Annotated in this window: 52 protein-coding genes (2 of these 52 running past the window's edge); 4 read left to right on the forward strand and 48 right to left on the reverse strand. The window is 27.9% G+C overall.

Going from position 1 to position 57,671, the window contains the following annotated elements; all coding sequences use genetic code 11:
• A protein-coding gene (locus RATSFB_RS03515) for an FkbM family methyltransferase (protein WP_014094672.1) crosses the window boundary here: on the forward strand, positions 1 to 337 show its 3' portion. Its footprint begins 764 nt before the window's first position; only the last 337 of its 1,101 coding nucleotides appear in the window; the start codon falls outside the window, past its left edge; the stop codon is at positions 335 to 337.
• A 221-nt stretch (positions 338 to 558) separates the two neighbouring features.
• On the opposite strand, the gene RATSFB_RS03520 is transcribed toward RATSFB_RS03515, so the two are convergent.
• The 10 genes from RATSFB_RS03520 to RATSFB_RS03565 all read right to left on the reverse strand — a co-directional run bounded on the left by RATSFB_RS03520 (position 559) and on the right by RATSFB_RS03565 (position 15,053).
• Positions 559 to 921, reverse strand: a complete 363-nt coding sequence (locus RATSFB_RS03520) for a hypothetical protein (RefSeq protein ID WP_014094673.1) — start codon at positions 919 to 921, stop codon at positions 559 to 561.
• 201 nt (positions 922 to 1,122) lie between these two features.
• Positions 1,123 to 3,951 (reverse strand): endo-beta-N-acetylglucosaminidase, encoded by a 2,829-nt coding sequence (locus tag RATSFB_RS03525; RefSeq protein WP_014094674.1) that lies wholly within the window; start codon positions 3,949 to 3,951, stop codon positions 1,123 to 1,125.
• Between the two features lie 38 nt (positions 3,952 to 3,989).
• Positions 3,990 to 4,931 (reverse strand): ROK family protein, encoded by a 942-nt coding sequence (locus RATSFB_RS03530; RefSeq protein WP_014094675.1) that lies wholly within the window; start codon positions 4,929 to 4,931, stop codon positions 3,990 to 3,992.
• A gap of 10 nt (positions 4,932 to 4,941) precedes the next feature.
• Positions 4,942 to 6,054 carry an ABC transporter ATP-binding protein gene (locus RATSFB_RS03535; protein WP_014094676.1) on the reverse strand — a complete coding sequence of 371 codons (1,113 nt, stop codon included), beginning with the start codon at positions 6,052 to 6,054 and terminating at the stop codon, positions 4,942 to 4,944.
• A 28-nt stretch (positions 6,055 to 6,082) separates the two neighbouring features.
• The gene (locus RATSFB_RS03540; RefSeq protein ID WP_014094677.1) at positions 6,083 to 6,592 is read right to left on the reverse strand and encodes a hypothetical protein; all 510 of its coding nucleotides are present in this window, start codon (positions 6,590 to 6,592) and stop codon (positions 6,083 to 6,085) included.
• Positions 6,593 to 6,680: 88 nt separating this feature from the next.
• Positions 6,681 to 8,156, reverse strand: coding sequence for an ABC transporter substrate-binding protein (locus RATSFB_RS03545; RefSeq protein ID WP_014094678.1), 1,476 nt, complete (start codon positions 8,154 to 8,156; stop codon positions 6,681 to 6,683).
• A 121-nt stretch (positions 8,157 to 8,277) separates the two neighbouring features.
• Positions 8,278 to 11,409, reverse strand: a complete 3,132-nt coding sequence (locus RATSFB_RS03550) for an alpha-mannosidase (RefSeq protein ID WP_014094679.1) — start codon at positions 11,407 to 11,409, stop codon at positions 8,278 to 8,280.
• A gap of 21 nt (positions 11,410 to 11,430) precedes the next feature.
• Entirely contained in the window at positions 11,431 to 12,378 is a 948-nt protein-coding gene (locus tag RATSFB_RS03555) for a carbohydrate ABC transporter permease (RefSeq protein ID WP_014094680.1), read from the reverse strand.
• A gap of 20 nt (positions 12,379 to 12,398) precedes the next feature.
• Positions 12,399 to 13,358: an ABC transporter permease gene (locus RATSFB_RS03560; RefSeq protein ID WP_014094681.1), complete on the reverse strand. Its 960-nt coding sequence runs from the start codon at positions 13,356 to 13,358 to the stop codon at positions 12,399 to 12,401.
• A 168-nt stretch (positions 13,359 to 13,526) separates the two neighbouring features.
• Positions 13,527 to 15,053 (reverse strand): response regulator transcription factor, encoded by a 1,527-nt coding sequence (locus RATSFB_RS03565; protein WP_014094682.1) that lies wholly within the window; start codon positions 15,051 to 15,053, stop codon positions 13,527 to 13,529.
• Positions 15,054 to 15,366: 313 nt separating this feature from the next.
• Here RATSFB_RS03565 and RATSFB_RS03570 point away from each other — a divergent pair, with 313 nt between their 5' ends.
• Together RATSFB_RS03570 and RATSFB_RS03575 are read left to right on the forward strand one after the other, a co-directional pair.
• Positions 15,367 to 16,050, forward strand: a complete 684-nt coding sequence (locus RATSFB_RS03570) for a DUF624 domain-containing protein (protein ID WP_014094683.1) — start codon at positions 15,367 to 15,369, stop codon at positions 16,048 to 16,050.
• Between the two features lie 6 nt (positions 16,051 to 16,056).
• The gene (locus RATSFB_RS03575; RefSeq protein WP_014094684.1) at positions 16,057 to 17,358 is read left to right on the forward strand and encodes a glycoside hydrolase family 125 protein; all 1,302 of its coding nucleotides are present in this window, start codon (positions 16,057 to 16,059) and stop codon (positions 17,356 to 17,358) included.
• Between the two features lie 15 nt (positions 17,359 to 17,373).
• Here RATSFB_RS03575 and RATSFB_RS03580 read toward each other — a convergent pair whose 3' ends face one another.
• The 21 genes from RATSFB_RS03580 to RATSFB_RS03680 all read right to left on the reverse strand — a co-directional run bounded on the left by RATSFB_RS03580 (position 17,374) and on the right by RATSFB_RS03680 (position 38,018).
• Positions 17,374 to 19,614, reverse strand: coding sequence for a glycoside hydrolase family 31 protein (locus tag RATSFB_RS03580; RefSeq protein WP_014094685.1), 2,241 nt, complete (start codon positions 19,612 to 19,614; stop codon positions 17,374 to 17,376).
• Between the two features lie 161 nt (positions 19,615 to 19,775).
• On the reverse strand, positions 19,776 to 20,354 hold the full coding sequence (gene pdxT / locus RATSFB_RS03585; protein ID WP_014094686.1) for a pyridoxal 5'-phosphate synthase glutaminase subunit PdxT: 579 nt from the start codon (positions 20,352 to 20,354) through the stop codon (positions 19,776 to 19,778).
• A gap of 6 nt (positions 20,355 to 20,360) precedes the next feature.
• Positions 20,361 to 21,236, reverse strand: a complete 876-nt coding sequence (gene pdxS, locus RATSFB_RS03590) for a pyridoxal 5'-phosphate synthase lyase subunit PdxS (RefSeq protein ID WP_014094687.1) — start codon at positions 21,234 to 21,236, stop codon at positions 20,361 to 20,363.
• A gap of 112 nt (positions 21,237 to 21,348) precedes the next feature.
• On the reverse strand, positions 21,349 to 22,236 hold the full coding sequence (locus RATSFB_RS03595; RefSeq protein WP_014094688.1) for a DUF4214 domain-containing protein: 888 nt from the start codon (positions 22,234 to 22,236) through the stop codon (positions 21,349 to 21,351).
• 111 nt (positions 22,237 to 22,347) lie between these two features.
• Entirely contained in the window at positions 22,348 to 22,545 is a 198-nt protein-coding gene (locus RATSFB_RS03600; protein ID WP_044035539.1) for a hypothetical protein, read from the reverse strand.
• 173 nt (positions 22,546 to 22,718) lie between these two features.
• Positions 22,719 to 24,200, reverse strand: a complete 1,482-nt coding sequence (gene spoIVA, locus RATSFB_RS03605; RefSeq protein ID WP_044035540.1) for a stage IV sporulation protein A — start codon at positions 24,198 to 24,200, stop codon at positions 22,719 to 22,721.
• A 158-nt stretch (positions 24,201 to 24,358) separates the two neighbouring features.
• Positions 24,359 to 25,357 (reverse strand): NAD(P)H-dependent glycerol-3-phosphate dehydrogenase, encoded by a 999-nt coding sequence (locus RATSFB_RS03610; protein ID WP_014094690.1) that lies wholly within the window; start codon positions 25,355 to 25,357, stop codon positions 24,359 to 24,361.
• Complete coding sequence (gene der, locus RATSFB_RS03615) at positions 25,354 to 26,676, reverse strand: ribosome biogenesis GTPase Der (protein ID WP_014094691.1); 1,323 nt, start codon at positions 26,674 to 26,676, stop codon at positions 25,354 to 25,356. The genes RATSFB_RS03610 and der overlap by 4 nt, the downstream gene beginning before the upstream one ends.
• Positions 26,677 to 26,838: 162 nt before the next feature.
• Entirely contained in the window at positions 26,839 to 27,927 is a 1,089-nt protein-coding gene (locus RATSFB_RS03620; protein ID WP_044035541.1) for a M28 family metallopeptidase, read from the reverse strand.
• 54 nt (positions 27,928 to 27,981) lie between these two features.
• Positions 27,982 to 28,497 carry a GNAT family N-acetyltransferase gene (locus RATSFB_RS03625; protein WP_014094693.1) on the reverse strand — a complete coding sequence of 172 codons (516 nt, stop codon included), beginning with the start codon at positions 28,495 to 28,497 and terminating at the stop codon, positions 27,982 to 27,984.
• On the reverse strand, positions 28,494 to 29,669 hold the full coding sequence (locus RATSFB_RS03630; protein ID WP_014094694.1) for a restriction endonuclease subunit S: 1,176 nt from the start codon (positions 29,667 to 29,669) through the stop codon (positions 28,494 to 28,496). The genes RATSFB_RS03625 and RATSFB_RS03630 overlap by 4 nt, the downstream gene beginning before the upstream one ends.
• A 172-nt stretch (positions 29,670 to 29,841) precedes the next feature.
• Positions 29,842 to 30,498 carry an N-acetylmuramoyl-L-alanine amidase gene (locus RATSFB_RS03635; RefSeq protein ID WP_014094695.1) on the reverse strand — a complete coding sequence of 219 codons (657 nt, stop codon included), beginning with the start codon at positions 30,496 to 30,498 and terminating at the stop codon, positions 29,842 to 29,844.
• Positions 30,499 to 30,606: 108 nt separating this feature from the next.
• A complete protein-coding gene (gene phoU, locus RATSFB_RS03640) occupies positions 30,607 to 31,263 on the reverse strand; it encodes a phosphate signaling complex protein PhoU (RefSeq protein WP_014094696.1) in 657 nt (218 codons plus the stop codon).
• Between the two features lie 18 nt (positions 31,264 to 31,281).
• Positions 31,282 to 32,034, reverse strand: a complete 753-nt coding sequence (gene pstB / locus RATSFB_RS03645) for a phosphate ABC transporter ATP-binding protein PstB (RefSeq protein ID WP_014094697.1) — start codon at positions 32,032 to 32,034, stop codon at positions 31,282 to 31,284.
• 21 nt (positions 32,035 to 32,055) lie between these two features.
• On the reverse strand, positions 32,056 to 32,943 hold the full coding sequence (pstA, locus tag RATSFB_RS03650; RefSeq protein WP_014094698.1) for a phosphate ABC transporter permease PstA: 888 nt from the start codon (positions 32,941 to 32,943) through the stop codon (positions 32,056 to 32,058).
• A gap of 19 nt (positions 32,944 to 32,962) precedes the next feature.
• Positions 32,963 to 33,829: a phosphate ABC transporter permease subunit PstC gene (gene pstC / locus RATSFB_RS03655; protein ID WP_014094699.1), complete on the reverse strand. Its 867-nt coding sequence runs from the start codon at positions 33,827 to 33,829 to the stop codon at positions 32,963 to 32,965.
• 58 nt (positions 33,830 to 33,887) lie between these two features.
• A complete protein-coding gene (locus tag RATSFB_RS03660; protein ID WP_014094700.1) occupies positions 33,888 to 34,796 on the reverse strand; it encodes a PstS family phosphate ABC transporter substrate-binding protein in 909 nt (302 codons plus the stop codon).
• 144 nt (positions 34,797 to 34,940) lie between these two features.
• Positions 34,941 to 36,167, reverse strand: coding sequence for a sensor histidine kinase (locus tag RATSFB_RS03665; protein ID WP_014094701.1), 1,227 nt, complete (start codon positions 36,165 to 36,167; stop codon positions 34,941 to 34,943).
• Positions 36,154 to 36,873: a response regulator transcription factor gene (locus RATSFB_RS03670; RefSeq protein ID WP_014094702.1), complete on the reverse strand. Its 720-nt coding sequence runs from the start codon at positions 36,871 to 36,873 to the stop codon at positions 36,154 to 36,156. The genes RATSFB_RS03665 and RATSFB_RS03670 overlap by 14 nt, the downstream gene beginning before the upstream one ends.
• A gap of 23 nt (positions 36,874 to 36,896) precedes the next feature.
• The gene (gene pgeF / locus RATSFB_RS03675; RefSeq protein ID WP_014094703.1) at positions 36,897 to 37,619 is read right to left on the reverse strand and encodes a peptidoglycan editing factor PgeF; all 723 of its coding nucleotides are present in this window, start codon (positions 37,617 to 37,619) and stop codon (positions 36,897 to 36,899) included.
• Positions 37,620 to 37,757: 138 nt separating this feature from the next.
• Positions 37,758 to 38,018: a YlmC/YmxH family sporulation protein gene (locus RATSFB_RS03680; protein WP_014094704.1), complete on the reverse strand. Its 261-nt coding sequence runs from the start codon at positions 38,016 to 38,018 to the stop codon at positions 37,758 to 37,760.
• A gap of 107 nt (positions 38,019 to 38,125) precedes the next feature.
• Between RATSFB_RS03680 and RATSFB_RS03685 the strand changes: the two genes are divergently transcribed.
• Complete coding sequence (locus RATSFB_RS03685; RefSeq protein WP_371136973.1) at positions 38,126 to 40,237, forward strand: heavy metal translocating P-type ATPase; 2,112 nt, start codon at positions 38,126 to 38,128, stop codon at positions 40,235 to 40,237.
• Between the two features lie 34 nt (positions 40,238 to 40,271).
• On the opposite strand, the gene sigG is transcribed toward RATSFB_RS03685, so the two are convergent.
• The 17 genes from sigG to alaS all read right to left on the reverse strand — a co-directional run.
• Complete coding sequence (gene sigG, locus RATSFB_RS03690) at positions 40,272 to 41,042, reverse strand: RNA polymerase sporulation sigma factor SigG (RefSeq protein ID WP_014094706.1); 771 nt, start codon at positions 41,040 to 41,042, stop codon at positions 40,272 to 40,274.
• 201 nt (positions 41,043 to 41,243) lie between these two features.
• Positions 41,244 to 41,954, reverse strand: coding sequence for an RNA polymerase sporulation sigma factor SigE (gene sigE / locus RATSFB_RS03695; protein WP_014094707.1), 711 nt, complete (start codon positions 41,952 to 41,954; stop codon positions 41,244 to 41,246).
• An 11-nt stretch (positions 41,955 to 41,965) separates the two neighbouring features.
• Positions 41,966 to 42,736 (reverse strand): sigma-E processing peptidase SpoIIGA, encoded by a 771-nt coding sequence (locus RATSFB_RS03700; protein ID WP_014094708.1) that lies wholly within the window; start codon positions 42,734 to 42,736, stop codon positions 41,966 to 41,968.
• 204 nt (positions 42,737 to 42,940) lie between these two features.
• The gene (gene ftsZ, locus RATSFB_RS03705) at positions 42,941 to 44,086 is read right to left on the reverse strand and encodes a cell division protein FtsZ (RefSeq protein WP_014094709.1); all 1,146 of its coding nucleotides are present in this window, start codon (positions 44,084 to 44,086) and stop codon (positions 42,941 to 42,943) included.
• A 148-nt stretch (positions 44,087 to 44,234) separates the two neighbouring features.
• Positions 44,235 to 45,503 carry a glycosyltransferase family 2 protein gene (locus tag RATSFB_RS03710; protein ID WP_014094710.1) on the reverse strand — a complete coding sequence of 423 codons (1,269 nt, stop codon included), beginning with the start codon at positions 45,501 to 45,503 and terminating at the stop codon, positions 44,235 to 44,237.
• Between the two features lie 55 nt (positions 45,504 to 45,558).
• Entirely contained in the window at positions 45,559 to 46,611 is a 1,053-nt protein-coding gene (locus tag RATSFB_RS03715; protein WP_014094711.1) for a type IV pilus twitching motility protein PilT, read from the reverse strand.
• Between the two features lie 126 nt (positions 46,612 to 46,737).
• On the reverse strand, positions 46,738 to 47,427 hold the full coding sequence (sigK, locus tag RATSFB_RS03720) for an RNA polymerase sporulation sigma factor SigK (protein WP_014094712.1): 690 nt from the start codon (positions 47,425 to 47,427) through the stop codon (positions 46,738 to 46,740).
• A 36-nt stretch (positions 47,428 to 47,463) separates the two neighbouring features.
• The gene (locus tag RATSFB_RS03725; protein WP_014094713.1) at positions 47,464 to 49,062 is read right to left on the reverse strand and encodes a penicillin-binding transpeptidase domain-containing protein; all 1,599 of its coding nucleotides are present in this window, start codon (positions 49,060 to 49,062) and stop codon (positions 47,464 to 47,466) included.
• Positions 49,063 to 49,204: 142 nt separating this feature from the next.
• Positions 49,205 to 50,437, reverse strand: a complete 1,233-nt coding sequence (locus RATSFB_RS03730) for a peptidase U32 family protein (RefSeq protein ID WP_014094714.1) — start codon at positions 50,435 to 50,437, stop codon at positions 49,205 to 49,207.
• A gap of 4 nt (positions 50,438 to 50,441) precedes the next feature.
• On the reverse strand, positions 50,442 to 51,089 hold the full coding sequence (locus RATSFB_RS03735) for an O-methyltransferase (protein WP_014094715.1): 648 nt from the start codon (positions 51,087 to 51,089) through the stop codon (positions 50,442 to 50,444).
• Positions 51,090 to 51,251: 162 nt separating this feature from the next.
• Positions 51,252 to 52,286 carry an endolytic transglycosylase MltG gene (mltG, locus tag RATSFB_RS03740; protein WP_014094716.1) on the reverse strand — a complete coding sequence of 345 codons (1,035 nt, stop codon included), beginning with the start codon at positions 52,284 to 52,286 and terminating at the stop codon, positions 51,252 to 51,254.
• 130 nt (positions 52,287 to 52,416) lie between these two features.
• Entirely contained in the window at positions 52,417 to 52,758 is a 342-nt protein-coding gene (locus RATSFB_RS03745; protein WP_014094717.1) for a YlbF family regulator, read from the reverse strand.
• A 46-nt stretch (positions 52,759 to 52,804) separates the two neighbouring features.
• Positions 52,805 to 54,628, reverse strand: a complete 1,824-nt coding sequence (locus RATSFB_RS03750; protein WP_014094718.1) for a ribonuclease J — start codon at positions 54,626 to 54,628, stop codon at positions 52,805 to 52,807.
• An 11-nt stretch (positions 54,629 to 54,639) separates the two neighbouring features.
• Complete coding sequence (locus RATSFB_RS03755; RefSeq protein WP_014094719.1) at positions 54,640 to 55,089, reverse strand: Fur family transcriptional regulator; 450 nt, start codon at positions 55,087 to 55,089, stop codon at positions 54,640 to 54,642.
• A 36-nt stretch (positions 55,090 to 55,125) separates the two neighbouring features.
• On the reverse strand, positions 55,126 to 55,539 hold the full coding sequence (gene ruvX, locus RATSFB_RS03760; protein ID WP_014094720.1) for a Holliday junction resolvase RuvX: 414 nt from the start codon (positions 55,537 to 55,539) through the stop codon (positions 55,126 to 55,128).
• 66 nt (positions 55,540 to 55,605) lie between these two features.
• Positions 55,606 to 55,857, reverse strand: a complete 252-nt coding sequence (locus RATSFB_RS03765; RefSeq protein WP_102030040.1) for an IreB family regulatory phosphoprotein — start codon at positions 55,855 to 55,857, stop codon at positions 55,606 to 55,608.
• A 94-nt stretch (positions 55,858 to 55,951) separates the two neighbouring features.
• Positions 55,952 to 57,671, reverse strand: the 3' portion of a protein-coding gene (gene alaS, locus RATSFB_RS03770; protein WP_014094722.1) for an alanine--tRNA ligase. The gene runs 914 nt beyond the window's last position; only the last 1,720 of its 2,634 coding nucleotides appear in the window; its start codon lies beyond the right edge, outside the window — the gene reads right to left on this strand; it ends in the stop codon at positions 55,952 to 55,954.

Genomic DNA, 57,671 nt, shown 5'->3' on the forward strand with positions numbered 1-57,671 from the left:
ACCTGATATTTGCGATACCATGAGGGCAAATATAGAAAAATGGAATCTTCATGATGTAATTATCTGTAACAAAGGGACAGGTTCACATACAAGTGAAATGTTTTTGAATCGCTCAATCAATGACGCCTCTGCAAACCAATTAACATCAGACGAAAACAGTGGACAACGCATCAAGGTAGTTGCATTAGATAAAGATCTTCCTGAACCGGTTACCTTTTTGAAAATGGACATCGAAGGTGCTGAATACGACACCCTATTAGGATGTAAAAATATTATTTCTAGACAGTCACCCCCCCCCCCCGCCAAAACTTGCAATTTGTGTTTATCACGGGTATGATGACCTCTGGCGTATTCCATCATTGATCGATAACATGAATCCGAACTATGAAATGTATTTGAGACACTACGGTGGTAATTTGATTCCAACAGAATTTGTGTTACTTTGTCGTCCACGAAAAAACTGATTCCTAAAAATATCTAAAACTTTTAATATTTTTATAATTTTATCGATCTGCAATACTAATATTATTAAACCTTGCAGATCGATTATTTGTTGTATTATAAATTAATGTTTAAATGATTAAGTCCCACGATTATATCGGATATTTTCATATATTTAAAATTAAAATTTTCGTCTACTTTTTTAAATTGATCTATTTCGTAGAAATAATTTTTAAATTCATTTTTGCCAAAAATATATCGACACCTACTGAAATCATACGAAATTTCATTTATGTAATTATCCAAAATATTTTTCTTTAGTTGATCCTGTGAAAATTTTATATATGTAAGATTATCATGATTCATATCTATATCAAAAGATTTATTGATTTTTATTTCTTCCAAGTCATTAATAATACTATAATTAAATTTCATACTACCATTATTTAAATAACTATCATTTATTAAACAATAAAACATAAAACTGTACCTGACTTTCTAAAAATAAATAATGCTAATATTATATTCATATTTTTTTTATTTATTATTGTAAATTTTAACACGCTTGTTATTTAATTTAAGAAAAATTTATGGGGAAGATAGTAAATAAAAGAAACTAATCCATCTATCTTATATAAAAAGGCATAGTCGTAATAACGACTATGCCGATATTTTATAAATTTATTTTTCAATTCCACCTACTTCGATTTCATAAATTCTAACAGCAGAGTCTGAACCTTGCGTTGGTTTTGTAGCTGTTACTCTTACATATCTTGCAAAAATTGCTTTAAATGTATCTACTGTATTAGAATTAGAATTTTTCTTAACATTAACAACTTCAGTAAAATTAGTTCCATCTTCACTAACTTCTATAGTGTAATCTGATGTATTCATGGAATCACTTTCTCCACCAGCCTCAGCATGAGCCATTTTAACTTCACTAACAAGAGCTACATTGCCAAGATCAACTGTTATACTGTGAGGAGGTGTTCCAGTAGCACACCATTTTGTATCTAGCTTTCCATCAAAAGCAAAGTTTGGAGCTTCATTTGCATTAACAAAGCTTGATGCTTCTGCATTCTTTGAATTAGATAAATTTTTGAAGTTATCTGCATCTTTTGTTACAGTTATATACTCTTCTAGTACTTTTACATTTTCTCCAGAAGAATTTTTAGCTTTTAATGAAACTTTGTACGTTCCCTCATTTTCATATTTTACTTTTGGTGAAAGATCAGTGCTAGTTTGGATATTTGCTCCTTCAAATATCCATTCTAAATTTTCAGTAACTTTTGAACTTAAACTTGTAAATGTTATTTCTTCACCTGGTGAAACGAGTGTTTTTGAAGCTGTAAAATCTGCCTTAGGTATACTATTATTTGGCCACTCTATTTTAGTTCTAATACCTTTTCCTCTAGACAAATCATTGTTTACAGCTACAACTTCTAAAGTTGTGGTGTTTGAATTATTATCTCTTGGTAATGCATTTATAAAGTAATTTTCATTAATTGAGGCACCTAAAAATGTTAAAGACTCATCCTCATTTACTTTATAAATTTCATACTGCTTAACATCTTTTTTATTTGATGCATTAAATGAAAGTCTAACTCCTGCATATAGATCTTCTTCTTCAAATACAACATCATCAACATTTACTGATGTAATATCTAAAACGTTTACTTTTTTAGAATCTGTTATGCTTATATTTCCAAAATTAATGTTTATATTATTACTATCTTTATCGCTTAAAATTTTATAAGATATCGAACGTATAGTTTTTCCAGAAAATTTTGATACATCGAAACCAACTTTTACCCACTCACTGGAAACATTTTTATTTCCTTTAATTTCTTCAGAACTTCCATCATCAAAATCAAGAACTAAACTTACTGAAACATCAGAAGTAGAAGAAAGAGTAGTTGTAAATTGAGTATCATTTTCTATCTTTAAATCTGAGCTAAATAATTTTATTTCAGTAGGAGTATTTGCTTTTATATTACCTGATAATTTTATTGAATTTCCTCCATAATAGGCTTTAGAATAATCTATTGAAGCTTTAAAAGTATTTCCTTCTCCATTATTTATAATCCATCTATAAGTTGGCATAATATCAGCAAGACTTCGATTGTTCCAATCCATTGATGAAACTTTTTCACCATTTATAAAATAGTTATATCCATTACCTATATTAAAGTTTGTTGTGAATGGTAATGAATTAACTACTGTTTTTTCAACAGCATAATTAGACATTCCTACAAATCCAGTATTTTCGGTAGTTGTTCTTGGATCTCCGACATCATTAACCCATAAACGATTTTCTTTAACCATAAATTCATCTAAGTTATTAGAAGAAAAGAAGGTCCAGCTTGGACAATATATACCTAATGAAGTATAAGGTGAATTTTTATCATCAGTTAAAAGATCCCAGCGTATTTGAGTGTTTGTACCATTTGCTTGTATGTCTATACCAGCGTATAAATCGTATGGATTAAGTCCAAGAGAGGTTGCTCTTAGATTAGATGCTTTTAAAAGTTCTTGTTCAGCCAAACGATTTGTTGTCCACCAAAAGTTTAAAAACATACTATCAGCAACTTTTTCCTTGTTTGAATCGATAAGGAAATAATCATTTTTCTCAGTTAATGCGTTTTGCCAGTCCATCTCTCCATCTTTTGTTAGAGAATCATACCACATAATTTCATAGTCAGATTTTTTATTAAACTCTCGTATAAATTCCTGCATAAGTTCAGCGTGAGCTTTTGTGATTTTTGCACCTTCTTTTGCTGTTTCAGTTTGATCTATGAAATCATTTTGTTTAATAGTAAGACCTGTTTCTTGATTTATAAACCATCCATCAAATCCTAAAACTTCGCAAACTTCAATTAGTTTATCAATCATTGGGAAATTTCCATTTTCGTCCTTTGTCAAAAATTGATCAACCCACTCAGCTTTTCCACCATGTTCTGTTGTTGGAAAGAATACAGTTCCTAAAACAGGAACTCCATTTTTATGAGCTGAGTTAATAACGTCTGCACTTGGGGGAACTATTATTCCTTCACCTGAAGATCCCCCCCAATAAACTAACTTATCTATATATTGCCAATAAGAAAACGTATTGGAGGCAAATTTGTTTAATCCTTGTGGGGAATTTCCACTTGTGCTTTCATTCATTATAGATAAGGCAACAATTTTAAAATCTTTATTTTGATTATTGTTTACTGTCTGAAGATTTTCTTTAGCAACTCGTGTAGCTAAAGGGATAGTAGATTTATTAAAATTAATATTTTTATCTGTTGTTGAATCCCAATTTAGTAGTTCTTCAGGAAACCAAAAAGGAGCTATTGGCATATTAGACATTTTTAATTTTTCTGCTTCTTCCGCCTCTCCAGTTACTCTATAATTTGCCTTTGAAATATTATTTGTACTTATGTTTGCATTTTTATTACTGCAAGCTATAAAAGCAATAGCCAAAAACATTGATATAGCAATAATCTTTTTTAATTTTCCTCTAATCATTGTTACCATTACCTCCAAAAATTTTAATAATTAAATATTTATTTAGATTCTGTTATGGCAAGTGCAATAGCACCTAAAACCCCAATCTTTGATCCTAAATTAGATTTCATTATCTTGCAATTTCTAAATATTGGCCCCAAGCATCTTTTTTCCATTTCGTTTCTGATGATATTAAACATCAAATCACCACTTTCACTAATTCCACCACCTATTATTATTAAATCTGGATCTAGTATATTGGTATAATTTGACACTGCTACACCTAAATAACTCATAGCTGTTTCAATTATTTCTAAAGAAACTTTATCACCTTTATTTGCTTCAATAAATAATTCTTTTGATGTTACATTTTCATAATTTTTTAATGAAGTTTCAACTCTACTTGATACGGCATCTCTTGCTATTTTCATCATAGCAGTACCAGATGACATAGCTTCAACACAGCCAATGTTACCACAACCACATCTTCTACCATGAATAGCTACTGTTGTATGTCCGATTTCTAGTGCGTTTGAAGTGCTTCCTCGATATATTTTTCCATCTAAAATAGCACCTCCTCCTATTCCTGTGCTAACTGTAATATAAAGCATATTATTTGTTCCTTTTCCAGAACCAAATGTGTATTCAGCTAAAGTAGCAACATTTGCATCATTATCTAAATAAACATCTATATTGAATTCATTAAATAATGTACTAACTATAGGGAAATTAAGAAATGGCAAATTAGCAGGTTCAGCAATTAATCCATTTTTAATATCTAATGGACCTGGAGAGCCTATACCTATTGCTTTTATTTTAGATTTATCTACATCTTTCATAACGTAGTTAATACTATCTTTTATTTTTTGTACTATTTGTTCTTCTCCCTTTTCTGCTTCTGTCTTTAATATTATTTCATTAATAAATTTTCCATTTTTATCGCATAAAGCAGTGTAAATTTTTGTTCCTCCCAAATCAACGCCAATATACAAATTACTCATTTTGACCTCCTTAAAAAATTGTATTTTGTTCAACTTCATCAAACAAATGAATTTTACTAATATCCATTACAAATTTGATTTTGTCATTAGAAATATTTATATTGTCAGATGTATTTGTTCGAATAACCATATTTCTACTTCCAGCTTTTGCATAAATATAAGTTTCAGCTCCAAGATTTTCCGTAATATCTATATCAAGCTCAAAAATTGTATTAGAATTTTTTTGAATATTTTCTTCTTTACAACTAATATTTTCAGGTCTAATTCCAACTATAACTTTAGTGTTAGATTTATTTGTATTTTTTAAAATATTTGATTTATCCTGTGGCAATAGGATTTCTTTATCTAAAACTTTAAGTATAACATCATTACCTTTTTCATAAGTTTCACCATATAAAATGTTCATTTGAGGGCTTCCAATGAAACTAGCAACAAATAAATTTGCAGGATGATCATATATACGTTTTGGTGTATCAACCTGTTGTATAATCCCATTATTCATTACAACTATTCTAGTACCAAGTGTCATAGCTTCTGTTTGATCATGAGTAACATAAATAAAAGTTGTTTTTAATTGATTATATAATTTTGCAATTTCTGTTCTCATTTGAACTCTTAATTTTGCATCTAGATTAGATAGAGGTTCATCCATTAAAAAAACTTTAGGGTGTCTAACTATGGCACGACCCATAGCAACTCTTTGTCTTTGACCTCCTGATAAAGCTTTTGGCTTTCTATCTAGTAGGTGTTCTATATCTAAAATTTTAGCAGCTTCACGAACTTTTTTATCGATTTCATTCTTTGGAATTTTTCTGAGTTTAAGTGCAAAAGCCATATTTCCGTAAACTGTCATATGAGGATATAAAGCATAATTTTGGAATACCATTGCAATATCTCTATCTTTAGGAGCTATATCATTTACTAAAACATTGTCTATGTATAACTCACCTCCAGAAATTTCTTCAAGGCCAGCAATCATTCTTAAAGTAGTTGATTTACCACATCCTGAAGGGCCTACAAATACTATAAATTCTCTATCTTCTATTTCTAAATTAAAATTATTTACAGCTTTATATCCATTTTCATAAATTTTATCTATATTTTTCAACAATAATCCTGCCATAATAATCATCTCCCTAAAATTTAAATATTTATTTTAAAAAATCCAGATTTTGTTTGAAAATCGTAGGATTAATTTTCTCACACATTTTCTGAAGATTTTTATCCATTGCAAGTTTATAACCAATTAAATCAGAGTTATATTTTCTTACAATTAAAATTTTTTCTGTTAATTTTTGTGTTGTAGTTCCACTTAATGTTAAATTAATAATTTTCACTTTTTTATTTGTATGTAGGTCTGAAGTTTTAACTTCAATTACTTCCTTAATATTTATATTAGCTACTATTTTTCTACGTTTTTTATTAAATATCTTTGATACAACTAATTCGTTTTCAGTCAACTCGTACTCAAATTCTATAAATTTGTTACGTGCAACTATTGAAACTATAACGTAAACAAAAAAAGTTAACATTGCTATAATTTTTCCAAGAAAAATCAAATTAAGTAATGTGAGAACTAATAGTGCTTGTTTTGCTGATTCGACTTTCTTTCTCTTAAAATCATAATCTTTGGTTAGAAACTGTTCGTAGAAAATATCCACATTCTCACTTCTTTCATTTAAAGTATAATAAAAGGAGATATAAATTCAATAAAATGAATAAATATCTCCCCTTTCAAAATATTAATCTTTAATTTTTATTAGCTTTCCACTGATTAATTTGTGATTGCATCTCATTAATTACTTTATCAATTCCTTGTTCTTTTAGTTTAGTATTCAACTTAGTTAAATACTCATCAACATCAACAGAACCACTATATAAAGTTGATTTAAATTCTTCAAGTACATTGTTAATAGCTGCAAGTTCACTAGATACTTTAGAAGCATCAAACTTGAATCCTAATGCTGGAGATACGTTAGCATTATCGTTAAACTCTTTAAATTCTTGCCATTTTGTATCAGGCTCGCTATCCAACGTATAAGTTATAAACATATTTCCTAATCCAAAATAAGGAATTTCATATCTACGTTGATCTTGATTAAGAAGTTTAATGCTATTTTCAGATACCTTTTCATAATGAACACCATCTATACCATAGTTAAGAAGATTTCTTAAAGTTTTATCTGTATTCAATAATGTTAAAAATTCAAATGCCTTTTCTTTATTCTTAGAATTTTGAGATATTGCTATTAATGCTCCAGTTGATGATGCATTTGTAATTAATGTATTTACTATTGGAGATGCTACAACATCATATTTTAAATCTTTTGACCATATTTGTTCGGCATAAGGCTGACCATCACCTTTAGTTACAAGTCTTTTAACTGATTTATCATCTTGAGCTGTTGCTGAATCAGCATTTATATATCCAAGTTGATAATATCTTCTTAGAGTTTCTAAAGATTTTTTCATTTCAGCTGTTTCAAACATGTTCCTGATTGTAAGGGTTTGATCATCTGATAAAATACCAACTGGATCTACCAATTGATCAAAAAATACAGTATAGGAGAATCCTTTAGTTATATATAATGGAACAACTCCAGGTTCATTTTCTTTAATAACTTTTAACCATGGCTCCAAATCTTCTAAAGAATGGAGAGTTTGATAAGGTATATTATATTTATCTACATATTCTTTTGTAAACACCCACATAGGTGCTACTCCTAATTCTTTTTGATTAGGAACTCCATATATCTTACCATCTATAGATGCCCCATCCCAAAATCTTTGATCAATTGTTTTATATAATAGACTTCCAGACTCAGTGTTTAGCATGTTATCTAATTCCAAAAATGCACCTTTTCGAGAATTACCTAAATAATCACCTGCCCATGAACAAGTAAATGCTAAATCATAATTTTCACCAGAGTTTATAATAACAGACATTTTTTGAGTATAATCACCAAAATCTATAAACTTCATGTTTAAATTTACATTTATTTTTTCTTCTAAGTATTTATTAACTTCTGTGATAACTTGCTTATAGTCTTTAGGTTCAATACCTATCGTATACCAAGTTAATTCAGTAATTTTTTGACCATTCGATCCAACTTTATTCGAATTGTTTCCGCAACTTGTGAAGAAAGTTAATGTCATTATAAAGAATAATGCTACTGATATTGAAGTTATAAATTTCTTGGTTTTAATACCTCTTATTAATTTCATTTATATTTACTCCTTTCAGTAAGATTAGAAAGAGTTTAAATAACGTTTACACACAAATTATATCACGAAAATTAATTATCCTTATAGTGTACTTTTTATATATTTAGTTAAAAAAATTCTATTATAATTTTACCTTAAATGTTTTAATTTCAAATGGCTTTATTTCAAATTCAAAAGTATCTTTATTTGGAACAATTGTTTCCAAATTGTTTTCTAGTAAATCACATTCATATACATCTTTTATATTTTTTGCAAGCTTTAAAGACGCATTAGTTCGTTTATTGTGGAATTCATATAATCTAATTATCAAGTGTTCTGAATCTTCTGCTTTTTTGATTACTTCAATTATTATATTTTCTTTATTTACCTTAGCTAAGCTTAAATTAATATCTAGCTCTCCATCGTGAGGATCACATACTTTTGCAAATAATTTTGTATTTAAATTATGTGCAAGTTGAACAGTTTTAGATTCTTTCCATGTTTTATCATGTGAATATATTGAATATGTGAAAAAATGTTCTTCTTTATCAGCATCTGGATTAGGATCACATGTTGATTTTAATAGTGTAAGTCTAATATTTCCATTTTTAATATCATGTCCATATTTAGAATCATTTAATAAAGACACCCCAAAATCACCTTCAGATAAATCAGCCCATTTATGTCCACAAACTTCAAACGCTGCAAGTTCCCATGAAGTATTATTGTGTGTAGGTCTAGTTACATTTCCATATTGTATTTCATAAGTAGCTTCTTTTGTATTGATATCAACAGGGAATAAAACTTTTACAAGCACATCACTTTCTTTCCAATCAACATAAGTTTCAAAGTCTATTCTTTCGATATCATTATAAATGTGAACGTTTTGAATAATAGTTGAATCTAAGAACTTTCTTTTAATCTTAAGAGTGCTTCTAACAGGTCCATTTTCTGTGATTTCAATATTTTGAACATCGTCAATTAACCACATTTTTTCTTTATAATAAATATCTATATCCCAGTTATCAAAACACATTGGTTTATCTTCAAAAGCTTGAAGTTGATTTCCAATACATCCATCTTTAAGTATCTCTCTATTTTGTAGTTTATTTATAAGTGAAATTATTTGTCCCTTATCATCAAATTTAATTTTAAAGAATTTATTTTCAGCCAAATCATTTGTAAGAGTAAGATCTGTTTTAATTTTTACATCGCTTGCTTCAACAATTTTAAATGTTTTATATCCGTTAGCAGGTATATTTTTACCAAAGAATATGGCCTTGGAATCACCTATTAGTTGACAAACAACTTTATCTCCATTTTCATCAATTAATAATGGATGTTTTATGTTATTCGGAACATCGAATTCTACAATATCATCTCTATCAAATCCTAAAGTATTAAATACAATGACACTTTGATCTTTTAAATTTACTTTATCTGAAATATCGTTAATTGTATTATCAATTGATTTATTAACTTTATCAAGCAATTCTCTATATTCAATTTGAGTTACATCATAAACATCTTTTATAGATGATCCTGGAATTATATCATGGAATTGATTTAATAATATTGTCTCCCACGAATTATTTATTTCTTGTTGATCATAGTTTCCACCTAAAATCATGGATAGTGAACTAAGTTTTTCTAGAGACAAATAAAGATTTTCACATTTTCTATTATCTCTCTTATTTCTAGCCATAGATGTGTATGTTCCTCTATGATACTCAAGATACAATTCACCAACCCATTTTGGCAATTTTTTATGTTTTGAAATTTTATTTTCTAAGTTTTCAAAGAAATCTAAAGAAGTACCCATTTTAACTCGAGGAGCTCCTGGTATTCCCCTAGAGAGCCTTCTTCCGTTTTCTAGCATCTCAAGAGTAGCGCCACCGCCACCGTCTCCCCATCCAAATGAAATCAAAACATCGTTTGTTAGATTTTTATTTTGGAATCTTCTCCAACTTCCCATGATAGCATCTGGTTGAATATGTCCATTATAGGTAGTGAAAAATGAATCTCTATTTTGACCTGGACCTGACGTAGTTATAAAATAAGTGAGAATTTCACTTCCGTCTATTCCTTGCCACATAAACGTATCATTAGGAATTTTGTTAAACTGATTCCATGAAATTTTAGTTGTCATAAAATATTTAATTCCAGATTTTTTTAGAATTTGTGGAATTGCTGCAGAGTATCCAAACACATCAGGAAGCCACAAAATTTTATTATCAACTCCAAATTCTTCCTTAAAGAATCTTTTTCCATGAACAATTTGTCGTACTAACGATTCTCCAGAAGTTACGTTACAATCTGATTCAACCCACATAGCACCTTCTGGTTCCCAAACTCCTTGTTTAATCTTATCTTTAACTTTTTCATACACCTTAGGATGATCTTCTTTAAGCATTTTATATAATTGAGGTTGGGATGACATAAATACATACTCTGGATATTCTTCCATCAATTTAAGTACTGTTGAAAAACTTCTAGCAACCTTTTCTCTTGTTTGAGCTACTGTCCATAACCAAGCTACATCTATGTGAGTATGACCAACACAAGTTGCTATAACATCTTCATGACCGCATAACTCTCCATAAAATTTATCTTCTAAAAATTCATTAGTTTTCTTTATGCTTTCATTATATTCTTTTGAATAAGGTTTTCTTAAATCAATAATATTTATAGCATCATTTAATACTGTTATCATATCAATTCTGTTTTTATCTTCTTTGTCAAGTTCTTTACAAACATCAATAGGTACTTTTAAGTTCCAGTAAAGTTCTCTTGCATTCATATCGATAACAACAAATTTTCCGTTTAATGTTGCTTTTTTATCTGAAAGCATACCTGCATATGCATGCAAATCAATATCATATTTTTCTCCAGCTACAGCATTATGAGTTAATATAATTTCTCTATGATTTATATCAACTCCTTGAATATGCTCACCATTAATATAAATTATAAATTGTGGATTCGTAGCATCCCAACCTTCGTCAAAAGTTGAGAGATTTAAAGCGATTGTTTGCCCATTAAAATTTTCTGGAACAGTAACACTGAATTTAAACCATCCATGACAATCTCGTCCTCCCCACAAATCTCCACTTTTAAACTCTACCCATTTATCTTCACTGACTTCTTTTATCAAATCAATATTGTGGTAATTTCCATCAACATACATAAAAGTATCAATATTAATTATATTCTTATATATATGTTTTTGAATTTCTCTACAAATTTTATCAATTCTTTCTAATAAATAAGTCATTTTAAACAATCTCCTCTTTTATTACTCTTTTACGGCTCCAACAGTGAGTCCGCTTACAAAATATTTTTGAAAAAATGGATACGCACATATTACTGGCAATGTTGATATTACAACAATAGCCATTTTTATTGTATCTTTTGGTAATTTTGACGCTTGTTCAACGGCAGTTATACCAAGACTAGAGGAATTATTAGTTAAAAACTCTATAGATTTTTCTAATTTTACAAGCAAATATTGAAGTGGCATCAAACTATTATTATCTATATAAAGCATGGCATTAAACCAATCATTCCAAAAACCTAAAGTTAAAAATAATGCTATTGTTGTTATTGCTGGAAGTGATATTGGTAAAACTATCTTTAAAAATAAGAACCATTCAGATGCTCCATCAATTTTTGCAGATTCAATGATTGCATCTGGAACAGTGGTTTTAAAGAATGTTCTTAGAATTATAATATGGAAAGAACTAACGCAAAGAGGTAAAATAAGTGCTAGCAAATTATTTTTCAACCCCAAAAATCTAGTAACAACTAAATATGATGCTACCATACCTCCTGAAAACAACATAGGTATAAATATAAGCTTTGTGAAAAAATTCCTGTAAGCAAAATTTTTGCGTGATAAAGCATATGCATATGTTGTCATTATTACTAACCCAAGAAAAGTACCTGTTACTGTAACAAGTATCGTAATTCCATACGCATTTAAAATATTGCTTCCTGATGTAAAAATATATTTGTAAGCATCAAGACTCCATTCAGAAGGCCAAAATTGATAACCATTTAATTGAAGTGATTGTTCACTCGTAAATGAAATAATAACAACAAATATAAATGGAATGATACACAGTGCGGATAATATTATAAATAACAAATTGAACGTAAAATTAGTTTTTCGAGATATAGCATTAAATTTCATAACCTTTTCTTCTGGCTGTGGTGCCTTTTTATTTTTTGATACTCTACTCATAAATCCAATCACCTCTTTTATTAAAAGAATGCATTTTCTTTATCAACCTTTCTAACTATTCCATTTGTAACTAAAATAAGAATTAGTCCAACAAAAGATTGGTATAAAGCGGCAGCAGAACTCATACCGATATCCCCTAGGTTAATAAGTCCTCTGTAGACATAAGTATCAATAACATTTGTAACAGAATATAATGCTCCAGAATCTTTTGGAAGTTGATAAAACAATCCAAAATCAGCTCTAAATATTCCACCAACAGCTGTTATGAACATAATTATTAAAACAGGTTTTAATAAAGGTAAAGTAATATACTTTATTTGTTGAAATTTGTTTGCACCATCTATCATAGCAGCTTCAAAATACGATTTATCTATACCACAAATAGAAGCTAAATAAACAACTGTTCCATAACCAACACCTTTCCACTGACTCATAAAGATAATTATAAAAACCCAATATTTCGGTTCTGTATACCAAGATATCCGATCTCCACCTAAAGAAGTAATTATACTGTTTAAATATCCTTTATCTGGACTCAAAAAAGTATATAAACAATAACTTACTACTACCCAAGACAGAAAGTATGGAAGAAACATTGCGCTCTGATAAAATTTTGATAACTTTTTATTTAATAGTTCTTTTAAAAGAATTGCAAGTGTTACAGGAACAACTATACCTAAAATTATAAAAGCCATATTGTAAAGAATGGTATTCTTTGTAATGAGCCATGCATCACTGCTTCCAAATAAAAATTTAAAATTCTGTAATCCAACCCATTCACTTTTAATTAAACTCTCTAAAAATCCTCCATGAATTCTCCAATTTTTAAAAGCTAAAATTATACCGAACATAGGTAAATACGCAAAAACCAAGAACCAAAGTGTACCCGGAATTGTAAGAAATAAAAGCTCTTTATTCTCTCTGAAAGTTTTAAGTTTAGATTTCTTTTTAACTTTATTAGAATTCTTAACCCTAGACAAACAACTCAACCCCTTCATATATATTTGTGTATATCTTTTAACCGAACAATTAAACTATAACATATAACAATCATTGCTTTGAGTTTAAAAATTTTAGATTTAGTGAACAAATTAAGGATTCAAAAAAAGTCTTTATATTTTTATAAAATAAATATAAAGACTTTAATTTTAATATTTTTTCATATTTCTCAAAGTTGATGGACATACACCAAAATACTTTTTAAATTTTCTATAAAAATAACTTGTATCTATATATCCAACAGATTTTGCAATATCATTAATCTTCATATTTGTATTTAATATGAGATCCTTTGCTTTGTTATTTTTTATCTTGTTTAAATATTCAGAAAATGAAACACCAACTTCTTTAGTAAATATTTGTCCTAAATAAGAACTATTTATATTGTATTTTTGTGCAAGTGTTTTCAAACTTAACTCCTCATTGTAATTTTTATTTATAACATTAATAACTTGTCTAATTATAGGGCTGTAACAAATATCAGCATTAACCATAAGATTAATAAGTTCTCTAAGTTCATATATAACAAATTTTTTGATATTTTCTTTGTTGTTCTCATTACAAAGTTCCAATATTATATTGCTTAAACTATCATCTTCATATTTATCATTTATTTTTTCAAGTTTAAATTCTTCAAGTATGTTATGTATTAAAAATATGATTTTTATGCAAAAATCGTAAATATTTTTAGGTGTTAGTTCATTATTATCAAAAATATCTTCAATATAATTTTTAAGTTCGTAAAAATTGCGTTTTATTATCAATTTGTTTATAGTCTCAAGTTCTTTTGTAAATGTAATGGTATTATTAACATACTTTAATGAGTGCCTATCCAAGCATATATTTTTCCCCTCTGTAAGCATGTATTTATTTAAAGCCATAGCTATATTATAAGTAAATTCAATTTCATCAATGCTATCTGTTAAATCACCTATTGATATAAAAATATCTTGTTTAAGAGTTCCTATTATTTTGTTTTTAAGTTTTTCATAGAAATTCTTTACCTTTGAATATTTAATGTCTTTTTCCCACGAATTTATTAAAATTATCTGCCCATCATATCTATGTAAAATTTCATATCCTTCTATGAAGATTTCTTTAAATATAGCTTCTATAAAAATAGTTAAATCATTTTTGTTCTTATTTATAAATGTTATGATTGCAACTGTGTAGTTTCTATTTTCAAGAGGAAAACCTAAATAATTTTTTATTTTTACCAATTCTTTTTTATAAATATTTCCATTTATATATTGAAAAAGAATTCTATTTTTAGTTAATATCTTGTTTTCAATATCCCTATCATTATTTATATCTATAATTATTTTCTCTAAGGTAAGCTTAAGTTCAGTTTTATCTATAGGTTTTAAAATATAATTATCAGCACCGTATTTCAAAGCTTCTTTTACATAAGAAAATTTATCGTATCCACTGATGATAACAAATCTTGTTTTATTGTTAATAGATTTAATATGTTTAAGTAATTCAAGTCCATTTAAATATGGTATATTGATATCACTAATAATGATATCAACTGGATCTTCTATAAATTTTTTAATAGCATCATTTCTGTTATTCGATATTTTTGTGATTTTAAGTCCAAGCTCATTCCAATTTAATATCTCTATTAAATCTTTAATTATTAAATTTTCATCATAAACCAACATAACTTTATTCATAATAAATCTACACACCTTTACATGGTATTTTATACTAATAATTTTTACCATTATCATTTGTCATTAGAGATACACTATATCTTTAATCAACTTTTGATAGAATACTTTTTTCTCAAGTCCAATTATATCCATTAAACTATTATTATATATTTTATTTTGAATTTTATTATTTATTAATAAGTAATATGGGATAAATTAATTTTTAATGGACTTATTATATAATTTCAATTAAATTATACAGTAATGTTTGAAAATGTAAACCTTTTAAATTATATTATTATTAGTTTAATAGAAAACTTTTTGGAGGCGATGTATGTTAAACGAAATTTTTAATTTTGAAAAATTATTTGATACTTTTAATTATGTATTTTGGTTTTTCATACTTAATCTTCTATTTTGGATATTTAATATTCCAATTATACTATTTTTTGTATTTATAGGAATCGGTGGAATAACCACATATTTTCCATTATTTTTAGTATGTTTATTGCCAACTGCTCCAATGTTTACAGTGATACTATATTGTGTAAATAAAATTTATAAGAATAAAACTATTTCTCTAGTAGCTGATTTTATAAGGGGAGTTAAATTAAATTTTGTGCAAGCATTAGTTATGTGGGCGATTGAACTGATAATTATATTTATTCTTTATTCAAATATTAAATTTTTCACAATTATATTTAAAAGTTTAATATTAAATGGAATATTTGTGGGTATTTTAATTTTACTTGCTATTATCACACCGTTTTTATTTTTAATCATTAGTAGATTCTCAATGAAAAATATTGAAGTGTTAAGACTTAGTTTTACTTTAACATTTACAAGGCCTATTTTAACTATAACAAATATACTTCTAATACTTGTGTTTTTGATTTTATTTGAAATTAATAGTGCAATTTTATTATTTGTTTCATCTATATTTGCTTTTTGTTTAGTTTTTGTAAATAGGACTGTATTCAAAGAACTTGAAGATATATCAAAAAGAAATAATGAGTAAGAAAGGATGTTTATTGTGAGTACAAAACAAAATTTAAATACATTAAAAGATGTTATTAAAAAAATAGCAACCGACTTATATAACAATATTCATAATGAAAAACTTAAAAAAATGTTTTACAACTGTTTTATAAATACTATTGAAACCACGATGAGTTTCGAAGAAAATGACACATTTGTAATTACTGGAGATATTCCAGCGATGTGGCTTAGAGATTCAACTTCTCAAGTAGAACATTATTTGCCTTTTATAAAAAAGTATCCTGAACTAAAAGATATATTTGTTGGATTAATTAATAGGCAGGTTAAATGTATTTTAATTGATCCTTATGCAAATGCATTCAACAAGGAGCCAAATGGAAACAAATGGGATAATGATATCACTGAAGATAGTCCTTGGGTGTGGGAAAGAAAATATGAAATAGATTCACTTTGCTTTCCAATAAGACTTATGTATAAATATTGGAAGGAATCATCTGATTCTAGTTTCTTTAACGACGATATTTTAAAAGTTTTTAAAATGATAATTGATCTTTGGAAAACTGAGCAATATCATTTCGAGAAATCAAAATATAGTTTCCAAAGATTGAACTGTGCTGAAAGTGATACTTTGTCTAATAATGGACTTGGAAATCCTGTTACTTATACTGGTATGACTTGGTCAGGATTTAGACCTAGTGATGATTCTTGTAAATATGGATATCTTGTTCCATCCAATATGTTTTGTGTTGTTGTGCTATCTTATATAGCAGAGATAGCTTCTGAAATTTATTTTGATAACGATTTGAGTGAGATCGCTCTTACTCTTAGAGATGAAATTGAGAATGGTATAAATAAGTTTGCAATTATTGAACATGAAAATTTCGGGAAAATATACGCGTATGAAGTTGATGGATTTGGAAATTTTAATTTGATGGATGATGCAAATGTTCCAAGTTTACTTTCTATACCATACATTGGATATAAAAATTTTAATGATGAAATTTACCAAAATACAAGAAATTTTATTTTAAGTAAAAACAATCCTTATTATTACGAAGGATCTTTTGCATCAGGAATTGGAAGCCCTCATACTCCAGAAAATTATATATGGCACATAGCTTTATGTATACAAGGAATTACGAGCGAGAATAAAGATGAGATTGAAAAATTAATAAATATACTTGTCGATTGTGATGGCGACACTAATTATATGCATGAAGGATTTAATAAAGATAATCCAAAAGAATTTACTCGTGATTGGTTTGCTTGGGCAAATTCACTTTTTGCAGATTTTATCTATAAAAAACTAATAAAAGAGCAATCATAATTATGATTGCTCTTTTTATATAAAAATGTATTTTGATTCTTCAACCTCATCAAGTCCTTTGTTTAAAAAATCTTCAATAATATTTTTCATATTTATTTTAATTATTTTAAGATTATATTTCCCATCTTTATATTCATTTGTTTTTCCATCATCATAATAATATATTCCCTTTGCTACATCTCCATAAACATTAAAAGTTACCTTATTGGGTCTGTTCTCAGTATTTAAATATTTTTCATCATAAGTTGGTATTATGCTTCCTTCTTTAACAAAAATAATAACTTTATCTAAATCACATTTTATTTTATATCGTTTGTTACCGTTATAAATTTTATTACTCATAAAATCATACCATCTACCTTCTGGAAGATAAACAGTTTTATACATTTCTCCTTTATGTACTATCGGAGCAATTAACATAGAATTTCCGAGCATAAATTCTTCTTTCATATTTATAACGTTTATATCATCTTGAAATTCCATGACAAGAGGTCTAAACAAAGGAAGACCATATTTATGAGATTCATAGAAACATGTGTATATATAAGGCATCAATCTATATCTAAGCTCTATAGCATTTTTTGCTATTTTTTCAGCTCTTAAACCAAAAGACCATGGTTCTTGCCTTCTTGTATATTTATTTGAATGATTTCTAAATATAGGAAGAAATGTTCCGATTTGCATCCATCTTATAAATAATTCTTCTTCACAATCTGACGAAAAACCCCCAACATCATTTCCAACAAAAGAAAAACCACTAATCCCTAAATTGCAATTCATTGGGATAGACATTCTGAGTTGACTCCACAAACTTGTATTATCTCCAGTCCAAATCGAAGTATATCTCTGACCTCCTGAATATATAGCTCTACTCATAGAAAAACTTCTTAAATTTTTATTTAATTCTTCCTGTGCTTCAAAAGAACATCTACTCATTTCAAGTCCATATCTGTTATGAAATTCCTTGTGCTCTAAAATCCCATAATCACCATTATGCAAACAATTCTCTGGTATAGTTTTAAAGTCATTATTAAATACACATGGCTCATTCATGTCATTCCAAATTCCATCTATATTATAGTTAGCTATAAATTTTTTGAGTTCACTCTTCCACCATTCCCTCGCCTGACTATTTGAAAAATCAGGAAATGCACTATCATTAGCCCACGCAGCTCCAATATATAAAGTTCCATCAGGATTTTTTACAAAATGATCGCCATCTATACCATTTTTATAAACACTATAATTTTCATCAACTTTTACACCTGGGTCTAATATTGTTATTGTTTTAATCCCCTTACTTTTTAGAGTGCTTATGAGCGATTTCGCATCTTGAAACTCTGGAACTTTAAATGTCATTACTCTAAAACCATCCATGTAATCTATATCAAAATAAATTGCATCAAGAGGAATTTCTTTCTCTTCAAAAGTATTTACTATTTGAAGAATTTCTTTGCTATCCATATAACTAAATCTATTTTGTTGATATCCAAGACTCCAAAAAGGGGGCATATCCATTTTTCCAGTTAGATTGCTATATTCACAAACAACATCTTTTATAGTTTCACCTAATATAAAATTATATTGTATATGCCCTCCTATAGCTCCGAAAAATATTCTATCTTCATAGCTCCTTCCCATATCAAAAAAACTTCTAAAACTATTATCAAAGAATATCCCATAATTTTTTTCATCATTTAATGCCACATAGAAAGGTATTGTTTTATAAAAAACCAGAGATTTATCATCCGTTTCTGGATCGTCAGTATTAAAATTTTCCATATAACACCCTATTTTATTTAAATCTCCACCTCTTTCACCAAATCCATAATATGCATAACAATCATTAACTTTTGAAATATAAACATATCCATTTTCATCTTTAAAAGATGGCTCAAAATCCTCACACAAAACATTCCCAAATACATCTTTAAATGTAATTCTTGAATCAATCTTATTGACACAAGTTATTATTTTATCGCTCGATATGATTATTTCGTCCCCAATGTTTTGGGTTGTAAGAGTGATTTTATCATTCTTTAAAACAATTGAATTCGTATTTGATTTTTCGTCACATAAACCTCCGACAAATATTGACACAATGCTTTGATTAATATATTCTACACAAACCTTTCTGAGATTGTAAAGTATAGTTACTGTATTTTCTTTTGAAATAATCTCCTCATAAACAAGGGGCTCTCCTTTATATGATTTAAATTTTTGATTTAAATTTTCTCTATATTTTAATTGTTCCATTTTATCTTCTCCCTAAATTTTTATTTAGTCTAACACAAATAACAAGGAATGTTTTAATATTAATGAAACAATATTGAATTTTACCATACAAAATATAAATTTTTCATTACATACAAATTTAGTATAAAAAAGCATTTGGCTAAAAATTAAGCCAAATGCTTTTATTTTAATTTAAATTTGCAACATTTATCCAAGAAATATTTATGGATTCTATCATCTTCTGTCAACTCTGGATGAAAAGATAATGCGATTTGATTGTTATATTCAACACCAACAATTTTGTTATCAACCTTGCTTAAAATTTCAACTCGAGGAGTTACGTGGGATATATATGGGGCACGTATAAATCTCATTGGGAAAACACCGATATTTTTAATTTCATGATCAATAGAGAAACTTCCTAATTGCCTTCCATATGCATTCCTTTTTATTGTCATTGGGATAGTTCCAAAACATACATTCCCTTCTCCTTCAATTTTTTCTGAAAGTAATATAGCTCCAGCACAAGTCCCCATAACAGGGAGTCCTATCAATATTTTTTCTTTAAGATCATTAAACATATCTAGATCATATAACAGCTTTCTCATCACTGTACTTTCACCACCAGGCAATATAAGTCCATCAAAATCCATATTTACATGAAATTTCTGTCTTATTTCAATACATTCAACTCCGAGTTTTTTTAAAATATTTTTATGTTCAATAAAAGCTCCTTGCACAGATAAAATTCCTATTTTCATATACAACTATTTACCTCTTTCAGACATAAGAAGTTCAATTTCATCTGGATTAATTCCAACCATTGCTTCTCCAAGATCTTCAGATAATTTAGCAATAAGTTTACTATCATTATAATTTGTAACAGCTTGTACAATAGATGTTGCTCTTTTTACAGGGTTTCCCGATTTGAAAATTCCTGATCCTACAAAAACACCTTCTGCTCCGAGTTGCATCATAAGTGCAGCATCTGCAGGAGTAGCAATTCCACCAGCTGCAAAATTAACAACAGGCAACCTTTTATTTTCATGAACATAACATAAGAGATCATAAGGAACCTGAAGTTCTTTAGCTACATTATAAAGTTCATCTTCCCTCATCGATGAAACTTTAGATATTTCACAATTCATTTTTCTCATGTGTCTAACTGCTTGCACGATATCTCCTGTACCTGGCTCACCCTTTGTTCTTATCATGCTAGCACCTTCATTAATTCTTCTTAAAGCTTCTCCTAAATCTTTTGCACCACAAACAAAAGGAACATTAAAATTTCTTTTATTAATGTGTAAAATATCATCAGCAGGCGATAAAACTTCACTTTCATCAATATAATCAATCTCTATTGCTTCTAATATTTGTGCTTCAACAAAATGACCAATACGACATTTTGCCATAACTGGAATAGAAACAGCTTCTTGAATTCCTTTTATCATTTTCGGATCACTCATGCGAGATACTCCACCAGCTGCACGAATATCTGCAGGTATACGTTCTAAAGCCATAACAGCACAAGCTCCTGACTCTTCAGCAATTTTTGCTTGCTCAGGTGTAGTAACATCCATAATAACTCCACCCTTTAGCATTTTTGCTAATTCTTTGTTCAATTCATAACGATTATTATTCACTTAAACATTACCTCCATAATAACTAAAGTTTTAAATTAATTATAGCACCTCAAAACTTTTAAAGGAAACAAACAAAAAAAGACTGTACAAAAATTGTACAGCCTAAAAATTTTTAATAAATACCTAAAGATGATAATATACCACTAAATTCTTGTCCATTTGTCATTTCTTCAATAACATCTACCAAAGCTTTATTTTGAATATTGTGCATAGTTAACTCTTGATTGTATTTTGATACCCAATAATTAAATCCTTCTTGATCTGGATCTCTTTGGAATATACCTTTATAAAGAGCTCTTATTTTATCTTGAGTTGATGGTGCAACTTGCATAAACTCAGCTTCAACTAAAAGATTTTTAAAGAAATCTTTTAATGTTGTCTGACCAGTTGACAATCTTCCACTCCAGTAATCTAACCCTTGTGTATCGATACTTCTATTAAATACATTTGTGTAAACTGTATTTAAATAATTGCTTAACGCTTGGCTATTTACATTTGATGGTGGTGGAGTTGGTGTTGGCACTGGAGTTGGAACTGGAGTCGGTGTTGGCGCTGGAGTTGGTGTTGGCGCTGGAGTAGTTGCCCCACCTCTAACAGTAAAAGGATTGATATTATAAATATAATCTATATCTCTAAAATCATCTTCAAATGTTAAACGCATATAACTATAAGTAACTCCTGGCATTAAACCGTATATTATAACGTTATTACCACTTCTTACATCTTCTACACCCTCAGGATCTCCATCAACACTAGATTTATAATTTCCCATACCAGCAGGAATTGGAATAGTAACTGCATAACTTCCATAATAAGTTGTTTCACCACTTACAGAAACAGTTCCTTTATAAATATTTTGTCCATCTCTGGCATTATGTATTGCTGCTTTTGCGTCAGTATTATGTAATGTAGATGCTTGTACACTAGTAGCTCCAGCTAAAAACATAGACGAAAAAACTAAAACAGATGCTACAACTTTCTTTATTTTTCTAAAATTCATTAAATTTTCCTCCAAATTTTATAAATAGCATTGCAAGTATTATATATAATAATTCGTTCTTTAGTCAACCAACTTTATACAAATGATAAATATTTCCCCAAAAATTTTTAATTACTTTTTTAAAAGCGTCAAAATACCTTGTAAAGTTAATCCTATAATTAAAAAAATTATTAGACCTATTATAATTGCCCATATCCAATCTGAAGATCCATTACCATTTCTACCAATAATAATTGCAACCAATAGTCCGATGAACAGAGAGGCTGCCCAAAAAGCTCCTATAGATGAATCAATTTTATTTGGATACATTCATCTCAACTCCATTTCATTTCATTTAAAATTTATAATCATGCAATCACATTAATTATAAAAAATAATCTCAAATATGTAAATAAAATTTTACAAACAAGTTATAAAATTAATTTAAAGATAAAAAATTAAGCATTTACATAATGTAAATGCTTAATTTAACAATATATAGATTAAAGAATTATACAAATCAAACCGCCACTACCTTCATTAACAATCTTTTGTAATGTCCTCTGAATTTTTGCTTGAACATCATCTGGCATCTTATATAATTTGTTTTGAAGTCCCTCTTTAACTAATACTTCCAAGCTTTTTCCAAACATATTTGATTGCCACATACTAGATGGATCATTTTCGAATTGTTCAAGTAAAGATTTAACAAGCTCTTCAGTTTCTCTTTCTGTTCCCATTATAGGAGATATTTCAGTTTGAATATCAGCTTTAATTAAATGTAACGATGGTGCAGATGCTTTTAGTTTTACTCCATAACGTGTACCTTGTCTTATAATTTCAGGCTCTTCAAATCTCATTTCAGATAATTGAGGTGCAACTAAACCATATCCAGTTTCTCTAACATCATTTAAAGCTTGTTCAACTTTACTATATTCAACCTTAGCTTTATATAAATCCTTTATAAATTCTAATAAATGTCCTTCGTCTTGAATCTCTTGTCCACATATTTCACTTAATATTTTGTAGAAAATATTACTATGAACATTAAATTTAATTCTAGATTTTCCATTTCCAAGACTAGTTTCTACTATATCTATTCCACTTACAACCTCATCTTTTTCAACTATATAATCAGTAATCTTTTTAACATCGCTGATCTTATTTATATCTTGACTCATCTCTCTTATTAAAGATATGAAATTTTCTTTTAACCAATGTTTAGGATCAAGTCCATTTATCCAACTAGGCAAATCTATATGAAGTTCTTTAACAGGAAATTCTGTCAATACTCTCTTAAATAATTTCTCTATATCTTCTTCTGTCATTTTAGCAATATCTATTGCTACAACTGGAACATCATATTTTTCTTCAAGATTTAATTTTAACTCCTGAGTTTCAAATGTGTCAGGGTGTTTTGTATTTAAAACTACTACAAAAGGTTTATTTATACTTTTAAGATCAAGAATTACTCTTTCTTCAGCATCAACATAACTCTCTCTATCTATTCCTGTAAAAGAACCATCTGTAGTAACAACTACTCCAACAGTTGAATGGTCTGTTATAACTTTTCTTGTGCCAATTTCGGCAGCTTCTTCGAAAGCAATTTCTTCATCAAACCAGGGAGTTTTAACCATTTTAGGAGTATCTCCTTCTAAATGTCCTAAAGCCTCATCGACTATGTATCCAACACAATCAACTAATCTAACTTTTAATTTTAAGTTTTCATTAAAATTAATTTCAACTGCTTCATTAGGTATAAATTTAGGTTCAGTTGTATGAATGCTTTTTCCAGATCCACTTTGAGGTAATTCATCCCTAGCTCTTTCTTTTTTAAATGAATTTTCGATACGAGGAATTACCATTTTATCCATAAAAGTTTTTATGAAAGTTGATTTTCCTGTTCTAACTGGTCCAACAACTCCTATATAGATGTCACCTTGCGTTCTTTTTGCTATGTCTTCGTATATATTTAAGTTTTCCAATCTAAGTACCTCCACAATTTAACTTAATCTATTAAAATATATATTTTCTTTTTTTAACTTTATGACATTTAATACTAATAATTATTAAAAACAAAAATAGAGTACCGCTAAAATTTAGCAATACTCCATGCAAAAATTATTTTCTAATAATTTTAAATTTATATATTGAGATTTTCATCTTTTTTATTCCTTGACATTAATGCTGTTTCTATATAATGCAATTCTTTATTATTGTACAATACTTCATAAATAGATTCTATTATGGGAACCTCAATGTTTTTTTCTTTCGCAATATTATAGAATATTTTACAAGCTGTTACTCCTTCAACAACCATACCTATTTTTTCAATAGCTTCATTAAGTTTCATTCCTTGACCAATAAGTAAACCACATTTTCTATTTCTACTATGATTGCTTAGACAAGTAACAATTAAATCCCCAATTCCTGTTAAACCGAAGAACGTTTCTAAGTGTCCTCCCATTGCAATACCCATCTTTACAAGATCATTTAAAGATCTTGTAATAATAGCTGCACTTGAATTATCTCCATATCCCATACCATTAATAATTCCTATAGCTAAAGCGATTATATTTTTCATCGCTCCACCTATTTCAACTCCAACAATATCTGGATTTGTATAAATTCTCAAAACATCATTCGATAATGTATCTCTAATTAAAATTGCTTTATCCATATTTTTTGAAGTAGCAACAAGTGCTGTGGGCTGTTTTGCTGCAACTTCTTCTGCATGACTCGGACCAGATAAAACAACAATTGAATTATTTGGAAACTCCTCTTCCAAAACCTCAGACAATCTTTTATATGTACTTAACTCTATTCCTTTAGACAAACAAACTATAATAGCATTTTGCTTTAATTTATTATGTATTTTCTTTGATATTTCTCTTATAGCTTGCGATGGAACTGAAAGAAAGATAATATCACTATCATAAACAGCTTCATCAATATCATTTGTTGCTATAACTTTTTCGGGAATGATGACGTTTTTCAAATATTTTATATTTTTTCTGTCACAATTAATCCCAGAAACGACATCTACATTTCTATCATACATTTTGATATTAAAATTATATTGTGAGAAAATCACAGCAAGTGCTGTCCCAAAACTTCCACTACCTAAAAATGTTAAATTCATTTCTTTTCTTTCCTCTCCTTATAATGTATGTCTATGCCTGTCCCCTCAAAGTCAAAGCTTTCTCTTATTTGATTATGAAGATATCTTGTATATGAAAAGTGTAGGGTTTTTTCATCATTTATGAAAAATATAAATTTAGGCGGTTTGATATCAACTTGAGTACAATAATATATTTTTAATCTTTTTAGACCAACTATTGGAGGTTCTTTTATCATAGTAGCTCTTCCAATAATTTCATTTAAAATTCCTGTTGGAACTCTTCTTGAATAATTATCATAACATTTTTTGGCAATTTTTAAAACTTGATGAATTCGCTGTCCTGTTAATGCAGATATAAATAGATACGGAGCATATGTAACAAAGCTAAGTTGATTTTGTATGTTCTTTTTAAATTCATTATAAGTTTTATCATTTTTCTCTACGATATCCCATTTATTTACAAGTATGACTATGGCTTTATTTCTTTCATGTGCATAACCAAGTATTTTTTCATCTTGCTCTGTCACCCCTTGAGTTGCATCAATCATAAGTATACAAACGTCACATCTATCGATACTATAAAGACTACGAATAACACTGTAATGCTCAATATTCTCTTTAATTTTTGACTTCTTCCTAATACCAGCTGTATCTATTAAATTAAATTTTCCAATTTCATTTTCAAAATATGTATCAATAGAATCTCTAGTTGTACCAGCTAAATCACTCACTATAGACCTATTATATCCTAATAACTTATTTATCAATGAGGATTTACCTACATTAGGTTTACCGACAAAGGCAATTTTAACAATATCTTCCTCATCTTCTTCAATTTCTATATCATCGAAATGTTTAACAAGTTCATCAAGCATATCACCAAGACCCAAAGCTTGAGTTGATGATATAGAACAAGGCTCACCTAAACCAAATTCATAAAATTCATAAAAATTCATTTCATCTTTTTTAGAATCAATTTTGTTTACAACAAGTATTATAGGTTTTTTACTTTTGCGTAGTATTCTCGCAATTTCTCTATCCCCATCTACAAGACCAGATTTTCCATCTACAAGAAATAAAATAACATCAGCAGTTTCTATTGCAAGCTCTGTTTGAATCCTCATATTTTTAAACATATCATCACTTGTTTTAAATTCAATACCACCAGTATCAATCATTATGAATTTATGATTAAGCCATTCTGCATCTCTGTAAATTCTATCACGAGTAACTCCTGGAGAATCATCAACTATAGAAACTCTATCCCCAACAATTTTATTAAATAATGTAGATTTTCCCACATTAGGACGACCAACAATTGCAACGATTGGTTTTTTCATTTTTTATTCCTCCAATATATCTAGAAATAAAATATGTTTTTAATTTAAACTCATAAATTATTTAATCTTAATTTTATGTACTTATTGTATTATAACACAATATTTATTTCTAATTAAATAAAAAGGTACAGTTGCTACACTGTACCAAAATATAAACTTATATTAATCTTTTATTGGTTCTTTTTTAACTATTGTGTTCTTATCATTAAATTTTAAAAATTCACAAATATAATCAACTAATTTGTTTAATCTTTCAACATCAATATTATTTTCAACAGTATCGCTAGTTTGATGAATCATATTTTTATATATAGTATCAAATAAAGCAATTGTTTGCATTCCATTTTTTTCAAATACTACTTGATCACTAGTATAATATTTAATTTCTGTATCCTTTTTAATTTTTTCATCTAATGTGTCCATATATTTAAAAATTAAAGATGATAATTCTGGTGACCTTTTATCATTGCTGTAAACAATGAGGGGAGATCCATTTTTTATACCAATACAATCCATGTTTATATTGTAAATATTTTCATATCTATCTTTTATATCGTTAACTAATGCTATTGATCCAACGTATCCTAATTCTTCATGATTAACAGCTGCTATTATTATATCAGTTTCAAATGGAGTTTCTTTTGAGATTTCCTTTAATTTATACGCTATTCTTAAAAGTGCCGCTGTACCAGAAGCGTTATCTACAGCTCCAGGATAAATAGCATCTTTGTTTTTTGATGTTTGACCAATACCGATTCCTACATGGTCAAAATGTGCTGTAATTACAACTGCCTTGCTTTTTTCATTATGTTTTGTACCTTTAATTAATCCGATAACATTACTCTTTTCACCATCTGGATCAAGAATACTATCATCAAGAGTTGTTGTGAATTTGTATTTATGTAAATATGTATCTTTAAACAAATAATCAAGACCTATATTTGAAAATTGAGAGTTTAAATACTCAACGGTTTTGTCATTTCCATCGGTATCACTTCCTCTTCCTTTAAAATCCTCAGAAGTTAAAATTTGAAGTATTTTTTCTGTTCCATCAATTAAATCTAAATTTTGAGTTGGAGCATTATTTGTTTCATTAAATTCATTTTTTAATTGTGTAACTTTTGAATAAGTCATAGCATCCTTATAAAGTTCATTAAGAGTGGCATTATCACTATTTTTCACACAAGAGCTTACACTAAATAAAATTACAAAAGCCAGTAATAAAAGTTTTACACGTTTAAATAAATTCATATTTTTAAACTCTACCTCCAAAAATTTTTAACTATATACAGTATAACAATTTTGTTAATCGATTCCAAACTCTTTTGCATATTTTATAGTTCCACAAACATTATCTTTTATATTTTTGTTTATCTTATAAGCCATAAAATTTTCATCTGGAACATCGAAAGATGCTTTTATTCCAAATTTGATTGCTGGTAAATATCCTGCTTTAGGATAATATTTTTCACTTCCTACAACCACTGAATATGTATAACCTAATTTTTTTGCGATACTATGTCCTTCTTTAATTAAAGCTAACCCTATTCCTCGGTTTTGCTTTTCAGGTAGAACTGATAAAGGAGCTAAAACTAAAACGGTATTACCATTAATTTCAGCTTTTGTAAACATTATATGTCCTACAATTTCCCCATCTATTTCACAAACTAATGAAAGCTCAGGTATAAATGATTTTCCTTTTCGAAGTTTATTTACCAATTCATGTTCATTACCATCGGAATGCTCGGCATTTTCAAAAGCAATTTTAACTAGAGAATATATTTCTTCAAAATCACAAATCTCTTCCTTACGTATGATCATAACACACCTCTTTCTTTAAAAGTCAAAAGCTTATCTCTATAATATTCGTATTGTTTCTTCCTGGCTTCAATTTCTGCAGGAAGTCCTTCAGTTAAATCGTTACAAAGCTTGTCAAATCTATCTAATATATTAATAATTTTTTGTTGTTTTTCAATACTAGGAATACTTATCATATATTTCTTAACTAATGTATCTGTTATAGATGGATAACTTGCACCTTGTTGAAATTTTTCAACGTAAATTTGAAATCTCTTAGCCGACAAATTATAATATAACCATTTAGATAATAAAAATTTGGTATCTGCACGCAAAACACAGTATCCAGTACTACATATTTGATTATCTAATGATTCAGGAATTATTGCCAATCTCATTTGAGTTGGTCTAGTTGTACCAAATATAACATCATTTATTTTAACTTGTTGTTGTGCCCTACTTGGATGATCATCAACATTAATAATAACCGTGTTATTTATAGAACTATTTTTAATATTAACGGAAGATAAGTCTATATAATTCCAATTTTCAAATTGAGAAACCGTATTCCAATTTATATTAATTACTTTCTTAATAACCTTATTAATTTCAATCATCTCTGAATCTTTTTCAACATCATTTAGCAATCTATCTCTATAATACTCATACTGTTTCCTTCTTGCTGTAAGCTCAGTCTTAAGATTTTCTATAAGTTCTGTTGTAAACTCTGTAAACGAATCTAAAATATGTACAATCTCTTCTTGAAGCTCTAACGGTGGTATTGGAATCTTAAATTTCCCAATATCAGAAATATAAACATGAGGAATTCCTGCTCCTTTTTTTGTTGAATATATCTTATCTTGCATGTTTGACAAACAATAATAAACATATTTTGTTAAAATCTTATCATTTGTTTTTATTGAAAAGGCATCACATACAAAAATGGGTTCATTCCAATATTGAACATATCCTGCACCTGCTCCACTTCCCGCTACAGTTATAGTTTCATCTGTTCTATTAAACATATCACAATAAAAAGCTGGTTCACGTCCTCCAGAAATAACAGGATAATTTCCCTCTCTTGCATCTTTTTTACTTAAAGATTTGCCTTTTTGCATTTGTGTACAATCTAATATTGTTTGATATTCCACCCCATCAGGACAAAGTTCTTTTATCAATTTATCAAGTTTGCCCATATATAAAACCACGTCATTTCTACATAAATTTTAAAATCTCATAAATCTAAATCTCTTATATTACAAATTTATAATAGAACATATGTTATTACAATTCAACTCTTCCAAACCAAATAAAATAATAAAGACTTCCGATAATATTAAATACATCGAAAGTCTTCTTTATCAACTCTTATTTCAAATATATATTTTTAAATTCATCGCTATCAGCCATATATTTTAACATATCACCATAACTCAAACCATTTTTCAATTTATTGTTCCAATATTTCAGACCCTCATCATCTGGCTCTCGCTTAAATAAATTTTCATACAATAACTTTATAAATTTTGTATAATCATTCATGTCTTGTATATCCTTTTTTAACTGTTTCCAATTTTCCCAATCGTTGTCTTTCATTGAAAATGGACATATTTTTCTACTGGCATCGTAATGTCTTACAACATAATCAATCGAAATATTTTGTTTGTCCATTTCATACTTGATCAATTTAAGCGTGTTGTTATACATCTTTTTGTAATCGCCATCAGAATTAACACACATTTCTATTCCAATGCTATTTTCATTTGTAATTCCATATCGTCCATGACCATCTCCACAATGAAAAGATTTATCTGAATCTTTAACAATCCTCAAAATTTGAATATCATCTACAAAATAATGAGCAGATGCCCCTATATCTCCTGAATTAAAATAATTGTAATGAGCCTCAGCATTCGCACCAATGTCAGTATTATTTGTATCGTGTATAACCAGATATTTAATCTTTTCTCCATTTCTCGAAGAAAAATTATATTTAATCAACTTTTCGTTAATCTTGATTTCCATGGTAACTCATCCTTTGATTAATTTTTAATTGATACTATATGCAATATTTCAAAATATGGTTACAAAAAAACTTAAGAGATATAATCCCTTAAGTTCTCAAAATCAAATTTAATTATTTAACTTCCTTTTAAAAAATTCACCAGATTTTAAATACATAATATTTTCGCAAATATTATTTATATGGTCACCAGCTCTCTCATAATATTTGATCACAAATAATGTTTGAACAGCTATATTATTTGAAATTTTCCCAGAATTCATTTTCTCCATAATATTTGAAAAAACCTTAGTATACTCATTATCAATCAATTCATCACTCTCATATATTTCAATAGCCTTTTTCTTGTTGTTATCAATATAGGCCTGAACAACTTCTCTAACCATTTTTTTAATCGCATTGGAAAAATAATCTGATATTTCAGAATCAATACTTTCATTTTCAGGTATATACATAGATACTTTTGCAAGATCTACAGCATAATCTCCTATACGCTCCAAATCTTGAATTATTTTTATTGTTGTAAACAATCTTCTCAAATCACTCGCAAGTGGATTTTGAGTAGCAATAAGTTTTAAACATTTATATTCCATTTCCTCTTTAAGAAAATCTATATTATCATCATTTTCAATAATTAATTTCGCCAATTCAGTGTCTTTAGTCCTTAAAACCTTTTCTGATTTTTCAAACTGATCTATAACAAGATTGCCTAATTTCAATAAAGATTCATTTAATTCATCTAACACTTTTCTAAATTTTATACGCATTACAATCCTCCTAAAATTCTATCCAAACCTTCCTGTAATATAGTCCTCTGTAAGCTTATTCGCTGGATTTTGAAATATTTTTTCAGTTCTATCCATTTCTTCAAGTTTACCATTTAAGAAAAATGCTGTGTAATCAGAAATTCTTCCCGCTTGTTGCATATTATGAGTAACTATTACAATAGTATATTTCTTTCTAAGTTTTACCAATAATTCCTCTATTTTTATGGTAGAAATTGGATCTAATGCAGAAGTAGGTTCATCCATTAAAATTATTTTGGGTTGAGTTGCTAAACATCTTGCAATACACAATCTTTGTTGTTGACCTCCAGATAAATTATAAGCACTTTTTTTCAAATCATCTTTAACTTCATCCCAAAGGGCAACATCTTTCAAAGTAGTTTCAACAAGTTCATCTAAAATATTTTTATCTTTTATTCCATAATTTCTTGGAGCAAAGACTATATTATCATAAATAGATTTAGGAAATGGATTTGGCTTTTGAAAAACTAACCCAACTTCTTTTCGAAGTAGCACAACATCTTGCTCTTTTATATCCTTACCATCTAAGAGTATCTTGCCTGTATATCTAGAGTAATCAAACATTTCATTCATTCTATTTAAATTTCTTAAAAATGTAGATTTACCACATCCAGAAGGTCCAATAAGAGCTGTAACTTTATTTTCATATATGTCGATATTTATGTTGAACAAAGTTTGCTTTTCTCCGTAAAAGAAATTTAAATCTTCAACTTTTATAATAACTTTTTTCATTAAATACTAACCACCGATCTGTTAATCATATTTTTTCTCAAATTTTTTCCTTATAATGATTGCCGCGATATTAAATATCAAAACTATCAACAGTAAAATAATTATTCCTGATGATGCCAATTGTTGGAATTCTGGCTCTGGTCTTGAAGTCCAATTATATATTTGTATAGGCAATACCGTAAATCCATCAAACAAACTTAAAGGGACAAATCTTATAAATGTTGCAGCTCCAACAACAATAAGTGGAGATGCTTCACCAATGGCACGGGCAAGAGATAAAACTATTCCAGTAATTATGTTTGACATAGCACATGGAATAATTACTCCCTTAATAGCTTTCCATTTAGATACACCAAGAGCTAAAGCTCCCTCATACAATGAATATGGAACAGTTCTAATTGCTTCTTGAGAAGAAATTATTATTGGCGACAAAACTAAAAGTGAGAGTGTTAATGCTCCAGATAATATACTTGATCCAAACATGAAAAATTTTACAAAAACTCCAAGACCAAGTATTCCATATACAATAGCAGGAACTCCTGCAAGATTTTGTATATTTAATTTTATAAAATTTGTAAATTTTGAAGATTTAGCATACAGTTCCAAATAAATAGCCGTACCGATCCCAAGAGGTATAGAAATTATTGAAGTTAAAATTAATATATAAACGCTTCCAACAATTGCTGGTAATATTCCAGCTCTTGCAGGTCTACTTGATGGGAAACTTGTTATGAATTTCCAGTTTAAATTTTTCAAACCATTCGAAAAAATCTGAATTAATAGAGCAATTAAGAAAAATACACCTATAAGAGTTGCAATTATTGTAACAATTTTCAATACTTTATCTTTATACTTTCTCTTTTTTAGATTATTTTTTATAATCTCATTATCATACAAATCAATTTTCATTATTTCCCTGCTTCCATTTCTAAAACTTATATTTATTTTTGTTTATAATTTTGCGAGCTACAATATTTAAAATTAAGGTAATCAAAAATAATATAGCTCCACAAACAAAAATTGTCTTATATTCAATTGAATCAAATGAAACATCTCCCATACTAACATTAGCCATATAAGTTGTTAATGTCTGTATACTCTTCAATGGATTCATATTAAAAAGAGGATTGCTTCCAGATGCAATTGCAACAACCATTGTTTCACCTATAGCTCGAGAAATAGCCAAAATAAATGATGATATAATTCCTGATCTAGCTGCTGGAATTAAAACTTTGCTTGTAACTTCATACTTTGTACTACCAAGTGCATAAGCACCTCTTTTTATTGATCCTGGTATACTCCTTAATGCATCCTCACTTAAAGAAGCAATCATCGGAATAATCATTATCCCTATAGCAATACCAGCACTTAATGCGTTATATATCTCTAAATTATGTATAAACAACTTCAACACAGGAGTTATAAATGTTAATGCAAAAAATCCATAAACAACTGATGGAATAAATGCTAATGCTTCTAAAACAGGTTTCAAAATAGCACGAACTTTTTTAGATGCATATTCACTTAAATAAATTGAAATTAAAAGACCTATAGGTATTGCTATTAAACACGCAATAACAGCTATAATTATAGTTCCAATTACTAAAGTCATAATATTATAAGTTGGGGTACTTAAAAGTGGATTCCAGGAATTACCTTTAAATAAATCAAAAAAACTAACTTCCTTAAAAAAATCTTTAGCTTCAAATAACAATAGGAAAACTATACTGATTGTGATAAGAATTGAAATAAATGCAAATAATCTCAGCAAACCTTCTATAAATTTCTCTTTCACTAAAATAAAACCTCCAAACTAATATTAAAGTCTAAATATGAAATTTATCTTCATAAATTTATTTTAAATTATCTAGTTGATTTTCATAACTTTTATCTGATAATTGAACTAAGTTAACCTCTTTAGCAAGAGTTCCCGCATTCAAAAGATAAAATTTAAGAAATTCACTTATTTCCTGCCTATCAAGATTATTTTTATTGAAATATATCCTAAGTGGTCTTGATAATAGATAGCTTTCATCATTTATAGTTTGTGTTGATGGCTCTACATTATCAATAGATATCAAATTAATTTTATCTTTATTTGATTCATAATAACTATATCCAAAATATCCTATCGAATATTTGTCCCCACTTATTCCTTTGATCAAAATATTATCATCTTCACTAACTATAGCATCCTCTCTTTGGAGCTTAGCTTTTCCATTCACAATTTCCGTGAAAAACTCAAAAGTTCCAGAGGCTGTTCCTGGAGTATAAACTTTTATTAATTCATTTGGAAATCCTTCTCTCACATCACTCCAATATTTTGCAGGATTATCATATCTAAAAATATGAGAAACCTCCTCTTTTGTTAAATTTGTTGCGAACGTATTATCTTTGCTAACAATAACAGATATACCATCATTTGCTACAACCAACTCTTGAGCATCTATTCCATTATTTTTAGCTCTATCAAGTTCAGAATCCTTAATTTTTCTAGAAGCATTAACTATATCAATTTCACCCTCAATAAACTTTTTCATTCCTCCACCAGTTCCAGACTCAGCTATAGATATTCTAACTTTTGGATTTACTATAGAAAATTCTTCAGCTACTATTTCTGTTATCGGATAAACTGTTGATGACCCATCAATAACAATATTACCACGCAAAGTAGATTTATTTTGAACATTACTGCAAGAAACAAATAAAAATAAGCACAAAACTACTCCCAAATTTAATATCTTAAAGAATCCTTTGTTCATAAAATTAATCTCTCCTCAAATCAATTTAAAACATATTTTAAACCAAATTAGTTAAGCTTATATTTTGCTAATGTTAAATCTATATTAAATTTGTTATGCTATTTTAAATTTAATTTTAAAAACAAATAAAGTAGAGTAATTAACTTACTCTACTTTATTTTTAGGGATACTAATTTTAAATGTAACACCTTTATTTTTATTATTAAAAACCTCAACATTCCCAGAAATCTTTTTAACAGCACCATATACTATAGATAAACCTAAACCTGTTCCTCGAAATTTTGTCTTAGAAGTTGGAATTTTATAAAATCTCTCAAATATATTTTCAATTTCATTTTCAGGTATTCCAATTCCATCATCCGAAAATTTAATATATACGTTTTTACTATCCTCTTTACAAATTATATCTATATTTTCCCCAAAAGAGTGTTTTATCGAATTATCAATTATATTTAAAAATATTTGCATAATATACTTTTCACAACTTAGAATTTTAATCCTATCTCCAGTAATATTAACATTAATATTACTATTGGATATCTGAGGGGTAAGTAATTGTTTAATACTGTATAACAATTGCATAATATCTATCTTTTGTTTTGTTATATCATTCTGTGTTTGAATTTCTGAAAAAATAAGTATATCACTTATTAAATTATTAAGCCTTATAGCTTCCTTCGATATTATATCGTAAAATATTTGTCTATCATTTTCATTTTCAACATTTTTTAACGTATCAGCAAATCCTATTATAGACGTTAAAGGAGTTTTTAATTCATGTGTTATATTTGAAATAAACTCTGTACTCATATTATCAATCTTCTTTTGTTCAGTTATATTTTTAAATGTATATATAGTAAAACTGTTATTTATCTTTTTTATATAACAAGATATATTAACAAATGAATACTCTTCAGGTATCTCAAACACAGTATCATTATTAAATTCAAGCAACCATCTTAAATTAGTTTTTTCAAGCAATTTATTATGCATCTCTTTTAAATCTAAAATATTAAACAATTTACCTAATTCATCATTTACATAATAAATCCTGTTTTTAATATCTAAAATCAATACCCCATATTCAAGAATATCTATTGTACGCTCTAAAACATAGTTATCTTCCCATATCTTATCATACTTTTTATACACTTTATTAAACTTAAACTTTATCAAATCTAGTATATTTTCTAATCCAAAGCTCTTTTTATTAGCCATATTAACAACTGATTCTAAATAATCGTTAGAATTAATTGTTAAAATATTTAACAAATTACGCTTAATTCTATTATTAAATTTTAGAAAACAAATACACATACCTAAAATTAGTATTAATAAACAAATTATCAATATTAAATTAAAAATTTTCATTATATTCTAAATTGAATTTATACCCTATTCCTCTCACCGTTTCAATAAATACAGGATTTTTATCATCATCTTCTATCTTTTTTCTTAAATTTCTAACATGAACATCTACAGTTCTAGTTTCACCTATGTAATTATATCCCCAAATATTATCAAGTATATATTCTCTAGTTAGAACATGACCATTACTTCTTATAAGCATTACCAATAACTCAAATTCTTTAAAGGTCATATCTAGTTTTCTGCCTTTTTTATATATCTCTCTCTTTTTTAAATCTAATAATATATCGCCAAATTTAAAATCACAAGATAAATTTGTTTCATTAAAATTTAATTTTTCCATTCTCCTAAATACAGCTTTTATTCGAGCAACTATTTCATTTATAGAAAATGGCTTACAAATATAATCGTCAGCTCCAAGATTTAGTGCCAATACTTTATCAAATTCTCTACTTTTTGAAGAAACTATTATTATAGGTATCTTCTTTGTATCTTCGTTATTGGATAATTCACTACATATTTCAAAACCATCTTTTCCAGTTAACATTAAATCAAGCAATATTAATTCGGGCTTAAACTCTGTTACAATATTAATTATATCTAATCCATCTAAGACATACTTTACATCAAATCCATTTTTCGTTAAATTGTATCTCAACAACTCAACAATATTAAACTCATCTTCAACAATTAAAATCTTTTTACCCATAATTACTTAATCCTCAGTAAATTTTATTTAATAAAAATAAATGAAAATATTCTATTTAAAGAATTCGGATCATTTCTATATGAATAAAATTTCACGTCTTTGCTACAGTGCACACAATAATCAACAACATTCAAATTATAAATCGGTATATTACACGCCAAAACCGAAGTCTTAATGCACTCCAATAAACTAAGATTATTTTTATTAAAAATATTAGCATTTTTTTGGAATCTATGATGATTATTAAACTTATATTTAAGTTCTTCTCCAACTTCGTAACAACAAACTTTAATATGCGGTCCTATATAAATAACTATATCATTTACATCCGAATGATATTTTTTAACAAATATATCAATTGCTTTAACAACTATTTCGTTGTAAGTTCCCTTCCAACCACTATGTAAAACCGAAGCGATACGTTTCTTTGAATCAAATAAAAATATAGGAACACAATCTGCTGTAAAAACACCTATTCCACGATTTATTTCTCTAATTATAAGCCCATCGCCTTCTAAACCTAATGTAAAATTTTTATCACATTCAATAACAATATCACTATGTATTTGAGATACCACAAATATATCGCTTAAATTAAATTTCTCCTTGATAAATTTTATATTTTTATCGTAATTTTCAAGTTTTGGGTGTATTCCAAATTCAGAATTAGCCGTAGTAACTCCAAAACCAATATTATCTATTTCTTTATACAAAAAATATTTACTATCGAACTCTATTAATTTCATAAATCACCCTAATAACATACTGTAAAAGTTATTAAATGTACTAATTAAACAATTATACATTCTTCTTTTGAAATATAATAACATAATCAAAATAAAAATTACAATAAAATTTAAATATGTTAATACATTCCAATTCATTTATTCCAATAATAAATCCATATTACTTCCATCAACCAAAATAACATCCAACCCTATTTTCATTATCTTTTCCCAAGGAATTTCTAAACAATTATTTTTAAAAAACCAGGACACTTTACCATAAGAAACTATAATTGATAACACCCTAAATGTATTTGTATCAATCATATAATCGCTTATATACCCTATTTTAGCACCTATGCTTACATCTATAACTTCCATTGATTTTAAATCATTTAATGAAAATGACATATCTATCATAAAATCATTCCTTCGTTCTTTTAAAAAATTTTTTTATTAAATTTATATGACTTGACATTTTTATTTATACTATGTAAAGGATATAATAAAGATATGAATATTTATTAATGAAAGGATTGTATATGAATTATAACCACACACTAAAATTTGAAAACATGAATTGTTACGACTGTGCTGACAAAATTAAAACTAGATTACTAAAATTAAATTATGTCTCGAATGTAGACATAGACGTATTAAATCAAAAATTAAATTTAGAATTCATTGATGATTCTAACACACAACAACGCTTAGAAGAAATTATGAAGTTATGTATAAATATTGAACCTGACATAAACTTTGTTGACTCTAAGAATCCAAATAAATCTATGAATAAAATAAACTACAAGCAAGCCATTGCATTTTTGATTGGTGTAACCCTATTTATAATTTCATTTTTCATAAATGGATCTGGACCTTTAAAATTTTACGTATGTCTTATAAGTTATTTGTTAATAGGATTTGAAATCTTAAAAAAGGCAATTATCAATATAAAAAAGGGTATAATTTTTGATGAAAATACATTGATGATGATTGCAACAATAGGAGCATTTGTAATAAAAGAATTTCAAGAAGGTATAGCAGTTATTATATTTTCAAGAGTTGGAGAATTTATACAAGACATGGCTATTAACAAGTCACGTTCTTCAATCTCAAATCTGATGGACATAAGACCTGATACAGCAAATCTAGAAATTAATGATTCAATCAAAATTGTTGATCCAAATGAAATTAAAATTGGAGATGTAATTGTTGTAAAACCAGGTGAGAAAATACCTTTAGATGGAGAAATAATTCAAGGAGAGTCCCAATTAGACACTAAAGCCTTAACCGGAGAATTCTTAACCAAAGAAGTTAAAATTGGAGATAAAGTAATATCTGGATGCATAAACATCTCTTCTTTAATCAAGATAAAAGTAGAATCAGAATTCAAAAATTCAACAATATCCAGAATTCTTAATCTCGTTGAAAGTGCTACATCAAAAAAATCAAATACAGAAAATTTTATTACTAAATTTTCAAAAATTTATACTCCTATCGTTATAGTAATCGCTTTAATAATAGCAATAATCCCACCATTTATTTTAGGATATAATACTATCTCAACATGGATTTATAGAGCTTTAATATTTTTAGTTATATCTTGCCCTTGTGCGTTGGTAATCTCAATACCATTAAGTTTCTTTAGTGGTATAGGGGTAGCATCTAAGAACGGTATACTTATAAAAGGAAGTAACTATTTAGAAGCACTAAATAATTTATCAACTTTAGTATTTGATAAAACAGGAACTGTAACAGAAGGCAAATTTTTTATAACTAAAATTATAACTAAAGATTGCACAACAGATGAATTATTAAAATACGCTGCAATGGCAGAAAGTTTTTCAAATCATCCAATTGCTAAATCTATAGTCAACCATTACAATCATCCAATTGAGCAATCAAAAATTTCTAGGTTCGAGGAAATTGCTGGATATGGTATAAGCATTTGTATAGATGATGACACAATAATAAGTGGAAATAAAAAGATGATGGATAAATTCAATATCCATATTGAATCCACAGATGAGCCTGGAACAAAAGTATATGTAGCCAAAAACAACACTTATCTCGGATATATTTTGATATCAGATAAAATAAAAGAGAATTCAGCTAAAACTATTGCTGAATTGAAAGATATGAATGTGAACAAACTAGTAATGCTTACAGGGGACAATAAGAAAACAGCTCAGCATATCGCAGAAACATTAAAAATCCCAGAAGTATATTCAGAGCTATTACCAGACCAAAAAGTAAAATATGTAGAAGAATTAATTTTAAATAAAACTCCAAAATCAACTTTAGCATTCATTGGAGATGGTATAAATGATGCTCCTTCTCTTGCTATAGCAGACATTGGAATATCTATGGGTGGAATTGGAAGTGATGCTGCTATTGAAGCATCTGACATTGTTTTAATTGATGACGATCCATACAAAATAATTAAAGCTATAAAAATAGCAAAACAAACAAGAAAAATTGCTACACAAAATATAATTTTATCTTTATCAGTAAAAACATTAGTAATAATACTGGGTGCTTTAGGTTTATCATCTATGTGGGCAGCTATATTATCAGATGTTGGTGTATCACTTATTGTAATTTTAAACTCGGTTAGAATATTGAAAAAAGAAATATAAAAGGAGGCTATCTATATAGATAGCCTCCTTTTTGTTATATATACTTTCTCATATGTTTTAAAGCCGTCTTTTCTAATCTAGATACTTGTGCTTGAGAAATACCAATTTCCTCAGCAACCTCCATTTGAGTTCTCCCAGTAAAAAATCTCAAATTCAATATCATAGTTTCTCTTTTATTTAATTTCTTCATAGCTTCCTTTATAGATATATCCTCTATCCAATTTTCATAACAATTTTTAGAATCACTTATTTGATCTAAAACAAAAATCGAATCTCCTCCATCATGATAAATAGGCTCAAATAATGATATTGGATCTTGTATAGCATCCAAAGCAAATACAACATCTTCCCTAGGAATATCTAATTCTTTAGCAATTTGTGATACTGTGGGTTCTTTATTATTTTCAGACATCAACTTATCTTTTACAATCAATGCTTTATACGCTATATCCCTAAGCGATCTACTAACCCTAATAGCATTGTTATCTCTTAAATATCTTCTAATTTCTCCTATTATCATAGGAACTGCATAAGTAGAAAATTTAACATTCTGTGTTAAATCAAAATTATCTAAAGCTTTAATAAGTCCTATACAACCAACTTGGAATAAATCATCTACATTTTCACCTCTATTATTAAATCTATGTATAACACTCAATACTAATCTTAAATTTCCTTGTATAAACACTTCTCTAGAGTTTGTGTCACCATTTCTCATTTTTAATAAAAGTTCTTTCATTTCTTTGTCCTTAAGCACAGGTAGTTTAGCTGTATTAACTCCGCATATTTCAACCTTACTTATCATAATATCAGCCCCTTCAGAGTACTTATCCTTCTTAGTATTACCGACATCTTTCGATAATATTCATTTTTTTTAACTGTTTTGTAATTTTTTTGTAGTGTTTAATTTACACAATTATTTAATATATAAAAATTAAAGAAAACCTACTACAAATTAATGTAATAGGTTTTCTCTAAAATAATTTAATTATAATTTGATATTAAATTATAACATTTTATTTATTTCCTTTTTTAATTTCTTAATAATTCTCTTTTCTAACCTAGAGATATATGATTGTGAAATTCCCAAAATATCCGCTACTTCTTTTTGGGTTTTTTCCAAATATCCATTTAAACCAAATCGTAGAGATATTATTTCATGTTCTCTATTATTTAATGATTCCATTGCTATAACAAGCAAACTTCTATCAATTTCCTCTTCAATGAATTCAAAAACATTACTATCACTAGATCCAAGTATGTCTGATAGTAATAATTCGTTTCCATCCCAATCTGTATTTAACGGTTCATAAAATGAAATTTCTCCCTTTATTTTATTCATTCTCCTCAAATACATCAATATTTCATTTTCAATGCATCTCGAGGCATATGTCGCTAGTTTTATTTTTTTATCTGGATTAAAAGTATTAACCGCCTTAATAAGCCCGATAGTCCCAACAGATATAAGATCTTCTACCATAATTCCAGTATTTTCAAATTTTTTAGCAATATAAACAACCAATCTTAAATTTCTTTCAATCAATATTGTTCTTATATTTTCTGTATCCGTAACCAATAATTTATTTATTAAATCATCTTCTTCATCACGTGTTAATGGTGGTGGTAATGCATCGCTACTACCTATATAAAAAATAGCACGAGTTATATATTTAAATTTATAAATCAAATTATTAATGAAAATTATTATCTTCCTCATTAACCTTCCCCCTAAATTATGCATCTAGATAATATTGCTTCAAAACGTTTATTAGGATCTAATGATGTATAAGTTGTACACAAAATAATATCCGCATAAAAATCTTTATTGTTGTTTTTAAAATGAACATTTTTAACTTTTATACCTTCAAAATATGATACATCTCCTGTTATAACTTTATATGGTATTTTATAGAAATATTTTTCATGGTAAAAAATGCCTGGAATACATCTTTTTTCTACAATTATTACTGGTAGACCAGACACTGGTTCATACAACTCATTACCTGTATCCAAAAATCCATTAAATTTATAAATTTTATTTTGATAGTTTAATTCTATTTCAAATATGTAATTATTAAAAAATGTATTTCTAGTTATATATTTTTTTACAATACCATATATGACAAAAACAACAATAAAAATTACAAATATGATTTTATAATTTATATTTACAAACCACGTGCTTAAAAATTTAATAATCCCAAATAATATAAATGATGTAAAGAACATGCTCACAATTATCTGTATAAAATAATTAACTCTTATCTCAGGAACACATAAAATTAATCCAGCAAATGTGCTGGTCAATATAATAAATAACAAATAAATCACAGAATTTAAATTTATTAAAATCAAACTAGATATAAATGATGATACAATTGATGCAAATAATAATCTATAAAAATTCAACTTTAAATTTAATATTTTAAAAGATGTATATAGAATAAATAAATTAAAAATGAAGTTCTCAAATATAAACAAATCATAATAAATAATCATATTTAAGTCCTCCTATTTACCTTTATTTATTATAGAAGTTATTTAATTAAAATTTTGTTGTTTTTACTGTAAACAATATATTTTTTTATGTAATATTTTACAATATTTATATGATCCATGTTAATTCTCACTTAAAAAAACGAGAAGACTAGCATAAAAATTTTAAAATACGCCAGTCTTCTCGTTTAAATTTTAAACTATGTATTATTTATTAAAATCACGTTTCCTTAAAAAGGCAGGAATACCATAATCATCTTCTTTATCATTGTTCTTCTTATTAACATCCTCCCTTTCAATTGGAGGTTCTTCTTTATCTTCTTTTATTGTCTTAGAAATATCAGGTTTTGTTACTAAAATCTCTTCTTTAAATATCTCGCTTACTTTTCTATTTGCACTTCCTTCAAAACCAGTAGCTATTAAAGTTACTCTAATTTCGTCTTTTAAATCTTCATCTATAACAGCTCCAAACATAAATACTGCATCTTCATCTGTAGATTCTTGAACCATATTTCCAGCTTCATGAATTTCATGCAGTGATAAATCAGGTCCACCTGTAACATTCATAAGTACACCTGTAGCTCCAATTATAGATGTTTCGAGTAATGGCGATGATATTGCTTGCTTAGCTGCCTCTATAGCTCTATTTTCACCAGTACCCCTACCTATACCCATATGAGCAAGACCTCTATCACTCATAATTGCTTTTACATCAGCAAAATCTCTATTAACTATACCTGGTATAGTTATAAGATCAGATATACCCTGAACACCTTGTCTTAAAACATCATCCGCTTTCTTAAAAGCTTCAAGTAAAGATGTTTTTTTATCAACCATTGTTAACAATCTTTCATTTGGTATTGTCACTAAAGTATCAACTTTACTCATCAAATTAGATATACCCATATCTGCTTGCATCATTCTTTTTCTTCCTTCAAATGGAAAAGGTTTTGTAACAACACCAACCGTTAATATTCCCAACGATTTTGCTATTTCTGCAACAACTGGAGCAGCACCCGTTCCCGTTCCTCCTCCCATTCCCGCGGTTATAAATACAAGCTCTGCTCCTTGTATAGCATCCTTTATCATATCTTTACTTTCTTCAGCAGCTTTTTCACCAATATCTGGATTCGCTCCAGCTCCAAGACCTCTTGTCAACTTCTCACCTATTTGAATCTTAGATTCAGCCTTAGATAATCTTAAAGCTTGATTATCAGTATTAACAACAATAAATTCTACATTTTTAAGACCATCTTCTATCATTCTATTAACAGCGTTCCCTCCGCCGCCACCACATCCAATTACTTTTATTCTTGCATTTTGAAAAATACTATTCATATCAAAATCTAACACACTAATTCCTCCTGTTTTATTAGAAAAGCTAAAATTTAAATTTTGTATTAAAAATATGGAAATTTATATATAAAAATTTAAATACACCGCAGCTTACAGAACTATGTACATAAGAAATATATTCAACAAAAATCCTTAAACTCCTTGTTTAATTCTTAAATTTTTCTAGTTCATTAATGCTTACATTTCTTGAATGATCCGTGTGAAACCACTCTTTTTTATTTTTATTCAAAATTCCTTGTATTGCTATAGGTACCCATGTAATTATATAAAATGGATATATAAATATATAATACATTAAAACTTTAAAATTTAATTTAGAATCTAAATGTATCATTATAGGAGTTATCATAAACTGGAATATAAAATACGCTAATGATATAAATCTTATAGCTTTAAATTCAAAAACCAATGGTTGTCCCATAAAAATACCAACTAATGATAATAATAATCTAGACATATTAAATATTGAAACTATTCCAAGTATAGTTATTACTATAGGTTGTATTGAATATAACGCACAATCCAAAGCTTTCAAATCCCTATGAGAAAATACTCTTTCAATTAATTTCAAGAAATACCTACTTGATACATCAGCAAATCCTTGCATCCACCTTTTTCTTTGATTCCATGATTGTTTTAATGTAAGAGGTTTTTCATCATAAACAACAGCCTTATACGCAAAAACAACCCTCATATTATTCATTATTAGTTTACAAGTAAATTCTAAATCTTCAGTAAGGCATGTAGCTCCCCAGCCAACTTTTTTAAGCGTTTCAATATCTAAACAAAATCCTGTACCAGATAATTGACAAGATAATCCTAAATTATCTCTACACAACTGAAATAATCTATTATTGCTCCAAAACGCTATAGAATAACTCATTGTAAGCCAATTATCATTTGGATTCTTACTATCAATATAACCTTGGATAACTTTATATCCATTGTTTAATTTTGTATTCATCTCTGTTAGGAAGTTAGGAGACACTATATTATCAGCATCCAATACAATAATAGCAGAATATCTATCTCCCATATCAAATATTTTATTAAACATCCATTCTAGAGCATATCCTTTTCCTTTATTATTATCGTCAAACCTTTCATATACCAATGCTCCTTGAGCTAGAGAATACTCTTTTGTTTTATCTGTACAATTATCCGCTACAACAAAAACATCATAAAATTCTTTATCGTAATTCAAACCTTTCAAACTTTTCAAGCTATTAGAAATAACCTTCTCTTCATCATGAGCAGCAATAACAATAGCAAATCTATTTTTCTTATCAAGCTTTTTATTTTTTCTGTTTTTCAAAAGAAGACCCAGTATTGAAATTGCCAAATAATAAAATGAAATAATATAAACTAAATTCACAATAATTGAAGCTATTTTTTCAATTAAATCAAAAAACAAATTGATATACCTCCTCTTAATAGCTACTTTCTTAAATACATTACTACAATATTACTTAATAATTCAATATAATTTTTGCAGCAATTTCTTTATTAGATACATTTTGAACAAAAACCTCTCTTGAAATAAGTCCTTCTTTGTAAGCGTTTATCAAAGAATTGTCCATGGTACATATACCTAATTTCGTATTGTTCTGCATTAAAGTATATAGGTTTTTAATATTATTTTCTCTTATACAGTTAGCTATTATTGGAATATTGATCATAAATTCAAACAAATATAAATTGTTTTGATTTTTATCAAAAATGTTTTTTTGGTGAATCATACATCTTAACATACTTGGTAAAATATTTTTAAGATAAGTTTTATCCTTTGGTTCCATTCCAAATAAAAATTCCAATGTTCTTTGTATGCTATTTGAATAAAATGTTGCTATAACAAGTATACCCGCATCACAGCATTTCATTATCAGCTTCATAACTTCATAATTTGGTATATCATCAATAACCAAAATATCTGGTCTTTCTCTAAACGCAGACTCAATACCACTTATATACGAGTCCGTATCAGTTCCCATTTCCCTTTGATTAACTATAGACTTATTATGCCTATATAGAATATCAATAGTTGATTCAAGCGTAATGATATATTTTGAATATGTATTGCTAATTTTTTGAATAATTGTTGAAAGTGTAAAATTTTTTCCACTATTGATTGATCCAATTATTAATACTAATCCATTTTTTAATTGAGATACAAAATTGTAAATATTATTTGGAATATCAATTTCATTATTAAACTCATTTCTAGATAATATTTTAATTGATATTGCAATACTGTTTCTTTGTCTAAAAATATTAGCTTTAAACCTTCCAATACCTGGTATCGAAAATGATATGTACTTTTCTTCAGTTTCAAATAATTCAGTAAACTTATCCCCTAAAATTTCTTTTGCATAAGTTGTAAGATCATCTGAATTTAATTTTTTCTCAAACATAACTTCCAAATCCGAATTAACACGACCAAATATATTTGCACCAACGCTTAAATATATGTATGAAAACTCTTTATCGCAAGCTAACTTTAATATATCTTGTAATGACAACATAGCTACTACAAAAGAGTACGATACTCTTATTCCTCTCTCAAAAATAGTTTATATTAGTTTATATTTCCCAAAATATATTTTTATATACAAAAATAACCATCCCTAAATGCAGAGATGGTTATCATATTACTTTTTAACAAATAATTCTTTATTCAATTTCATTAACGCTTTCTTTTCAATTCGTGAAACATAAGATCTTGAGATATTTAATTTTTTAGATATTTCCTTTTGTGTTTTAATCTTTCCATCTATCAATCCATATCTCAATTTTATTATAAGTTGTTCCTTCTCAGTCAAAATATCATTAAGCTTTTTATACATTTTTTTAATCGTTAATTTTTGTTCAACAATGTCAATTATTGTATCATCACTACTATTTAATACATCTATCAAAGAAATTTCATTTCCTTCTTTGTCTGTTCCTATAGGATCTTGAAGAAATACTTCATTTTTCGTCTTTTTAGAATTTCTTATCAACATTAAAATTTCATTTTCTATACATCTTGCAGCATAAGTTGCAAGTTTAGTTCCTTTTACATAATCAAAAGACTCTATACCTTTTATAAGTCCTATCGTTCCAACAGATATTAAATCTTCCACATCTCTTACCGATGAAAATTTTTTAGCTATATGAACAACCAATCTCAAATTTCTTTCAATTAAAATATTCTTAGCTTTTAAATCTCCTGCTTTAAATCTATCTATATATTCTTTTTCCTGTTCGCTAGTTAATGGGTTTGGGAATGAATTATTTCCAACTATATATCCTACAAATAAAACTACGCTACTGATGATCTCAAATAAGTTGTCTATCAATTAAGATCCCCCTATTAAATGCTCAAAAACAAAAAACTAAAAAGTACTGCTATAATAATCTACTATTTCTTTAAAAATTGGACCTGCTGTATTTCCTCCAAACTGTCCCTCTTCATTTATGTTTTCAACAAACACAAACATTGAATAATATTTGTTTCTATGTTTAAAATATCCTAATACCCATCCATCTGAAACAAGACTTTCTCCATCAAACCTTTCAGTTGTACCTGTTTTAATTCCACTTTCTAGACTGTTAATTTTAATATTCTTTCCTGTCCCATTTTCCAAAGTATTTATTAACATATCTTTCATTATGTTTGCTGTATCTTTTTTCAATACTTTGTCAGAATCAACCTCAAATTCTTTTATAATTTCATTATTTTCATTCACGATTTGATCAACCAACTTTAGTCTATTATAAACACCATTATTTAAAATAGTATTTGTTATACTCAAAGCTTGTAATGGTTCAATTAACATATTTTGTCCCATAGATAAAAATAAAGGTCCATCCTCATATTCTTTAGGTTCGGCATAACTTCCACTAGCTTCTCTCAAATCACTAAACCCCAATACTTTCTTAAATAACCCTTGATCCTCAGCATAACTTTTAATCAAATCCCAACCAATCTCTTTTCCTATTTCTGCAAATATATTATTACATGAAACGGCAAGAGCATCTTCTATAGTTAAGGTTCCTGAATGCCTATTTTTACATAAATTATACCTGCTATTTTCACAGTTGAAAGTATGTTTAGATGTGAAAATTCCGGAATCAATAGCAGCCTCTGCAACTACAAGTTTAAAAACTGAACCTGGAACATATCCAAGGCTTGCAGATCCAAGAATAATATTAGGATTATACTCGTTTTTTTGGACTAATGCTTTTATTTCTCCAGTTGTCGCTTCCGATATAGCAATTGCTATACCATCAAATTGATCATATTTTTTATCTTTAATTATATTTTTTATCCCCTCTTGTAACTCTTTATTTATAGTTAATTTTAAATTATTATTATCTTCATCTACGACTTTTTTACCATTCTTAACATAATTGAAATCAATCTTTGGATACTTATTATTTTCAATATAGTTATGATACTCATCATTTGTTGAATTTTCGGAAATTTCCTTAATTAAAATATTTTGAATTGACCACGCTTCATTCTCATTAAATTCGTTGTACTCGTAAAGATAAACCCCATTTATATCTTGCAAAGTTTTTAATTTATCATATGTATACTTGTCAACCTCAAACTTAAAATTGTATCCAGGATTCTCTTGAAATTTTTGAATCAAATCAAAATCTTTGTTATAGTTTTTTAAAATAGATGTGAATGTTAAAATCTTCTCCATTTCTATATTATTATTATAGTTTTTAAATATGTTAGATTTTACTTGTACTATATATTTATTATTATACTTAATTAAATCATTGAAATTCTCATCAAGAATTCTATAATTTAAATTACTTGTCCTATAATCTAAATTGTATTGATTCGTTGCTATGGATACATACTTATCTGATTTTGTACCTAACTGTATAAATGCAAGTCTAAAAATTATAACAAGGATACTCAATCCAAACAAAATATTTATAAATCTTATTCTCACTCTGATATTATTTTTATCCATAAATAAAACCCCACTCTATTGATCCAAAAGAAATATTTGTATAAATCATTTCAAATATTTTTAAAAATATTCACATAAATTAACAAATTCTCAAAAACAAATTCAGAGCTAGAATAAATTAATTATTCTAGCTCCAAATATTTTAACCAAGTGAAATTTCATTTTTCTTCATAATTATAAAATCATTTGTCTTTAATTCAGTTTCAACATGTGCTGTAAAAATCATTTGAGCATGGTTAGCCTTCTCAATATTTTCACCTTTATCATTCTTCATATCGTTTAATACAACCTCAAAATTTTCAGTTTTAGGTCGTATAATCTCAACCTTATCTCCATTAAACACTCTATTTCTTTGCTCAATAGTTGCTATCTTTGTTTCTTTATCATAATTTTTAACAATACCAATTATATCATATTCTCTTACATACGTTGCACTTTCATAACTTTGCTCTCCAGATTTTCCATAAAAAAATCCTGTAGAATATCTTCTATGACTTATCTTCTGAAGATTTCTTTTCCAATCAGGGTTAACTTTAAAATTTTCAGGATCGGCATAATATGTATCAATAGCCTCCCTATACATCTTTACAACCATGGCAAGATAAAATAAACTTTTCATACGTCCTTCAATTTTCACAGAGGCAACTCCAGATCTAATTACATCATCAATATGTTCAATCATACATAAATCTTTTGAGTTCATTATGTAAGTTCCATCTTCGTCTTCAAAAACTGGGTAATACTCATTAGGTCGTGTTTCTTCCACAAGATAATATTTATATCTACAAGCTTGAGAGCAAGCCCCCTTGTTTGAATCTCTAGATGTCATATAATTTGATATTAAACACCTACCAGAATAAGCCATACACATAGCTCCATGAACGAACACTTCTATTTCACAATCTTCTGGCAATTTCTTCACAAATTCTTCTACCTCTTTTAGTTTTAATTCTCGAGCTAAGATTATCCTTTTTAATCCATAATCATACCAGAATCTCGCAGTTTCATAATTCATCGCATTAGCTTGAGTACTTAAATGTATATCCATGTTTGTATTCTTTTTAACTATTGAAATCAAACCTGGATCTGCAATGATCGCACCATCGAAGCCCAAAGATTCACATCTTTTGACATAGTCTTCAATACCATTCATGTCAAAATTTCTTGGGATCGCATTCAAAACCAAATAAACTTTAGCTCCTCTATCATGAGCATATTTTATTCCCTCTTTCATCTCATCAAAATCAAAATTATCTGCAAATGCTCTCAGATTTAATCTTGGACCTCCAACATAGACAGCATCAGCTCCAAAATCAATAGCTACCTTTAATTTTTCTAAACTGCCTGCAGGTGCAAGCAATTCAACTTTTTTCACCTTATTAATTCCTCCTTAAAATCATAATACCATCACCAATAGGTAACAACATTGTTGAAAATCTTGTATCGTTGACAACATTCTTTAAAAATTTTCTCATGTTGTTTACGATAGTTTTTTTACGTTTTACAACTAAACTATCTGACGCAACCATGCCTTTATATAAAACATTGTCGAAGATAATTATACCATTTTTATTTAAATTTTGGATACAATTGTTCAATAGTTTCTCATAATGAGATTTAGATGAATCAATAAATATAAAATCATATCCACGATCTAAATATTCAAAATTTTCAAAACAATCCCCCTCTATAAGACGTATTTTGTTTTCATAGCCAAACTTTTTAAAATTTTCTTTTGCTTTTATGATACGATTCTTATCTCTTTCAACGGTTGTTATTTCAACGTTACCTTGAAGTTGTTCGCACATAAAGATAGAAGAAAATCCTATAGCTGTTCCAAATTCCAAAATATTTTTAGGGATATTGATTTTAAGCATTATACTTATAAAATTTTGAACTTGTTTGTCAATTATTGGCACATTATTTTCTAAAGCATATACCTCAAGATCCATAAGATCGTTTGATAAATCTAACCTTGTATTTTTAATTATAAATTCATTTATATCATCATTAACGATATTACTCATGATAATTTCTCCTAAATCAACAAAATTAATAAAAATAATTTTTTGTTATTTTTTGACTTTTTATAAAAATATAGTCAATAATATATTCCATGTCAATAATTGTATTTAATTGACATTTCGATAAAACATAAAAGGCCACCTATTGAGATGACCTTTTAAAATTTATTTTTTTACAGCAAGAGTTGTATCTCTTATTGCTTTTTGTCTTAAGAAATCTGCATAATTTTCAAAGAAATAATGATAGTTCGTTTCATCATTTAATATGAAATATAGATAATTCGTTTCAATTGGACTTATCGAAGCTTTAAGTGATTCCCTTCCTGGTGATGCAATAGGCCCTATAGGAAGCGATGAATACTTGTATGTATTATACTTCGAATCAACTTCCAAATCAGAATTATATAATACCTCCTTATGTTTTCCTAAAGCATATATAACCGTTGCACAAGACTGAAGGGGCATTTCAATTCTTAATCTGTTATAAAATACAGATGCAGCTTTTACTCGTTCTTCATCATGTATAATTTCTCTCTCGACAATAGATGCCATCGTTACAATATCATCTATCTTATCTTCAGGAATAGAAACTTTTAATTCAGTTTCTAATTCCTTTAAAACTGTTTCAAATTTATCAAGCATAATTTTTATTACAGTATTCGGTGTTGAATCTTTATCAAAATGATAAGTATCTGGAAATAAAAATCCTTCCAACATATATCTTCTCTCATCGACATTTTTAACGTATTTTGGTAATGGATAATATTTAACTTCATTTAAAAAATCTTGTTTTGTAAAACCTAATCCTGACTTCTCAAATAACTCTCCCATTGCTTCCACAGAATATCCTTCAGGTACAGTAACCTTAATAAATTCAGGCATTCTTCCTTTATTTAAAAATGCCATAACTGTACCTAAAGAAACATCGTCACCAAAAGAGTATTGTCCCGGTTTTATATTTGTATCATAATTAAATATTTTAACTGAAAGTTTTACAAATAAAGAGTTTCGAAGTTTACCTTGATTTTCCAACTTATTTATTACATTGTTTAAGGTATCACCCTCTTTAACATCAATTTCTACATTAGATGAGAATGGTCTATTATTTATTGATTGAAAGTTATAAACGAAATAAGCAACAAAACATAATAACAATGAAAAAATTAAAATCAAAATTTTAGATAGCCAAGATATTCTCATTAAATCCTCCTATACATTGCAACATTTATAATTCGTGAAAATTAAAATCATATATTAACCATATCATTTATGTAAAAAATAAAATAAAAAGCCAAAGTGTAAAAAGTTAATACACCATGGCAAAGGTTAATTAAACAAAACTTTGTATGCCAAAAGCTTCATTTAATATCTTCATTATGTCATCAACAATTATACCAACTTTTTGTTCGTATTGAACATACTCAGCAACTACAGGATTAGCCATAACTTTTTGAGATACTATTTTAAATTTTTCTTCAGTTTCTTTCTCTAATTTGCCTTCTGAACGTTGCTCATTAAATACTAAAAATTGAACATCCCTTAATTCTTTCAACAAAGATGTTAAACTTTCATCTGCTTTAATCTTTTCACTTATCTCTTTTAATTTTTTAACTTCTTCCATTTGTTTTATAGAATTTGCCAATTCGTGAGCTTTATCATGAATATTAATCATGAAGTTTTCCCTCCTAATAAATCTAATATTTAAAAATTTATATAAATTATATTTCCATTATAATTGGTAAAATCATAGGGCGTCGTTTAGTTTTTTCATATAAAAAGCTTCTGAGTGTATCTTTAATATTTGATTTTAAAGTTGACCAATCCATTATTCCTTCTTCCTCACATTCACGAAGAACTTCTCTAACCAACTCTCTAACATTATCAATTAATTTTTCAGATTCACGCACGTAAACAAACCCTCTTGATATTATATCTGGACCTGCAATTATTGTTCCACTCTGACTATCTATAGTAACAACAACTGTAAGAACACCATCTTGCGACAAATGCTTTCTATCCTTAAGTACAATGTTTCCTACATCTCCAACTCCAAGACCATCAACAAATATTTGACCTGATGGTACAGTCCCTATTTTGCTTATGGAATTTCTCTTTACTTCGGCAATTTCTCCACATTCCATTATTAACATATTTTTTCTGCTAATACCAAGACTTTCTGCCAACTCAACATGATGATTTAGGTGCCTAAACTCCCCGTGAATTGGTATAAAGAATTTCGGTTTTGCAAGAGCAAGCATTAATTTAAGCTCCTCTTGGCATGCATGCCCCGATACATGAACTTTAGCTTTAGATTCATATATAACATCAGCACCACTCTTAAATAATTTATTTACAACCTTAGAAACAAGCTTTTCATTTCCTGGTATAGGAGTAGCTGAAAATATAACGGTATCTCCTGGAATAATCGATACCTTCTTGTGATCACCTGATGCCATTCTTGCAAGAGCAGACATAGGTTCTCCCTGAGTTCCAGTAGTTATAATAACAATCTTATCTGGAGCCCACCTATTAATCTCATCTATTCCTATTAATACATCATCATCGAACTGTATATATCCAAGTTCTTTTGCAACACCTGTTATGTTTTCCATACTTCTACCAGATATTGCAACTTTTTTCCCATACATTGCAGCTGCATTAATTATCTGTTGAATTCTATGGACATTCGACGCAAATGTAGCAACTATGATTCTAGATTTAGCTTTTCCAAATATATCTTCAAAAGTTCTACCGATCTCTTTTTCCGAAATTGTAAAACCTGGCTTTTCAACATTCGTACTCTCACCAAGCATACAAATTATTCCTTTTCTTCCAAGCTCCGCAATTCTTCCTAGATCGGCAATTTCTCCATCTATAGGAGTAAAATCAACCTTAAAATCTCCAGTATGATAAACTATTCCAATTGGTGTATGTATCGCAATCGAAACCGCATCTGGAATGCTATGATTATTTTTTATAAACTCCATGCTGATATTATCAAATTTAATAACATCCTTAGGACGCACAACATTCAATTTAGCGTAATCAATGTAATGTTCCTTAAGCTTCACAGATAGTATTCCCAATGTTAACCTCGTTCCATACACGGGAACATTAATTTGTTTTAATATGTACGGCACAGCTCCTAAATGATCTTCATGCCCGTGAGTTAAAAATATTCCTTTAACTCTGTCCTTATTTTTTATCAAATAACTTATATCTGGAATAACCAAATCAATTCCATACATATCATCATCAGGGAATTTTAATCCACAATCTATAACAAAAATATCATTTTTATATTCTATTGCTGTTATGTTTTTCCCAACTTCATTAAGCCCACCAAGCGGTATAATTTTTATCGAATTCTGAACTTTTTTCGAATCTCTATTAAAATTCTTTTCTTTCCTTTGTTGATTAAATTCTTTTTTAAAAGTGCCTTCCTTTTTAGGTGCTTCATCCTTTTTAGAATAATTATCTCTAGTTTTATAATTATTCTGAGAATCAACAACGTTACGTTTTGATTCTGTTTTTAAATCCATTATAAATCCTCCTATTCATTTTTACATTCACTACAAATGCCTAGAATCTTTAAATTATGGTCAATAATTTCAAATTTGTATTTATCTTCAACTCTCTTTTCTAAATTTTCTAACAAATCTTCTTTAACTTCCATAATTTTATTACATTTAACACAAATCAAATGGTGATGCGTATGTTCCTCATCAAAAGAAGACAATTCATATCTAATTACTCTACCATCAAATACTAACTTACTAAGAACTCCTAATTCTTCAAATAATACAATCGTTCTATAAACGGTAGCAATCCCTATAGTCTTATTCTTTTCGTTTACATAATTATAAATCTCATCAATTGTCAAATGCTTATTCCTATTTTCGATTATTACGTTCAATATACATTCTCTCTGAGCCGTTAATTTATATCCTTTTGACTTTAGGTATATTTTTATATCTTCCAAATCATTTAATCCTCTATGCATTAAAACTACTCCTTAGATATAAAATCCAAATTTATATCACTTATTTAAGATGTTCAAATAATCCTGCAAAATTATTTGAGCTGCTATCTTATCAACTATATTCTTTCTCTTTTTTCTAGACATATCTGCTTCTAACATAAAATTATTTGCTAAAACCGTAGTCAACCTTTCATCCATAAACTCAATCTCAATACCTTCATCCAAAATATTTTTTAGATCCTCACAAAACCTAATAACCTTCTCTCCTTGGAATCCAATACTGCCATTCATATTCTTAGGTAATCCCACGATAACTTTACCAATTTTATTATCTCTAATAATACCATTGATGTGAGAAATATCTTTTTCATACTCACTTCGCCTATATGTACCAATCCCTTGAGCTATTATTCCCGAACTAATAGCAATCCCAATATTCTTATCACCAATATCTAATCCCATGTAATTCATCTAACTAACCTCTGTACAACTAATAAAAAATCCAAGTAAGCTAAACGCAAACTTGGATAAAATTAATTACTTTTTTAAGTAAGCTTTTAATACTTCTTCTAATATCTCATCACGCTCAAGTTTACTTATCAATGCCCTGGCACCGTTATAATTTGTAATATAAGTTGGATCACCAGATATAAGATATCCTACTAATTGATTGATAGGCTTATATCCTTTCTGCTCCAAAGAATTATAAACCTCTTCTAGTATTTCTTTGGTATTTAATTGATCTACAGATTCAAATTTACTCTCGATCAAATCACGATCATACTTCATAAACATCGTAAAATCTTTTTTCATAAATCCATACGCACCTCCTCTTTTGGAGTCGTCTTGAAATAATTATATAACAATAATTATCATTTGGCAATTAAATAATTTCATATAATTGATTAAAAGCATTTTTAAGCTTTTCGATATCAGTTGCAGATCCTTGTGCCATTTCTTTTCTTCCGCCTCCACTTCCACCGGCTAATTTCAAAGTTTCTTTTAGTAACTTTCCACAATCAACTCCAAGCTCAATCGCTTTTTTATTTGCCATACAAACAACACTTGCTTTCCCATTTATCACAGTCGCAAGCATAAAAACTCCACACTCTACTTTATCTCTTATATTAGCACAAGCATCTCTAAGCCCATTGACATCTACATCATTAAAAATATTAACGACTACCTTTATACCATTTTTCTCTTTGCAATTTTCAACAATATTATCCATTTCCTTCAATTTCGCATTTGATATTACTGAAACTAAATTTAGTATTTCACTATTTTTATTTTTTATATCTGATACTAAACTTTTAACTTTATTTACAATTTCACCAATCGATGAAACTTTAACCTCTGACGAAATTTGATTTAAAATATTTCTATTAGATTTCACAATATCAAACACATTACTCCCTGTAGTTGCCTCTATTCTTCTTACTCCTGACGATACAGAACTCTCACTAGTTATAATAAAACTTCCAATAAATCCCGTATTAGTAACGTGCGTTCCACCACATAACTCCATACTAAAATCATCCACACTAAGAACTCTAACTTCATCTTCATATTTTTCATCAAACAAACAAGTCGCACCTTTTTCTTTCGCTGATATTATATCCATAAGTTCAGTTTTTACATTAATTTGTTTGTAGATATACTCATTAACCATATCTTCAACTCTTTTTATTTCATCATGCGTCAAAGCTTTAAAATGCGTAAAATCAAATCTAAGCTTTTTATCGTCTAAATAAGAACCAGATTGTTTAACATGGTTACCCAAAACACTTCTAAGTGCACTTTGAAGCAAATGAGTAGCTGTATGATTTCTACAAATAGATTTACGTCTAGGTTCATCAACAATAAGCAAGATTTCATCATTTTTCTTTATAGTTCCCTCTAGAACTTCCACAACATGATATATCTGCCCTTGCATATTTTTCTGCGTTGAAATAACTTTTGCGGTTCCATTTTGAGATTTTATTATTCCTATATCTCCAATTTGACCTCCCATTTCAGGGTAGAAAGGAGTTCTTTCAGAAATTAAAAACCCTTTAGTTTTATACATAATTTCATCACTAAAACTATTATCAACTATAATATCCATGATTTTGGATTTAATTTCTAAACGTTCATACCCAACAAACTCTGTTTCATAATTTTCAGTTGAATTTAAAACACCGAGGTCATTCCCTAAATAATTGTCAGTCTTTCTAGAATCTCGTGCTTTCTTCTGTTGACTTTTCATCTCAGCTTCAAATCCATCAATATCAACTGTTATATTCCTCTCTTTTAATATCTCTTCAGTTAATTCAATAGGGAATCCATATGTATCATACAATTTGAACGCTTTACTTCCTGAGAGGACATTTTCGTTTTTATTTTCCAACTCTTTCACATAATTGTTTAAAAGAATATCCATCCCATTGTTTAAAGTTTTGCTGAAATTATCTTCCTCAACATCAACAATGTTACTTATATATTCTTTTCTTTCAATCAATTCTGGATAACTATTTTTATACTCATCAATAACTTTAGAAACTATATCATTCAAAAACTTTTTATTGATACCTATAAGTTTTGCATGTCTAATACTTCTTCTC

Source organism: Candidatus Arthromitus sp. SFB-rat-Yit (assembly GCF_000283555.1).
Lineage (GTDB): Bacteria > Bacillota > Clostridia > Clostridiales > Clostridiaceae > Dwaynesavagella.

Coding starts and splice junctions, on each gene's coding strand:
- sigG (WP_014094706.1), bottom strand. CDS start 41,042: ATGATAAGTAAGGTTGAAATATGCGGAGTTAATACAGCTAAACTACCT.
- RATSFB_RS03685 (WP_371136973.1), top strand. CDS start 38,126: ATGAAAGGATTGTATATGAATTATAACCACACACTAAAATTTGAAAAC.
- RATSFB_RS03725 (WP_014094713.1), bottom strand. CDS start 49,062: ATGGATAAAAATAATATCAGAGTGAGAATAAGATTTATAAATATTTTG.
- RATSFB_RS03660 (WP_014094700.1), bottom strand. CDS start 34,796: ATGAACAAAGGATTCTTTAAGATATTAAATTTGGGAGTAGTTTTGTGC.
- ruvX (WP_014094720.1), bottom strand. CDS start 55,539: ATGAATTACATGGGATTAGATATTGGTGATAAGAATATTGGGATTGCT.
- RATSFB_RS03545 (WP_014094678.1), bottom strand. CDS start 8,156: ATGAAATTAATAAGAGGTATTAAAACCAAGAAATTTATAACTTCAATA.
- pdxT (WP_014094686.1), bottom strand. CDS start 20,354: ATGAAAATAGGAATTTTATCTGTGCAAGGAGCTTTTATTGAACATAAA.
- RATSFB_RS03520 (WP_014094673.1), bottom strand. CDS start 921: ATGTTTTATTGTTTAATAAATGATAGTTATTTAAATAATGGTAGTATG.
- RATSFB_RS03635 (WP_014094695.1), bottom strand. CDS start 30,498: ATGGAAATCAAGATTAACGAAAAGTTGATTAAATATAATTTTTCTTCG.
- pstB (WP_014094697.1), bottom strand. CDS start 32,034: ATGAAAAAAGTTATTATAAAAGTTGAAGATTTAAATTTCTTTTACGGA.
- RATSFB_RS03715 (WP_014094711.1), bottom strand. CDS start 46,611: ATGTTGTCATTACAAGATATATTAAAGTTAGCTTGCGATAAAGAGTTT.
- mltG (WP_014094716.1), bottom strand. CDS start 52,286: ATGAGAATATCTTGGCTATCTAAAATTTTGATTTTAATTTTTTCATTG.
- RATSFB_RS03600 (WP_044035539.1), bottom strand. CDS start 22,545: ATGTATCCAAATAAAATTGATTCATCTATAGGAGCTTTTTGGGCAGCC.
- RATSFB_RS03550 (WP_014094679.1), bottom strand. CDS start 11,409: ATGACTTATTTATTAGAAAGAATTGATAAAATTTGTAGAGAAATTCAA.
- RATSFB_RS03530 (WP_014094675.1), bottom strand. CDS start 4,931: ATGAGTAATTTGTATATTGGCGTTGATTTGGGAGGAACAAAAATTTAC.
- RATSFB_RS03595 (WP_014094688.1), bottom strand. CDS start 22,236: ATGAATTTTAGAAAAATAAAGAAAGTTGTAGCATCTGTTTTAGTTTTT.
- RATSFB_RS03565 (WP_014094682.1), bottom strand. CDS start 15,053: ATGAATAAAGTTATGTTGGTTTATGATGAAAATTTAATAATTAAAGAT.
- RATSFB_RS03570 (WP_014094683.1), top strand. CDS start 15,367: ATGTTAAACGAAATTTTTAATTTTGAAAAATTATTTGATACTTTTAAT.
- RATSFB_RS03745 (WP_014094717.1), bottom strand. CDS start 52,758: ATGATTAATATTCATGATAAAGCTCACGAATTGGCAAATTCTATAAAA.
- RATSFB_RS03755 (WP_014094719.1), bottom strand. CDS start 55,089: ATGCATAGAGGATTAAATGATTTGGAAGATATAAAAATATACCTAAAG.
- phoU (WP_014094696.1), bottom strand. CDS start 31,263: ATGCGTATAAAATTTAGAAAAGTGTTAGATGAATTAAATGAATCTTTA.
- RATSFB_RS03700 (WP_014094708.1), bottom strand. CDS start 42,736: ATGATTATTTATTATGATTTGTTTATATTTGAGAACTTCATTTTTAAT.
- RATSFB_RS03575 (WP_014094684.1), top strand. CDS start 16,057: ATGTTTATTGTGAGTACAAAACAAAATTTAAATACATTAAAAGATGTT.
- RATSFB_RS03670 (WP_014094702.1), bottom strand. CDS start 36,873: ATGGGTAAAAAGATTTTAATTGTTGAAGATGAGTTTAATATTGTTGAG.
- RATSFB_RS03535 (WP_014094676.1), bottom strand. CDS start 6,054: ATGGCAGGATTATTGTTGAAAAATATAGATAAAATTTATGAAAATGGA.
- RATSFB_RS03630 (WP_014094694.1), bottom strand. CDS start 29,669: ATGGGCAAACTTGATAAATTGATAAAAGAACTTTGTCCTGATGGGGTG.
- sigE (WP_014094707.1), bottom strand. CDS start 41,954: ATGAGGAAGATAATAATTTTCATTAATAATTTGATTTATAAATTTAAA.
- RATSFB_RS03735 (WP_014094715.1), bottom strand. CDS start 51,089: ATGAGTAATATCGTTAATGATGATATAAATGAATTTATAATTAAAAAT.
- pgeF (WP_014094703.1), bottom strand. CDS start 37,619: ATGAAATTAATAGAGTTCGATAGTAAATATTTTTTGTATAAAGAAATA.
- RATSFB_RS03580 (WP_014094685.1), bottom strand. CDS start 19,614: ATGGAACAATTAAAATATAGAGAAAATTTAAATCAAAAATTTAAATCA.
- RATSFB_RS03625 (WP_014094693.1), bottom strand. CDS start 28,497: ATGATCATACGTAAGGAAGAGATTTGTGATTTTGAAGAAATATATTCT.
- RATSFB_RS03750 (WP_014094718.1), bottom strand. CDS start 54,628: ATGGATTTAAAAACAGAATCAAAACGTAACGTTGTTGATTCTCAGAAT.
- RATSFB_RS03680 (WP_014094704.1), bottom strand. CDS start 38,018: ATGATAGATATGTCATTTTCATTAAATGATTTAAAATCAATGGAAGTT.
- RATSFB_RS03665 (WP_014094701.1), bottom strand. CDS start 36,167: ATGAAAATTTTTAATTTAATATTGATAATTTGTTTATTAATACTAATT.
- der (WP_014094691.1), bottom strand. CDS start 26,676: ATGAAAAAACCAATCGTTGCAATTGTTGGTCGTCCTAATGTGGGAAAA.
- RATSFB_RS03525 (WP_014094674.1), bottom strand. CDS start 3,951: ATGATTAGAGGAAAATTAAAAAAGATTATTGCTATATCAATGTTTTTG.
- RATSFB_RS03765 (WP_102030040.1), bottom strand. CDS start 55,857: ATGAAGTATGATCGTGATTTGATCGAGAGTAAATTTGAATCTGTAGAT.
- pstA (WP_014094698.1), bottom strand. CDS start 32,943: ATGAAAATTGATTTGTATGATAATGAGATTATAAAAAATAATCTAAAA.
- RATSFB_RS03610 (WP_014094690.1), bottom strand. CDS start 25,357: ATGAATTTAACATTTTTAGGTAGTGGAAGTTTTGGGACAGCACTTGCT.
- RATSFB_RS03620 (WP_044035541.1), bottom strand. CDS start 27,927: ATGAATTTATTTAAACGTGTAAAACTTTTATTACTGGCTTTTGTAATT.
- RATSFB_RS03555 (WP_014094680.1), bottom strand. CDS start 12,378: ATGAGTAGAGTATCAAAAAATAAAAAGGCACCACAGCCAGAAGAAAAG.